Here is a 57070-nt window from a genome sequence, read left to right as displayed (position 1 = left end):
GGTTAGCTTCCATAAGGAGATCCCTAAAGTTCCCCGCTGGAAACACCAGCATGGGCTGGAAAAACGATGAAAAATCAAACAGTAAAATATTGAAAAGAGGTGATAATTTTCGGTGTTGATAGGCATCATCCAAAATAATAAGCTGATGATCGGGCCGAAGTTTTTCTATTCCGGTACAACGATCCTCGCAAACCGCAACGGTGAGATATGGAAATTTATTTTTGAACTGTAAGGGTTCATCCCCAACATCACTGGCTGATGAATCAGTTTTTACGAGATGGAATCCTTTGCTTGTTCGCCCATACCCGCGGCTGAGGATAGCAGTTTTATAGTAGTCTTTAAGGCTAGACACAACAAATTCTGTCATTGGACTTTTTCCTGTACCCCCAACAGAAAGATTGCCGATAACAATCGTCGGAATATCAAATGTCTTTGATTTAAGCAATTTAAGATCATATAATCGATTTCTTATCCAAACAGCAAAGCCATAGATAATTGAAAAAGGAAGTAACAGATATCGTAGTAAAGCTATCATTTTGGAACAACTGTTAACCCAACATCGGTGATTTCTTTCAACGGATTCTCTTTCATATGCTGTTCAATGGAAATTGTATACATTCCTGTATCTGGAAATTGGTAATCTTTATGGATGATGGATTGATTGTTGTAGAGACTACCTGAGGATTTTCCAATCCATTTTCCATCGGGGCGGGCCATTTTTATTTCTTTACGATAAGTATATTGTTTTTTATCTGGGCCGCGTTGATAGATGAGAACAAAAAGGTTTGAAAAGGTATATTCGGGGGTGTGGCGAATATCCATTAATACATCATATCGTTTAGTTTTATCGCTGATATGAAATTGAAAACGAGCTGGTGATGTATTCAACCAAGCTTTATTGTCAATGGGTTTATTATCATTAATGATTGAAGTTTGGTCACAGGAACCCCATATGCCAATACATAACATACCAACAAGGAGCGTTGAGTTTTTGAGTTTCATGTTTATCTGTAAAAAGAATATGCCTAATGTGTTAAAATTAGGGATATTTTATTTTATTCTGCTTTTGGGGCAGTGTTGTTATTATTACCCTTATTTTTATTGCGGTGTCTATTGAATCGCTTTTTAGGTCTATTGTTTGTTCCCTCTTTATTGTCTTTATTTGCTGTAGGAGCGACAGTATCGGTCGCTAACTGAGGTTTAGAACCTTGTCTGGGTACATTTTGTTCGGATTTATCCGTTTTTTGACCAGCTTTAGTTTCCGGTTTAGCGGTATTGCTTTTGGTTTTCCTTTTCTTCTTTCTTTTATTCCGATCATCAAGTCGAGTTAAGCTATCTTGCCCGACTACGTTTTCGTAATCGTAATTGATATTTTTCTCTTCTTTGATTTCATCGGTATCTATTGCACTTGAAATCGCTTCAGGTTTGATTCCCTGTTTATTCATTTCAACAAGCTCTTTTACTTGTTGGACTGGTAGCGCGATCCAATTTTCGGCTCCTGGAAAAGAGAACCACATCATTTTTTTAAAGATATCGGTCTTTTGAAGATAAGCGACTCCCTTTTGCGTTTCAATTCGGTCTATGTTATTCGGAATATCTTTTAATGCATCCATATAACTATCCAATTCATAATTGAGACAGCATTTCAATTTTCCACATTGTCCAGCTAATTTTAGCGTATTCAGGGACAGATTTTGATAACGTGCAGCTGACGTGGAAACAGTTTTAAAATCCGTTAACCAAGTCGAACAACAGAGTTCACGGCCACAGGAACCAATACCGCCTAGACGGCTTGCTTCTTGTCGCATACCTATCTGACGCATTTCAATCCTTATCCTAAATGCTTCAGCCATTTTTTTGATGAGTTCACGAAAATCCACGCGGCCCTCAGCAGTGTAATAGAAGGTAGCCTTCGTTTTATCACCCTGATAGTCTACGTCAGAAATCTTCATGGATAAGCCTAGGTCCAAAGCCAATTTACGGGCTTTGTGCATAGTTTCCCATTCGAGATCTTTTGCTGCGTTATACTTCTCTACATCTACCTCATTTGGTTTCCGATAGATTTTCTTTGTTACCATTTCTGGGGTAACATTATTCTTTTTTAATTGTAATCTGACCAATTCACCTGTTAGGGAGATGTGTCCGACATCATAACCACCAGTTGAAGGTTCTACAACGACCATCTCACCCATTTCCAGGTAGATATTATCTACATTAATAAAGAAATCCTTTCGTGATCCCTTAAATCGTACTTCGACGATATTAAATGGTTTATAATTTGAAGGCATATCCATATCGGAAAGCCAGTCATATACATCTAATTTATTACATCCGCTAGTCATGCAGGAGCCATTATTCTGACATCCTGCCGGTGTACCATTTGCTGTGGTAGTACCGCAACCTCCGCCGGATGAGCAACTGCCACATCCCATAGTTTTCTATTTATATATATTGAGTTCCTTTCGGAAACGTTTTGTACTTGTATATTAATGTTAACTGCAAAGATAAATCTAAAAATAATATTTTGGGATTCGCATTTCTTTCTATAAAATAATGCGTTTCCTCAAATAGATTTATGGTTGCTTCGATTTGTTCAACGGTATAATGTACTGCAAATTTTTGAACAAAGTCCAATTCTTTGGTCGGTAAGAAGACAAGACTTGAAAGTCCTTCTTTGATCAAAATGATTTGGCGCATCATATTAATCGCATAGAAAAGAAAACTTTTCTGGTTTTCTCTTCCTATTTTTGAGAGTTCTTCTTCTACCAAAGAAATCATATTGGTACCGGCATCTGAAACGATGAAGCGCAGCCAATTGACCAAAATTCCAAAATGATTATTTGTTTGGGACTGGATCTGATTCATTGCTTCCTGCAGATTTCCATCCGCAATAAAAGCAATCTCTGCGGCCTCCTGATCTGAAAGATGATGGACGCTCTTTAAGTGTTGTGAAACCTCAGCATGGTTCAATTTCTTGATTTTGACCAGTTGCGTACGCGATATAATCGTATTTAATATTTTGTCCTGATTTTCAGCAACCAGAATAAAGAGTGTTTTTTCTGGAGGTTCTTCGATTAATTTCAATAGTGCATTACCTTGCGTATCCAAGTATTCTGGCAGCCACATAATTAAAACTTTATATTCGGCTTCGAATGATTTAAGGCTTAATTTTTTGATGATGCCATGCGCCTCGGCAATATTGATATTGACCTGTTTGTTGTCTGCATCCAGTTGATTACGCCAATACTCCAATCCCATGTAAGGATTGGAAAGAAAAGATTTTCGCCAGCTTTCCGCATAGTCTGCTGCTGTATCTTCTTTATGTTTGGCTATAAAAGGATAGGACATATGAAGATCCGGATGGATCAGTTTGCTATATTTCCGACATGATGAACATTGGCCACAGCTGTCTGTAGGTTGCCGGTTTTCGCAATTCAAAAATTGTGCGTAGGCATAAGCCAAAGCAAGGCTACCTGAACCTTCGGGACCTAGGAATAATTGGGCATGACTCACACGATTTTCCTGAACCGTGCGAACTAAATGTTCTTTGATGTCTTTATGCCCAATGATCTCTTTAAACTGCATACACTACTGCTATTATACAAATGTAATAAATATTGTGATTTATCGAGCCGAATTTGCTTTCTATACTTTTGGTGCAGTGCTTATTAATTGAAATACAAATGCTTATTTGAGGCTTGGAAATCTCTTTATGTGGAAAGAAAGGCGCCTATAAAACTGAAAAATATTGATTAATTTGTGTATTATTGCACATAATAATTAGTATTCAGGAAATGAGATTCATTGTATCAACATCAATTTTATTAAAGCAGTTACAAGCTATCAATGGCGCATCCAGTACAAGTACTGTTTTGCCAATCTTGGAAAACTTTCTTTTTGAAATAAAAGACAATAACTTGACTATTTCTGCTACGGATCTGCAAACAAGTATGGTTACTTCGCTACAGATTGAGGCAAAAGAAGAAGGAAGAGTAGCCATGCCTTCGAAGATTTTGATTGAGACATTAAAAACTTTGCCAGATCAGCCGGTAGCATTTTCAGTAGACATGAATACCTTGGCTATCGAAATCAGCGCAGGTGATGGTAAGTATAAATTGAGTGGAGAAAACGCTGACGATTTTCCTAAAATTCCTTCTATTGATAATGGTTCTGTTATTCAGATGCCAGCTCCTATTTTATCGGAAGCGATCAGCAAAACAATTTTTGCCGTTAGTAACGATGAATTGAGACCGGCAATGTCAGGTGTTTTGGTACAGTTAGCTGAAAAGAATGTGACTTTTGTTTCTACAGATGCACACAAATTGGTACGTTATTCAAGAACGGATATCGGTGCTGAAAAACCAGCATCCCTTATTTTGCCGAAAAAAGCACTTTCATTGTTAAAATCTTCCCTGCCATCAGATGATGTGGCAGTATCCATTGAATATAATCAGACCAATGCGTTCTTTAGCTTTGGCAATATTAATTTGATCTGTCGTTTAATTGACGAGCGTTATCCAGATTATGCTGCTGTAATCCCTCAAGTCAATCCAAACAAGTTGACTGTAGACCGCTTATTGTTCTTGAATACATTGAGACGTGTGGTGATCTTTGCCAATAAAACGACACACCAGGTTCGTCTGAAAATTTCAGGTAGTGAGTTGCACATCTCTGCCGAAGATCTGGATTTTTCTAATGAAGCACATGAGCGCTTATCTTGTCAATTTGAAGGAGACGATATGGAAATTGGTTTTAATGCCAAGTTCTTAGTTGAAATGCTAAATAACCTAGAGAGCGAAGAAGTTGTTTTGGAGATGAGTACACCAAATCGTGCTGGCTTATTGATCCCAGCAGTATCAGAAGATCATGAAGATATTTTGATGTTGGTGATGCCTGTTATGTTAAACAACGCTTAATATTCTTCTCGGTTTGGAAATAATTACACACCTCATTGACTTTATTCTCCATATTGATAAACATTTGGTTGAAATAGTCAATGATTATCAGACTTGGACATACCTTATTCTGTTTCTTATTATTTTTGTAGAAACCGGGGTGGTTGTCATGCCTTTTTTACCGGGAGATTCTTTGTTGTTTGCTGCAGGCATGCTAGCAGCACAACCAAATGATCTCAATGTATGGCTGATGATTTTCGTTTTGTTGGTTGCGGCGGTTTCCGGTGATTCCTTGAATTATTCTATCGGAAAGCATTTTGGTATGCGCTTAACAAAATTTAAGCTCTTTGGTAAACAGGTTGTCAAAGATGAGCAGATTGCCAAGACGCATTCTTTTTATGAGAAATATGGTAGTAAAACGATCGTTATAGCGCGCTTTGTACCGATTGTCCGCACCTTGGCACCTTTCGTAGGTGGTATTGGAAAGATGAATTATGGTACTTTCATCACGTATAATGTTGTAGGAGCTGTCTTGTGGGTGGGGGGAATAACCCTCGCCGGATATTTCTTGGGAAATATTCCGATTATCCGGGATAACTTCTCGAAGGTGGTACTAATCATTATTTTTATATCTGTATTGCCAATAGTCATCGAGGTCATAAAAGAAAAGATAAAAACTAAAAAGGGAGTCCAATAGGATTCCCTTTTTTTATGGATCAAAATGGAAACGATCACACAACTCATTGATTTTATATTGCATATTGATGGACATCTTTTGCAGCTGATCAATAGTTATGCGAACTGGACTTATTTGATTTTGTTTTTGGTCATCTTTGCTGAAACAGGATTTGTTGTCACACCTTTTCTTCCCGGAGATTCTGTTTTATTTGCCTTGGGAGCGATAATTGCCCGACCAGACTGTCAGCTCTCTTTGTCCCTGTTTATTTTCATTTTAATCTTGGCTGCTATTTCTGGCGATTTCGTGAATTATGAAATCGGTAAATATGTTGGAATAAGAGTTTTTAGACCAGGATCAAGGGTATTTAAACCTTCTTATCTGCAAAAAACACAGGATTTTTATGCCAAACACGGAACAAAGACCATCGTTTATGCACGGTTTGTGCCTATTGTTAGAACTTTTGCTCCATTTGTAGCGGGTATTGGTAAAATGCCCTATACTGTCTTTGGAAAATACAATATAGTGGGGGGCACATTATGGGTTTCTTTATTTATCCTAGCAGGCTATTACTTTGGACAGCTGCCATTTTTTAAACGTAATTTTTCCTTGGTTATCTTAGCCGTTATTTTTATTAGCTTAATACCCATGCTTATACAGTTTTTAGCTGCTACAAAGTCAAAAAAAGATTAAACGTTGCATACTAAATATCGTCTTTTAAGGTTAAAGGAATAGTTCGAATTATTCTTACTTGGGAAGCACTAACGTTGATGAACGAGCGATTGCTCTAAAAAATTATCAAGTAAACGAAGCGGGTAAAATTGCCCGAATATTCGAATCTACCATTGAAAGAGCGTTTTTTTTTTGTATGAAATATCCATATTTAGCATCTAAATATATTGATGAGAATAATCTGAATATCTCTTTATATAGAAAGGCTGCGCATCACGAGCTTATGAAATAACTATTTAGGTATGAATTATTTGGTTTTAGCATTTACCTTGTTTTTTACACAGTTTGCTTTAGCACAGCGTGTTGTTGTTGATCATCATCAAGCGAAAGAGGCTTATGAACTATTGAATAGAGTTCGCACAAACCCAGAAAAGTATAAGAAAGAACTCAAACTGTTTAATCTGCAGAAGATTAAACGGACTAAACTCCATTGGAACAATCAGCTGGCTGAGGTTGCTGTTTACCGCGCTAAAGACATGGCTAAACGCTCTTATTTTGACCATGTTTCTCCTGAGGGGTATGGGCCTAACTATTTCATTGAAGAGGCCGGGTATCAGCTTAATCCTGAATGGCTGAAAAAACGAAGTTCAAACAATTTTGAATCTATTGCTGCCAATCGTGCAAGTGCTACAGACGCCATTAAAGCCCTTATTATTGGAAAGGAGGCCCCCGGTTACCATCATCGTACGCATTTATTGGGTATGGATCAGTGGAATGCTTCCTTGTATGATATCGGAATTGGTTATGTGGAATGTAAAGGTGCCAGGCCTTATGAAAGTTATCTTGTTGTTATCATCGCCAAGCACGACTGGAACTAAAAGGAAGTTAATTTGGGGAGTATCAGCAATTAATCAATGCAGAGTATTCAATTTTTACTGAAAAGTCATACCTTTGCATATGATAAAATCCATGACAGGATATGGCACGGCTTCCGCTGATAACGGTAAAGTTAAATATAGTGTCGAAATAAAGTCCTTAAATTCAAAATTCCTTGAATTAAATCTCCGTTTGCCCAAAGTTGTTTCGGACAAAGAATTAACCCTGCGGACTGAAAGCAGCAAACTTATTGAGCGTGGTAAAGTTAACATGAATGTAACTGTCGAATACACGGATCAAACAGCAAAAGCGTCTTCCATCAATTCTGATTTACTTAAAAAATATTACAGTCAATTGCAGCAGATTGCATCCGAGCTCAACGACACAAATGTCAACCTGTTTGAACTTGCATTAAATATGCCTGAGGTAATCACCAATAATGATGATTCGGTTGATGACGAAGAATCTAAAGTATTAATGGATGCTTTTTATGATGCGGTCAAACGTTTTAATACATTTCGTGAAGATGAAGGCAATGTACTTGCAGAAGACTTAAAGAAGAGAGCCGAGCTGATATTGACCTATCTTGGACAAGTGGAAGATCTAGAGGTAGAACGTATTCCATTGATCAGACAGCGTATCGAGCAATTTTTAAATGATACGGTGGGTAAGGAGAATGTAGATCAAAATCGATTTGAACAAGAACTCGTTTATTACATTGATAAATTGGATGTAACTGAAGAAAAAGTCCGATTGCGCTCCCACTGTAATTACTTTTTAAAAGCATTTGAATCTGCAGATTCAAATGGAAAAAAATTGGGTTTTATTTCACAGGAAATGGGAAGGGAGATCAATACCCTGGGCTCTAAAGCAAATCATGCGGGCATTCAACAGATTGTAGTCCGAATGAAAGAAGAATTAGAAAAAATAAAAGAGCAATTGCTCAACGTATTATAAGAATGAGCGGTAAATTAATTATATTCTCGGCGCCATCGGGAGCGGGAAAAACAACAATCGTAAGGGATCTTTTAAGTAAACATGGCGATAAAATAGAGTTTTCCATTTCAGCGAGTACACGCGATCCCAGAGGACAGGAAGTGAATGGAAAAGACTACTATTTTATGTCGAAAGAAGAGTTTTTACATAAGGTAGCCAAACAAGAGTTTATCGAGTTCGAAGAAGTTTATTCAGGTACATTTTATGGGACGCTGCGTTCTGAAATTGAACGTATTTGGAAAGAAGGCAAACATGTTATTTTTGATATCGATGTTGTCGGCGGATTACGTTTGAAATCTAAATTTCCAGAACAGGCAATCTCGATATTCGTTCAGCCGCCTTCTTTGGAGGTTCTTAAGGAACGATTAACAGGACGTGGAACGGACTCTGAGGAAAAACTACAGGAGCGGTTTGCGAAGGCTGAATTGGAACTTACGTATGCTAATAAGTTTGATGTTATATTGAAGAATTTTGATTTAGCTACCGCATGTGCCGATGCGGAAGAAATCGTCATGGGATTTATCAATAAATAGGTTCATGCGTAAGATTGGTTTATTTTTTGGCTCTTTTAATCCGGTGCATATTGGGCATCTGATCATTGCAAATTATATGGCCAACTTTACTGGACTGGATGAAGTTTGGTTTGTGGTTTCTCCACAGAATCCGTTTAAAAAGAAATCTACGCTGGCAGATCCCTATGACCGTTTGGAAATGTTGAATCTTGCATTGGAAGATTGTGAACATTTGCGGGTCAGTGATATTGAATTCCACTTGCCCATACCATCGTATACCATCGATACCTTGACGCATCTAAAGGAGAAATACCCTAATCGGGAATTCGTGCTCCTAATGGGGCAGGACAATTTGGAATCGCTGGAAAAATGGAAGAATGCTGATATTATTTTGCGTGATTACCAAATTTATGTTTATCCGCGGCCGGGGTACGGAACTGAAAAATTTAAAGATCATCCTTCAATTATCATGACAGAAACACCGTTGATGGAATTATCTTCTACTTTTCTGCGGAAAGCAATTAAGGAAAATAAAAATATTCAGTTTTTTACACCGCAAAAGGTAATTGATTTTATCGATAAAAAAGGTCTTTATTCCTAATTTAAGTAACAATATACAAAGCAAAAATCCCTAGATTGAATAAATCTGGGGATTTTTGTTTTGTATGAGATAGCCAGTAAAAGGCTAATTTGCTTAGATAGTGCCGAAAAGATTTTAGAAAATAAAGAGGAATAATTTTTGTAGGCATAATTTCTTTATTTTTAAAATTAATTAAATCATACGATATGAAAAGGATAGTTTTATTTATTATCTCTTTAGCTTGTTTTGGGAATGTTTTCGGACAAACAGATCAGACCGATGAAAATAATCTCTTCATGGATCCTGCTGCTATCGAAATGCGAAGCAAAATGACCATACCTCCTTATGGCTTGGACAAGGTAAAAGCATTAATTGCAAAAATAATCCCTGAAGAAGATAAAGAAATGACGGATGCAGGAACAAATGCGATTTCGGCTGTTGATTTTAAAAAGCTATCTCTACGTGAAAAATTTACCTATACCATGATTCACGCGGAGTTATATGCACAGAATTGTGCTATACCTGAGTACCAAACACAGATAGACAAAAAGATCTTTGGGACATTATTAGACGGTTTCAATGAATCTTCCTGGTCACAGAGACAGACCGATTTTCTGCAGGAAAATAGAGATTCTATTCTGAAACTTATTCAAGAATCTGTCGCGAGAAGCAAACGTATGGGGGTAAACTATAAGCATGCCCTAGTGGAATTAAACGCTTGGCAAATGATTCCTTTTATCATTGACTATGGTAAGAGAACACCGAAAGACAAGGATGCATTGACCCTGTTGCTGTTGCTTATGAAACGTGGTGAATATAATGAATTTATTAAATCTGCTTCGTTTAAAAAGTTGTATGGAGAACAAAGTAATTATTATTCTTATTTAAATTACAACAAAGAAAATGAAGCTTTGATCTTTAGTAGGGCGCTGAATTATTACAATGAGAAAAAAAGCAAGTAGAATATTTGGGCTTTTGATCCTCTTTTTGGGAGGATTGTGTTTTAACTTCGTTAAGGCACAGGAATACAAAGATGTTGCCTGGAGTGATCCTCGTCCTCAGGATTCCTCGTATTATGCCTTTCGTGAAAAAAATAGTATTCCTCCTTTTAATAGAAAAAAGGTTCAAAATCTAATAGATAAACGTTTAAGTACTCTTCCTGATGAAGCATTGACTGACTATGATGGCGGAATATCTATCCGTGATTTTAATACCTTAAGTTTTGAGGAAAAATTCACATACACGATGATTTATCCAGAAATATTTAGTCAAGCTTGTGCGGAACGCATGTTTTTATATGACCCTCAGAATAAAATATTCGGCCAGTTGCTTTTCGTTTATGGAGGTGTTTTTTGGAGTGATCGGCAGATCTCTTTTATGAAAAAGAATAAAGAAAGGGTGTTAGGATTAATACAGAATCTAGCTGTAAAGAACCATGAGATGGGTTTAAATTACAAGTCGGCAATTTTGGAGATAGATGCCTGGGAAAGCATTCCCTTTTTGATTGACTTTTACCGGTCAAACCCAAGGGACAAAGATATATTGACAACACTTTTGCTGCTCTTAAAAAAAGCGAAAATTTCTGATTTCGAACGATCGAAAATATACAGCAAACTATATGGTTCGGATGTGAGCTATGACAGCTGGATAAACTTTTCTGAGGCAAATGAGCGGTATATTCTTGAAACCGCGGCAGCATATTATAAGATACAGCAAGGAAAATGAGAAAGTTACTCTATTTGGTGGGATGGATTCTCCTATACTTTCCATGTGATGCGCAGGAAAACAATTATGTTCAAATTCCAGCCGGTAATTACCATTTAGGTGATACCCTAAGTCTAGACAATCCCAAAAGAACTGTATATATCGAATCATTCTGGATTTCCAAATATGAGCTGACCAATGCTGATTTTGAAAAATTTGTTCGGGCAACAGGCTATAAAACATTAGCGGAGCGCTATCACAACGCTATGGTCTTTGAACCCGGACTGGAGGAATTTCGTTGGTTGCAAGATAGTACAGCCTATTGGCGCTTTCCAAATGGCATAAGCCGTGGTGGTATTGAGACAAAAATGAACCATCCGGTTACCTGTATTTCCTTCAGGGATGTATTAGCATATTGCGAATGGGCTTCATGCAGGTTGCCATCTTTTGATGAGTGGGAGGTTGCGGCGAGAGCAGGCAGTGAAGGTTATTATTTTGACGGTGTCGATAAAGAGAATATCGGCGACTACGCAAATATATGGCATGGAAGAAATCATTTGAAAGCCGATGTTTCAGATGGATATCTTTATACCGCTCCAGTTGGAAAATTCAAACCAAACCCATGGGGACTTTACGATATTTTTGGTAATGTGTTTGAATTCTGTACAGGTAAACTCAAAAGAGATGGTGATCGCTCTATTGCACATGCCCGTGGAGGCTCCTGGTGGTGCAGCAAAAATAGCTGTGCGGCATTCAATACGGTGTATATCGGTTCGGTAAGCCCCAATGCATCTTTTAGCAATTTGGGATTTAGAACCGTAAAAAACTTTCATGATTCCTTTGGATCAACAACGGGCATGAAAGTTTTTGATGGCCTTTGAAAACAGACACTTTCAGAAAAAAAGCCTTTATCCCTTCGGACAAAGACTTTTAAAACAAAACTATCGTAAAGATGGAATTTTTTATCTTCCCATCCAGCCGCCATCGACTGTAAGGATGGTTCCATGTACATAATCAGATGCTTTTGAAGCGAGAAATACAGCCGGTCCTTTAAAGTCTTCCGGAGTACCCCAGCGCCCTGCCGGTATACGGTCCAAAATGGATTTGGAGCGTTCGGGATCATCTCTCAGCGCTTCTGTATTATCCGTAGCGATGTATCCTGGAGCAAATCCATTGACATTAACCCCTTTCGATGCCCACTCATTGGCAAAAGCTTTTACCAGAGACCCTACAGCCCCTTTCGAAGCAGCGTATCCCGGAACATTGATACCACCCTGAAAGGTCAGTAAAGAAGCTGTAAATACAATCTTTCCAGTTCCACGTGAAATCATGTCCTTTCCGATTTCACGCGTCAGTATGAATTGCGCATTTTGATTGATCTCAATGATTTCATCCCAATATTCATCGGGGTGCTCAGCAGCAGGTTTGCGGAGGATATTTCCCGCATTGTTAAAAAGGATATCAATCGTAGGATGTGCTGATTTTACATTTTCTATGAACTTGTAGAGTTCTGTCCGTTTAGAAAAATCACATTGATAGGCGTAGAAGTTTCTACCCAATGCTTTTACGGATTTTTCTACGGCAGAGCCTTCAGTTTCCAATGACGCTGAAACGCCGATAATATCGGCTCCAGCTTCAGCCAATGCTTCGGCAATTGCCTTACCGATTCCTCTTTTGCAGCCTGTTACCAAAGCTACTTTTCCACTTAAGTCAAAAGATTCCAATATGGACATTATTTTGAATATTTTATTGTTAATGGTTGATCTAAATTATTTTTGAATGTTTTGACATAGGATTGCCATTGGTCAAAACTGCCTATTTTACCAGCTTTGTTGAAAGCAGCCCCCGCAAAATAAACTAGCGGTTTATTATTTTTGACCGTTGTCGCTAGTAAAAATTGTTGTGGACTATCTTTGAAAACATATTTTACTTTAGGCAGGATGACGGCAGTGCCGGTAATTTTATCTCCTTCGGCAGGCTCCCAGTAAGCCAAAATTCCATTTTTTACATCATTTAGAATTTGAGGTTTTTCCTCTTTCCTTTTGGCGATTCCCACGACAATTGGAGTCGCTTCTGAACTCGTATTTTTGACCGAATAGCTTATTTTGTTTAATTGGCTACCAGCATCTAGGGAGATTGTTTTTTCAACTTGCAACTGCTGACCTTTTACATTCTCGGGCTCATAGATGAGTTTAAATGTAGAGCGCAGAGGACCGTTATCCAATACTTCGTATTGGCGGTAATGCTTATGGTATACGACCTGCTGGTCAATAAATGGAGTCGCATCGCCAACCCCTAAGGTTTGTCCAACGGAATAGTAATCTAGGCCTTTGCCATGATCTGCATGATAATCACCGGTTTTGTACCATTCGTCTACGACAAGATCATTGCTGCGTTTTGCCCAAAAATCAAATCCCTGTGCATCCTCAGAAGTTCCTTCTAAGGCCTTTCCGTACGCTCTAAAAGCTGCAATGTCATTTTCCCAGGCAAAGTCATCTTTGCGTTCAGGGATGTACCTTGCGTAAGTCTTGGGGGCAACTGCCGTTGGCATATTTTCATTCACCCCAAATGTCAATGAACTTTTAGGAGCGATGCTTATTTGGATCAATACATTTTGGGCTGTTGGCTTTCCTAGTTTTTCAAGCTGGTAAGCCAATTCCTTTTTGTCCTTATCCACAATCGTAAATACATTGTTTTTTAATTCGAAGTGTTTTTCGAATGCTGTATAAGGGATGCTGATCAACTCCGTTCTTGCGCTTGCAGAAGGATTGCTTACGGTAATGGTTTTGTTGTTTTGCGCAGAAGCAACTGTTGAAAGCCCTAGCGCTAAGCTCAATACGACTGTTTTTTTCATTTGATAAAGGGTTACTTTAATTCAGTGATTGCACATTTGTCCATATCATCATAATCTAAATTTTCACCGGCCATTCCCCAGATGAAGGTATAATTTGAAGTTCCTGCGCCAGAGTGAATTGACCATGGTGGTGAGATGACGGCTTGGTCGTTGTGCATCCAAATATGACGTGTTTCATCGATAGGTCCCATAAAGTGGGATACAGCCTGACCTTCAGGTAACTCAAAATAGAAATAAACTTCCATCCGGCGGTCATGCGTATGAGATGGCATTGTATTCCATACTGATCCCGGTTTTAGTTCGGTCATGCCCATCTGTAATTGGCAGGTTTGTACAACCTTATTTAATAACATCTGGTTGATCGTGCGATGATTAGCTGTTTCTAATGAGCCTAATTCAATTTTATTGGAATCTTCTTTCGTTACCTTTTTAGTTGGGTAGCTGCAATGAGCCGGAGTCGAGTTTAAATAGAATTTCGCCGGATTATCAGTATCCTTACTTGAAAAATAGACCTCTTTGGCGCCCTGGCCAATGTAAAGTGCTTCTTTGGTATTGAGATCGTAGACAGTACCATCAACCTCAACCTCACCATTTCCACCAACATTGATAATACCCAGCTCTCTTCGGGAAAGGAAGTACGGTTCTTTTAGTAGTTCCGGAATAGTATCCAATTTTATTTTTGAATTTACAGGCATTGCGCCACCAGCCATATAACGATCGTAGTGGGTATAGACAAAGTTAATTTTATCTGCTTCAAAAACTTTTTCAATTAGAAAATTCTCTCTTAATCCTTGTGTATCTAAAGTTTTGTATTCCTTTGGCCCTATTGCATAGCGGGATTCAAAATTAATGCTCATAACTGAATTATTTTTTATTTGAATGCTAAATTTAGGGCTAATATTTGTCAATAACGATACAATGTTACGCAAACGATGTCGTAGTGTTTTTTAGCCCTCTGTTTTTTGAAATGTTCTTCTTTATCTAATGAATAACTTGACAACAACTTACTACCAATTGCTATAATAACGAGGGTATAACAGGGGTTTAACAAGGGGTTATCAGGGGGTTAACACGGGTATACCCCTGTTAACCCCCTGATAAAGCGCTTTAAAACTAGTATAATATCTCTTTTAATGCTAGTATTGGTATACTATTGATAATAAGTTAGTTTTCTGCCGCTTTTATTTTGAGACTGCTTTGTTGCTTACGCAATGTCTGTATGTACCGTTATTAATAATAATTGCCCGTAGTGTCAATATTATTTACATCTCGGTTTCAGATTTACTAACTTCGCATATGGTAAAGAAGAAATCCCCCATATGCTAAAAGCACAATCATGGATGGAGACAATTGGGGATTCCAGATGACCATAAAAGAGAAATAAATTACATATGAAACCTAATATTTTAGTTGTTAACGATGACGGTATTACAGCGCCGGGGATTAAGGTGTTGCTGGAGGAAATGCAGAAAATTGGAAATGTTGTCGTCGTTGCTCCCGATTCGGCGCAATCTGGAATGGGCCATGCTATTACACTCGGCAGACCGCTTCGTTTAGACAAAATCAATCTATATGAAGGCGTTGAGATGTATCAGTGTTCGGGAACACCGGTAGACTGTGTGAAGCTTGCTGTAAATAAAGTTTTTAAGGGGCAAAAACCGGATATCTGTGTTTCGGGTATCAATCATGGGCTCAATAATTCAATCAATGTTCTTTATTCAGGCACCATGTCTGCTGCGGTAGAAGGAGCTATTGAAGGTATTCCTTCCGTGGGATTTTCGCTTGATAATTTTTCCCATGATGCAGATTTTAGCTATTGTAGACCCTATGTGATTTCTATTGCTGAGCAAGTGCTGGCCAATGGTCTTCCTAAAAATACATTGCTGAATGTTAATTTTCCACAAACGCCAGGTTTTAAAGGTATTAAAATCTGTAGGCAGGCAGGTGGACATTGGGTAGAAGAATTTGATGAACGTATTGATCCGCATAACCGCGATTATTATTGGACAACAGGCAAATTTGTTTTGCAGGATAGAGGTGAGGATACCGATTGTTTTGCCCTGGCCAATGGTTATGTGTCTGTTGTTCCTACACAGTTTGATATGACAGCGCATCATGCTATTCCAGAGTTAAATTCATGGAGCTTTGATCATCTTGGATAAACGATTAGATAGAGCAAACGTGAAAAATAATTTTTGGATAGGGTTGGGTATTGGAGCTGTTTCTCCGGCATTGGCCCATGTTTTGGTACGTTTTACGGATATTGAAATTCATTTTTTGCCCGAAAAGCCTATGGCTGTCTATACCATGGCAGTATTGATTAATTTAGTGCTGTTGCGTTTTGTTTATCGCGCAGGAAATGATCATACAGGAAAAGGGATTATGGTAAGCACCTTTCTGGCTATGATACTCTATCTAATTACACATAAAGTTACTGTTTGATTAAATTTGTGAAGTCCCATCCTTTTGGTGGGAAAAAAAGAAAAAAATGAAATTGACATTAGGATTTTCTCCATGCCCAAATGATACATTTATTTTTGATGCCTTGATTCATCATAAAATAGATACGAAAGGACTGGAATTTGAGGTTGAATATCAGGATGTTGAAACCTTAAATTTGAAGGCTTTCAATGGCGATCTTGATATTACTAAGCTGAGCTATCATGCTTTTGCCTACGCTGTTGAAGAGTATGAGTTACTTGATGCTGGAAGCGCTTTAGGCTTCGGGGTGGGGCCTATGCTGATTACCAAGGATCCGAGATTAGCAAAATTGTTGCAACAAAAATTGGACAGAGCTGAAAGCTTAGAAGGATTCGATCAGTTGAAAGTGGGCTATCCTGGGAAGTATACAACAGCAAATTTTTTATTGGGTCTGGCATTCCCCGAATTAAAAAATAAGGTCGAATTGGTTTTTTCGGATATTGAAGGCGCTTTATTGGATGGATCGATTGATCTGGGACTAATTATTCACGAAAATAGATTCACTTATGCAGAAAAAGGGCTGCATAAAGTCGTTGATTTGGGTGAGTATTGGGAGAAGACGACAAAATTTCCGATTCCTCTTGGCGGAATTGTCGTAAAACGTAGTCTGCCACAAGAGGTGAAAGATACATTGAACGCAATTTTAAAAGAAAGTGTAGAATTTGCATTTGCCAATCCGAAATCAGGGCTTGAGTTTATTCGTGATCACGCGCAGGAGATGAGTGAAGAGGTGATGTATAAGCATATTGAACTTTATGTCAATAAATATTCAGTAGAATTAGGACTTGAAGGGCGTAATGCGATTTCGAAGATGTTTGAAAAGGCTCAGGAACTGGGTTTCATTCCACACTCAGCCAAAAAACTGTTTTTATCATAGCTCATTTATTGTCAGTAAGGAAATATATCGGCAAAAAAATCAGGTTAGCAATCTGGGCAAATTGGACTAAGTAGAGGAGAGATCGCTATTGGTTGTGTGGAACTGACATTTTCAATAAAAAATAACGTAAAAAAAATAGGTGTAAGCTGTTAGATATCATATCTAATAACTAAATTTGCCCGATTAGTGTCAAATTGTCTGCAATTTTACTTTGGAGTCATTATTGTACAAAATCTTAAGTTGAGATAGAAAAAAAATTATGTTAAAGTTTTTAAGTAAATTATTTGGAAGTAAATCCGAGAGAGATATCAAGGGAATTCAGCCTGTGGTAGACCAAATCAAAGCTGAATATGAGAAGCTTTCAAATCTAACCAATGACGAGTTACGTGCCAAGACCGTTGATTTCAAAGAAAGAATTAAGAATTACCTAGCAGATATTGACCAAGAGATTGATACGCTTAAAAAAGAGGCAGATCAAGACGAGGACGATATGGCAAAGAAAACTTCAATTTACGAGCAGGTGGACAAATTGTCCAAAGATCGTGACAAGAAGTTGGAAGAGGTATTGAAGGATATTTTACCAGAAGCATTCGCTGTAGTAAAAGAAACTTCGAGACGTTTGACAGAAAACGAAGAACTGGAGGTTACTGCCAATGATTTTGACAGGGAACTGGCCGTATACAAACCAAACGTTATTATCAATGGAGATAAAGCCATTTGGAAAAACAAATGGATGGCAGCCGGTACTGAGGTAACTTGGAACATGGTACACTATGATGTCCAATTAATTGGTGGTATTGTATTGCACAGTGGTAAAATTGCCGAGATGGCAACAGGTGAGGGTAAGACGTTGGTAGGAACACTTCCGACTTATCTAAACGCGCTATCTGGACAAGGTGTACACATTGTAACGGTGAATGATTACCTTGCCCGTCGTGACTCTGAATGGAATGCACCATTATTTGAATTCCATGGCTTATCTGTTGACTGTATTGATAAACATCAGCCAAATTCTCCACAACGCCGTAAAGCTTACCAATCGGATATCGTATATGGTACGAATAATGAGTTTGGTTTCGATTATCTGCGTGATAATATGGTTCAGACGCCAGACGCGCTGGTACAAGGAAAATTACATTTTGCCATGGTCGATGAGGTTGACTCTGTTTTGATTGATGATGCGCGTACACCATTGATTATCTCAGGTCCAATTCCTCGTGGCGATCAACATGAATTTTACCAATTGAAACCTCGTATCGAACGTTTGGTACATGTACAGAAAGCTTACATCAATACTGTTTTAAATGACGCTAAAAAGGCTTTGGCAGCAGGAGATTCTGATGTTGAAGGCGGTGGTTTGGCCTTGTTAAGAGCTTATAGAGGTTTGCCTAAAAATAAAGCTTTAATCAAGTTCTTAAGTGAAGGTGCTAATCGTTCTATCTTGCAAAAGGTAGAAAACTACTATATGCAAGAGCAAAATAAAAATATGCCTAAGGTGGATGCAGAACTTTATTTTGTGATTGATGAAAAGAACAATCAAGTAGAATTGACAGAAAAAGGAATTGAATTGATCACAGCAACAGGTGAGGATCCTTCATTCTTTATTTTACCGGATGTTGGTACTGAGATTGCTGAAATTGAAAAATCTTCGTTGACTTTGGAAGAAAAGGCAGCTCAAAAGGAGGATATGTTGCGTGATTATTCGATTAAAGCGGAGCGTATTCACTCGATCAATCAGCTGTTAAAAGCATATACTTTGTTTGAAAATGATGTTGAATATATCGTTGATGAAGGTAAAGTGAAAATTGTTGACGAGCAAACAGGTCGTATCATGGATGGTCGTCGTTACTCGGATGGTTTGCACCAGGCGATCGAAGCGAAAGAGAATGTGAAAGTTGAAGACGCGACACAAACTTATGCGACGATTACATTGCAAAACTACTTTCGGATGTACCACAAACTTTCGGGTATGACCGGTACTGCGTCAACAGAGGCTGGTGAGCTTTGGGAAATTTACAAATTGGATGTGGTCGAAATTCCGACTAATCGTGTTGCTCAACGCGATGACCGTCAGGATTTGATCTATCGTACAGCACGCGAAAAATACAATGCAGTAGCCGAAGAAATTCAACGTTTGACAGATGCGGGACGTCCAGTATTGGTCGGTACAACATCTGTTGAAATTTCTGAATTATTGAGCCGTATGCTTCAATTGCGTAAGATCAAACATAATGTACTGAATGCGAAGTTACACCAAAAAGAGGCTGATATCGTTGCTGAGGCGGGACGTCCAGGTCAGGTGACTATCGCGACGAATATGGCTGGTCGTGGTACGGATATTAAATTGACCGAAGAAGTTAAGAAAGCAGGTGGTCTTGCGATTATCGGTACTGAAAGACACGAATCCCGTCGTGTTGACCGTCAGTTACGTGGTCGTGCTGGTCGTCAGGGAGATCCAGGTTCATCGCAATTCTTCGTTTCTTTGGAAGATAACTTGATGCGCTTATTTGCTTCAGAGCGAATCTCTAACATCATGGTGAAAATGGGTGTTGAAGAGGGTGAAGTGATGCAACATAGTATGTTGACTAAATCCATCGAACGTGCACAACGTAAAGTGGAGGAGAATAACTTCGGTATCCGTAAACGTCTATTGGAATACGATGATGTGATGAACTCACAACGTACAGTAATCTATTCGAAGCGTAAAAATGCTTTGTTTGGAGAGCGTTTGGACGTGGATTTGAATAACATGATTTTTGATGTTGCGGAAGAAATTGTCGTTGAGGCCAAAGAACAAGGTAATTATGAAGATTTCCAAATTGAAGTAATCCGCATCTTTGCGATAACTCCAGAAATAACAGCAGAAGAATTTGCTCAAGGTAAAATCGAAGGCTTGACTGATCGTCTTTTCGAACATGCAATTAATGCTTACCATCATAAAATTGAAGCCGTTGGAGCTTTGACAGTCCCTGTATTGAATAATGTATATGCAGAAAGAGGTCAAATTGTCGAAAATGTAGTAATTCCATTTACTGATGGTATTCGCGGTATTCAGGTTTCAGCAAATTTGAAAAAAGCAATCGAAAGCAACGGTAAAGAAGTTTTCAAATCTTTCGAGAAAGGAATTGTATTGGCCTTGATCGATGAGGCTTGGAAAGAGCACTTGCGTGAAATGGATGATTTAAAACAATCCGTTCAAAATGCTGTTTATGAACAAAAAGATCCAATCATCATTTATAAAATGGAGGCATTTGATTTGTTTAAATCGATGTTGGCTTCTATGAATAAGGATGTGGTAAGCTTTATCTTCAAAGGAGAGATCCCTGGTCAAGAACCGACTTCAATGCAAGCTAGACAAGTACAGCAGGCTCCCGTGAAAACGGTTGAAACTAAAGCTGAATTGGCTTCGCCTACAGGGGTGAGTGAAGAAGATGTGAATGACGGGCCAAAAGAACCTGTTCGTAATGAAAATACTGTTGGGCGCAATGACGAATGTCCTTGTGGTTCAGGAAAAAAATATAAAAATTGCCACGGCGCAAATAACTAATCGATAAGAAAGGTTAAACTATGCTGAAGAGAGGATTGATTTTCATACATGCACTTGTGCTGTTTACGATTGTAAATGTGAATGCACAGGAAAAGGGAGGAGTCATTGTAACCAAGGATTCGTTGATTACACAGCTTCAAAATTTTAGGGCAGCTATGGGGATCAATCCTGTCGAAAGCAAAGCGACAGTGGTTCCTTCTAAGCCTATTGTCCGCTCAGCGGCAACACGGGTTAAAGTTAGAGGATTTCGCGTACAGATCTTCGCTGGATCAAACCGGAATCAGGCATTTTCGGAGCAGACACGTTTCCGAAGCATGTATAAAGATATTGATACCTATATTACCTATGATGAACCCAATTACCGCGTCAAAGTAGGTGATTTTAGAAGTCGCTCGGAGGCAAATGCTTTTATGCGCGAACTGCGTCAGTATTTTAGCAACGTCTTTGTTTTTTCAGAGAACGTTTTTGTGTATCAATAAATCAATCAACCTTATGGCAAGTACGAAAGAAAAAGTCCTGGCCTTAGCTCATCAATATTTTGAAGATACGGTTTCCAATCGTAGACATCTTCACCAAAATCCTGAACTTTCCTTCGAAGAATACAATACCTCGACATTTGTGAAAGCTCAACTGGATAAATTGGGAATTCCTTATGAGGCTAAAGCAGATACGGGCATTGTGGGTTTAATAACTGGAGAGCTGCCTTCAAATGAAGTTATTGCGTTGCGCGCAGATATGGATGCGTTGCCAATTCAAGAAGTGGAAGGACGGTCTTACGGATCCAACAATCCTGGGGTAATGCATGCTTGCGGCCATGATGTGCATACTTCTTCCCTTTTGGGGACAGCAAAAATATTACATAGTCTGAAAGCCGAATTTGGAGGTACGATAAAATTAATTTTCCAACCGGGAGAGGAACGTTTACCAGGGGGAGCATCTTTGATGATAAAAGAAGGGGCCTTACAGAATCCTGCTCCTTCGGCAATCATAGGACAGCATGTGATGCCTTTTATAGAAGTGGGAAAAGTTGGTTTCCGCGAAGGTAAATATATGGCTTCATGCGACGAGCTGTTCATGACTGTAAAAGGAAGAGGAGGACACGGTGCGCATCCGCATCAAAATATCGATCCCATTGTTATTACAGCACAGATTATTACGGCTTTACAACAGGTCGCCAGCCGATTTGCGGATCCTCGTACACCGACCGTCTTGTCGTTCGGAAAGATTATTGCTAATGGAGCGACAAATATTATTCCTGATCAGGTTTACCTGGAAGGCACATTCCGAACATTTGATGAGAAATGGCGTGCTGAAGCACACGAAAAAATGATTAAAATAGCGGTGGGTATTGCTGAAAGTATGGGCGCAACATGTGAATTTGAGGTCCGCAAGGGCTATCCTTTTCTAATTAACGAACCTGAACTGACTAAAAATGCACGGGCATTTGCCGAAGAATATCTTGGAAAGGAAAATGTTGTAGACCTAGATCTTTGGCCAGCAGCAGAAGATTTTTCTTATTATTCGCAGGAAATCAATGCTTGCTTTTATCGTTTGGGTACAGGTAACGTTGCACGTGGTATTTCCTCCGCTGTACATACGCCGACTTTTGACGTGGATGAAGCTTCTTTAGAGATCAGTACAGGATTGATGGCCTATATTACCCTGCGCAGGCTCGGATATTAAATAGACGTTATGTCATCTCATCATATTGTTAGAGAAAATCAAGAACCTGCTCTTCTGATTGAAGATCTTTCCCTCATTGATGAAGAAGATTTGGGACAGCTGCTCGAGTGGAGCCCAACGATTGTCATCGAAGAAGAAACGATTGATCTATTGGATGCACGAGGGTATAAGTTCGATATTGTTTTTACAAAAAATGCCATTAACGCGTCACAGGAGAACCTGAAGGTAATTTCTTATGATGTTGCTTTTCTAAAAGCTGCGATTGAATACCTTATAGCGCATCAATATAAAGCAGTAAATATCGTTTCGGATCAGTTGGATTTAGGCTATTATCGGCCCTATCTTGAGCAGATTAATATTGTCCTTTTCTCGAAAGGAATTCGTTATTATTTTGTGACAACGGGATTCACCAAATGGAAGCCGGCAGGGGAAAGGATCCGAATTGAGGGACTTGATGCTGATGAAAAAAATACACACGAAGGCTTGATTAAGATTGGTGACAACGAATACGAAATGGAAAAAGACGGCCTATTTGCCCTTAAATTTTCCCAAGTAAAATACATTTTAATAGGAGAAAAGATCGCATGATAACAATAGAATTGGCAGAACAAAGCGATATCAGACGGATTTCCAATATGGCGCATATTATTTGGCCAGTTACTTATGGAGAGATACTTTCACAGGACCAAATTGACTTTATGCTGGAAAAGAGCTATACCGTTGAAGGACTTGCAGAAAGCATGGTTAATGGCCAATTTTTCTATATTTTGAAAGAAGATGGTATCGGACAGGGATTCGTTGCCTTGCGAACGCTTGAAGATAAAATACGGATCGAAAAACTCTACTTGATGCCCGTCGTGCAGGGCAAAGGGTTTGGGAAGGTCTTGATAGACTTCGCTTCTGAAAAAGCAGTATTAAAAGGAAAGGATATTGTTGAACTCAATGTTAATAGAAATAACCCTGCTTACTATTTTTATTTGAAGCAGGGCTTTGAGGTGATCGAAACGGTCGATATTCCTTATTATGATTATGTCTTAAATGACTATGTGATGCAGAAGACAGTCAAGCCTTCGGCTGTATCTTAATCTTTTAGTTTTTCGACGCGAGAGGGAGTTTGTTTTCCCTCTACAATTCCTGAGGTACCTATAGCGATCGCCTCAATGCTGGAAATGATATTTTGTACATTTAAAGTCGATACTTCGTCTTTTACCGTATGGTAATATTCATCCTTATCCATTTGCGATGTTGAAAATGAATGCGCAGGGACCCCTTTAGCGGCTAATACAGCATTGTCGCTTCGATAGAACAGATTTTGTTTGGTATATGGATCCGGATAGAACCGGAAATTTGTGTTTTTTAGATTTTGCTGCATTAATTCTCCTAAATTAGAATGATCATATCCTGTAATATACACTGTATTAGGACCGAATTTTGAATCTTTTCCGATCATTTCCATGTTGATCATGGCAACCACCTGGTCTGCGTCAATATGGTTGGAAAAATATTTTGAACCGTACATGCCGAGTTCTTCTGCAGTAAAGGCAACAAAAATAAGTGTTCTTTCATTCTTGTTTTGTTTTTTGTAGTAATCCGCTAAGGTTAACATCGCCGTAACGCCAGAAGCGTCGTCATCAGCACCGTTGGCAATAGAATCTTGTCCTACAGCTGGAAGGATACCGATATGATCATAATGCCCCGAAAAGATCACATATTCGTTTGGTTTGCTTTTTCCGGGGATTATTCCCGCCACATTAAACAAGGGGAATTTTTGAAGTTCTCTTTTAATCTGAATCTGATATGTTGTTGGGATTTCCTTTGTCAGGAGATAAACAATCGATGGCTTCTGTTGCGTGGGTTGCTCGACAAACTTAGGCGAATTGAGCATTTTGCCAAAACGTACAAAATAACTTTCGAAAGCAGGGTCTACCAAGACAATTGTATTTTCTTTAGATAAGGAATGTTCCCTGAATACCTTCGCAAAATCATCGTTTGATTTTATTTCTGCTACTTTGATCTTGCTGTTATTATCCCATTGCAAATCCACATGATTGCCGAGGGAAATGATGTGATCAGCTGGAATACTCTTGTTATTGACAGTCGCGGATTTGCTTAAAGGGGAAATTTTATCCAATTGAAATGTTTGTCTAAAATTTTGTTCAGCATAAGGTTTTAATCCTATTCGTTTCATTTCGCTCGCGATAAAATCTGCCGCTGGTTCAATATCTTTTGTCAAGGCGGACCTGCCACGCATATCATCTGAAGCGAGGGTGTTGAGTATGCGGCCTACATCCTGGCGTTCTTGATCGGAAATAACTTGTTGTCCATATGTAATTGCCGAGATGGCAAATAGAGACATAGACAAAATAATTTTAGGTATTGAATTCATATAAAGCTTAGTAAAGTCTGGATGAAGATAAGGAAAATTCTACAAGTGGATTAAGGGCGGAAAAAATGTAGTATATTTGACTATTAAATTGTTTGAAAATGAAAGAAGTATCTGTACAAGAATTAAAGAATAAAATCGATAATAACGAAGATTTTCAATTGATTGATGTTCGTGAGCCTTTTGAATATGAAGTATCAAATTTAGATGGGTTGAACATCCCTCTTTCGGGTATACTGATTGAGGCGGATAAGATTGCAAAAGACAAACCTGTTATTGTCCAATGTCGTTCAGGAAAACGTTCTGCACAGGCGATTATGTTATTGGAACAACAGGGTTTTGATAACCTCGCAAATTTAAAAGGCGGTATCCTGGCTTGGAAAGAGGAAATCGATCCAGAGTTAGACGTTTATTAATATGAAGAATTTGGAGCATCAGACTAAACAAGCTTTCTTGTTTAGTCTTGCTTTTTATATCGTAGCTATTTTAGCACGATTGTTTAACCTAGGTATTTTCCCCATATTAGGCAGTCTTTCCATTCTATTATCTCTTTTATGGGTGATTTTGGTGCTAAGGGAGATCATGCTTTCAAGAACAGTTTCTAACACAGAAAGGATGTTTATGGCCCTAGCAATAGTTTTACTAAATGTTGTTGGTGGTGTATTTTATTTCTTTTTTGGCTGGAGAAAACAGGTGTTGGGATTAATGAAAAAATAATATGCTAAAGTATTTTATACTAAATATAGTTTTGAGTTTGGCCATTGTGTTTTTAGTCTACAGTGGTTTTGAAGGATATAAGGCCGGAAATATGCTGGTAACAGGGCTGTCCATTGCATTTTTGGTCGTTTTGATATACCTCCGTGTGGTTTTGAGTAAAAGAGTGCGGGCGCTTATCCAGGAAAAGGAGAGTAGCACAAAGCAGCAACCAGCAGTCAAACAAAAGAAAAAGTAAATAAAAAAGCCTGCATTAAGCAGGCTTTTTTGATTACTTAACAAACGGTGGTTTTGTTACTCTTGCTTTTACTTTTTGATTGCGGATCAGAATGAAAATATCGGTTCCGTCTTTGGAAAAGGCTGTGTCAACATAACCTAAGCCAACTGATTTTTTCAATGTTGGTGATTGCGTACCCGAAGTAACACGTCCGATTACATTTCCGTCTGCATCAACAATTTCATAATCATGACGAGGAATTCCTCGGTCGATCATTTCTAGTCCTACAAGTTTTTTCTTTAGTCCAGCCTCTTTCTCCGCTTTTAATGCCGCAGCGTTAACGAAGTCTTTTGTAAATTTAGTTACCCAGCCTAGTCCAGCCTCCAAAGGAGATGTCGTGTCATCGATATCATTTCCGTACAGGCAGAAACCCATTTCTAAGCGTAAAGTGTCACGTGCACCCAAACCAATCGGTTTGATGTCGTAAGCTTTTCCAGCTTCGAAGATAGCATCCCAAACTTTTTGAGCATCTTCATTGGCTACATAGATTTCAAAACCTCCGGCACCGGTATATCCTGTTGCAGAGACCAAGACATTCTCCACACCTGCAAATGTACCTTTTGCAAAGGTGTAATATTCCATCGGAGCCAATTCAATATCTGTAAGCGATTGGAGTGCATCTGCAGCTTTTGGACCTTGCACCGCAAATAAAGAGGTTTGATCTGAGATATTCTTCATCTCTACACCATCAGTATTGTACTTTGAAATCCAGTTCCAGTCTTTCTCAATATTTGATGCATTTACAACCAAAAAATATGTCTTATCGTCTATACGGTATGTTAGGAAGTCATCAACTACACCACCAGTTTCATTTGGGATATAAGCATATTGAACTTTGCCATCGTATAATTTTGACACATCATTGGAAGAGATTTTCTGAAGTAGATCCAAGGCTTTTTCACCTTTCAGGATGAATTCACCCATGTGACTTACATCAAAAACTCCTACACCTGTACGAACTGTTTCGTGCTCATCGTTGATGCCTGTGTATTGTACTGGCATGTTGAAGCCTGCAAAGGGAACCATTTTTGCTCCTAAAGCAATGTGCGTCTCCGAAAGGGCAGTATTTTTTAACATAAAAATTAAGTTTTAATCAGCTACAAATTTAATAAAATATACGTGATTCCTAGCTGTGAATCTATTTTAGAGCAATCGATTTAATTGCTTATTTTCAGTGAATAAATCGTGAGGTCATTATCCTCGCTATCGGTATCTTCACAAAGCAGGAAAACTAAGCCTTGCGCCGTTTTTTCTTTTAAGGTGATTCCTTCAAATTTGTGTTTTTCGGGGATTTCAAACGTCTCTGGTTTAGCAGTTAAGTCTGAAGGCAGTTTCCCAAGGATTGACCCCCCTATTTCTCCATCCAGATAGGTGGATTTCGCATCCTCTGCTGTAGCGATAAAATAGATTTCGCTTCCGACCAATATGGCATCTGAAAAACCTGTCGGAATACCATTGAGTTTGGGCAGTTCCATCGGGATGCATCTCGATTTATCCCTGGCCAGCGGATGATATTCCAGAATGGCATTAATGCCTTTTGGACCATTTCCCCGATTGAAAAATAAGATCTTATCGTGTAAATGAACGACCCCTTCAATGTTGAAGTCCTCTCCGGAAATGTTGAATTCGTCCATTAAAAAAGAATAGACCTGACTATAGTCTTCCTGAGTGACAGTTTTGCCATCCCAAGTAAAACGACTTTTCCTTTTGGGGGTTGACCCTGAGCCGTAGAGATAATAGCGGTTTCCGTCGAAAGCAATGGACTCTAAGTCCATTTTATCTGCTTTGGCAATGTTTTCCATTGAGTGGGACTGCTGCAGTACCGTTTTGGACAATTTTTGATCAGTTAAGTGATAACTATAGATATAATTGCTGTTGTCCGATACGATATGGATCTGATTATCGTGATAAACAATACCTGAAGCTGCGGTAATCCCAGAGATGCTGATAAAGGCTTCGAGAATTAATTTTAACATACTTCGTTGAGATTTAATAATTCCAGTACGCGGATGAAATCAGGTTGTAAAGTTGCTTTTATGTGTACATCTTCTCCCGATAGCGGGTGTTTAAAGGTTAGCTCTGACGCATGCAGCAACATGGTGTCCATTTGGTATGTTTCTTTCCAGAACTTATTTTGCTTATTGCAGCCATGAGGACGGTCTCCAATAATAGGATGAAAGATATGGGCAAAGTGCCGCCGCAGCTGATGCATACGACCCGTAATAGGGTTCGCTTCGACAAGGCTGTAACGCGATGTCGAAAATTTTCCGAACGGAATATCCACTTCGCGCTGAGCAAGTAGGCGAAAGGAGGTTTGTGCCTCCTGTGTTGTACCATCGTCCCTTTTTAAAGGATAATCTATCAGACCCTCCACCGGAGCGAAACCTCTCAGCAAGGCCAGGTATTTTTTGTCGATCTGACGTTCCTGAAAGCTCTTTTGTAAGTACTGATCAGTCTCTTTGTTCAATGAAAATAATAAGATCCCACCAGTTTTTCTATCCAGGCGATGGGCCGGATAGACAGTTTTTCCCAACTGGTCCCTTAATAATTGGAGCGCAAACTCCGAAGCATCGCGTGCAATGGAAGAGCGGTGGACCAATAGTCCATGGGGTTTATTGATTGCGACAATGGATTCGTCTTCGTATAGTATTTCTAAGGGCATATTAGATCTTTTTCAATGCAGCAATAATTTCGTCTGCTTTTTCGTCAATTTTGGGACTTAGCCAGATATGCTTAAATGCCCCTCCGCCTATAATCTGTTCGGTACCCTGCCATTTGATTTTCGTCAAGGAGAATAAATAGTAGTTGTCTACTACAACCGAGCTTTGGATAAACCTATCAACAATGTCCTTACCGAAGAGCTGCATACCCAATCCGAAAAATTCCTGATCCTTTGCGTGAAGTTGACTTTTTAGGAGCTGTTCGGCTTTTGCGCGTACAATTTTCTCATGGTCCTCTTTACTTGGGTTCGTCAAAATTGCAGCTAGCATGATCAGGATCAATAGCAGTGCGAATATTCTTTTTTTACTCATTTTTTTCAATTCTAGTTTTAGATGATATCATACACCTATAGTGATCAAAATTATTAAATAGATATCAGATATGTGGAATCGTTTTGTGGGAAAAGCCCAGGATAACTGCTTTATCTATGGGAAAGTCGCAAACTGTACTTTTAGATGCCGTTCAATAAGGAAAATGCCCAGCTAAATAAAGTCCAGATCAGGTAAAATGTAACACCGATTAATATAAAAAAGACAGCGAGTATACTGATTATAATCCCTACGCCGGAACCTGTATGTTTTCCTTCGTAATAGTGCTGTCGCAGTAATTTGATGTTCTTTTCGTTGGCCTTGCTAAAAAAGTCGAAAAGGTTTCCTAAGAAAGGGATGCTGCCTAAAACAGCATCGAAGGAGATGTTGAGCAGCATGCGGATCACTAATTTTGGACTGGCTCCATTACGCCACATGGCTATGACAAGTACTAAAGATGTCCCAAACCCCGCTATTGCACCACCTAGGGGAATAAGATTCAAGATTGGATCTAATCCGAAGCGGAAGTTGCCAATCTTGAATTGATTATCCATCAACCAGGATATTCGGTCAATCCAACCGAAATCCTGGTCGATTTTTTTTAATTTATTTTCAGTAGACAGTTCTCTGCGCATGTCTATAATAACTCGAATGAAGCGCTGATTTCACTCGTCACTTTCATCGGTCTGATATTCAAGTCAAGTCCATTGCCGCCAGCACTATCCGCCGCTTCAGCCATAGCGCCTTTATACATTGCATTGCGCATCATAGGCTGCGCGCCAAAGATAATTTGCTGTGGAGTTTCCGATAATACAATCGCTTTACCAATTTTTTGACCTGCTGCTTCTGCTAGAATCTGCGCATTGACTTTGGCATCCAGTACAGCTTTCGTCTTTAGATTTTTCTCCAGTTCCTTTTTCTTTGAATAATCATATTCGCTGATGTAAGTACTTTGGATACCTGCTTTGTCAACACCATCTAGCAGCTGATCTAAATTATTCAAATTGGTCACCTTGACGCGGTATTGTCTAGACAGCAAGATATCGGTGTCTTTTTTCTTTTTGTCGGGCACATTGTAACTCCAGATATTTTGGATCGTAAAATCTTCTTTTTTTACACCGGCCTTTATGGCCGAGTCAAACAGATCTTTTTCTAGTTTGTCAATAGCCGCTTTTTTCTTGGTATTGCCGTTCTCATAAAACTCTTTTAGGGTAACATCGATATATATAATATCTGGTGTTACTTCTTCTTCTGCACGGCCTACCGTGGATACAAATTCTTTATTAACCATTTGTTGCGCGTTTACTTGAGTCATCAAACCTAAAAAGGCTAGTCCTAATAATATTTTTTTCATATTTATTGTCTTAAAGTTTTATAATAATACGATTGTCATTATCGCTTTGCTACAAGATTGGAGCCAAAGTTTACGAAAAAGTTTAACGGATAAAAAAAATAAAAAGGTTAAGATTTTTGATTTTATTTCTATACCTTTAGGGAAATTAATAATATAGTGCCATGCAAGAAGGTAAAGTAAAATTCTTTAATGAGACCAAAGGTTTCGGTTTCATCATCCCTAACTCAGGCGAGAGCGAAATTTTTGTTCACGTTTCTGGATTAGTAGACAAAGTTCGTGAGAATGACAATGTATCTTACGAAGTTGAACAAGGCCGTAAAGGTCTTAATGCGGTAAATGTAAGAGTTATCTAATTAGATTGAAGATATATTTATTGTGAAAAAGCCTATGCGAACAGCATGGGCTTTTTTATTATAAAATAATGGGAGAGTGGTGAGTGGATTTACTTGCTAAAATAATTTGGACTGATAATTGTAAGAGCTTATTTAAAAATATTCAGTGAAGATGAAACGAATTTTAGTATTGGGATTGTCCATTGTTATTGCTATTTCCATGTCGGCATGTTATTCAACACACCATCATCATAGTCATGGACGTGGACCCAAAAAGATGCCTCCTGGACAGGCTAAAAAATATTACGGTGAGCAGTCCGCCCGTGATTTTGCTCCTGGGCAGCAGAAGAAAAAACACAGACATTAGTTGTTTGTAAATTTCCCTCAACGTTGGAATGTATGATTACTTTCTATGGAAAATTTCTTTTTGACTAGCATCGACTAGTAGAGAAAACGTAGAAAATGGCATAAAAAAAGCTTTCACAAATCTTGTGAAAGCTTTTTTTATGTGGTTAGATCTATGCAAATGGATCCTTATCAGGTGCCGGCGGTATTGGATTAGATGGCTGCGAACTTCCAAATGGATCCTGTGGACGAGAAGAACCAAAAGGATCTTGGCTTTGGTTAAATGGATGATTCGTGCCATTTTCTATTGCTTTCGGATCTGGACCATATTGATTTGAAGCCTTGTCGCCTTCTAAAACCAATAAGTAGAGCAGATAAATCCATCCAATAAACGGAATCAATACAACTAATATAAACCAGCCCGATTTATTGGTATCGTGTAATCTTCTTACTGTAACGGCTAGGCCCGGAATCAGTAGGGCTAAACTTACTAGACCGGAGACGTAAGTAAATAAGCTCGCAATTTGCCCCAGTATTGCAAATACCGCACTAATGATAAGATTTGCGAGAAAAAACATCCAATATTCTTTTCGGCGGGCTCTCCCCTCAAAATTTGCGTAGTTGTCTCGGACAACTTTTAAAAAGGCTTCTTTAAGTTCCATATCTTTTAATACTTTTTTAGGTGAAAATGATGTTAGTAAACCAAATGTTATTTCAATTTTGTTACAATAAATGTACCAAGAATTTATCCAAGAGAACAATTATTATAATAGGATAAGTGTTTGGCGGAGTTACAGTTGCTAGTTTGAGTGGAAGAGTATATATTCTTATTTGTGCAGTAGTCGTCCGTCTTTTTGGGTTTGATGAAAGAATGGAATTAGCTTTTGAACGGTAAAATTTGTTGCTGTTATTACCTAAAAATCTCTTCGAGTATATAGAGCGATTTTATTTCTTTAAAATTTGTGCGATGGAGTCGATAGAAGTCCAATACCTTTTCTAATAAGAACTGCCGGTCTGAACTGGTCATTTTGATCCGATCGCAATTAGAATACTCTGATTCGATTAAATTTCTGAAAATTGAAGTATGTGGTTCTTGCAATACCAGAGGATGTTCAGGAAGACTGTTGGAGAAAGTAGCCTCATGCAGATTGAAATAGGGTAGGTCCTGTTTTGATTCAGCAGGATGGAATCCGAGAAAACGTGTCAGTTTGATTAAGAAGACGAGATGAAAATTGGCTAGATTTAAATGAGTTTCATCCAGCCAGCAGATAGAGTGATGGATAAATTCAAAAAGGTAGCTGTCGTTTTCTTGTTCCTTCAGAATTTTATAGAGTATTTCATTCAGAAAAAGAGCGAGCGAGCTTTTGACAATATCATAGGGGATTTCTTGTAAAGCAGGGACTTGACGAGCTTCGGAAATCCGCTGCAGCGAACCATTGTCTTTGTGAGTGGCGACAATTTCAAGTAAATGTAAGGGTTGAAGGATATTGGCCTTGATCTTCGCTTTAGGCTTCCTTGCTCCGGTAATCAGGTAGGATTGCATACCGAAGACTTCTGTATATATCTGGGCAACAAGGCTACTTTCCGAATAGTTGGTCGTTTTTAAGACTATACCTCTAGTTTTATTCAGCATCTCCTTCTTTTTCTTTTTTATGAGCTTCTTCACGCATCTCAATAATGGCATTTCGGTCCACTTTGCGAATCATCCGATAGATTAACGTAAGGAAGCCGATGCTAAATACGATGACCCCGGCAAGCATAGCGAGTTTATACCAATTAGAACGCTGTTCCATAAGGTAATATCCCAAGATGACCAGCAGAACACCGATGATTATTTCCCTTAGACCCTTGCGAAGATATTTGTTCATAAATGTGAATTGCTGAAAACTATTTTTCTTTACAAAGCAAATATAATACAATAAAATCCTTTATTTTTGCCATTACCATTCCTGTGTAGAACTATTTTTAAAAATAATTCCCATAATCTTGTTGCTTATCTAAAAAAAAATATAGATATTTGCAAACTCTTTGCAGAGAGTGCAAAGGATTAACATATTGTAATAAAGACAACAAAAAAATAATATCATGTCAAGAATTTGTGATTTAACAGGCAAAGCGGCGTTAACAGGAAATAACGTTTCTCACTCAAACGTTAAAACTAAACGTAAATTCTATCCAAATTTACAAACGAAACGTTTTTACATTCCAGAAGAAGATCGTTGGATTACGTTGAAAGTATCTACTTCTGCTATCAAGACTATCAACAAGAACGGGATTACAGCAGCGATCAATAAATTTATCGTTAAAGGGTCAATCTAATTGATTATCTCGCCTGTTACATTAAGATTATTCATGAATTTCAATCCTATAATAGGATTCAAAATAAAGTAAAACAATGGCTAAAAAAGGAAATAGAGTACAAGTTATCTTAGAATGTACTGAACACAAAGAAAGTGGTCTTCCGGGAATGTCTCGTTACATCACTACTAAAAACAAAAAGAACACAACTGAGCGTTTAGAGTTGAAAAAATTCAACCCAGTATTGAGAAAAGTTACTGTTCATAAAGAAATTAAGTAATTCACCCATCTTGGCACTTGCAATGAGGGCTGAGTAAAATATTAATATACCATGGCAAAGAAAGCAGTTGCATCGTTACAAAAAGGTGGCGGTAAAGAATTTACAAAGGTTATTATTACTACTAAATCTGCAAAAACTGGCGCATATACATTCAAAGAAGGTATGATTCACAATGATAAAGTGAAAGAGGCAGTTGCAGCAGCTCAAAAATAACTAGTAGTATTTTCCTTTTTTAAAGTTTTTCTTTAAAAAGAATTCGATAAAAATAGCCGTTTTGGTATCCTACCGAAAGGGCTTTTTTTGTTGAGGACATTTGTTTATATTTGAACATCAATTTTCACTACAACACTCCATGGGATTATTTGATTTCTTTAAGAAAAAACCACAAACGCAAGAAGAAGAACAGGCCTTAGATAGGGGACTGGAAAAAACAAAAGAAGGATTTCTTTCCAAAATAACAAAAGCAGTCGTCGGTAAGTCAACAGTCGATGATGATGTATTGGACAATTTGGAAGAGGTTTTGGTTACTTCTGATGTAGGGGTTACAACTACTTTAAAGATCATTGATCGCATACAAGCCCGCGTAGCCCGCGATAAATATGTCTCTACTTCCGAGTTAAACAGCTTGCTAAAAGAGGAGATTCAAACCTTATTGGCAGAAAATAACAGTGCTGATTTTGAGAATTTCAATTACGGTGATCATAAACCCTATGTCATTATGGTTGTCGGTGTTAACGGAGTCGGTAAAACGACTACCATTGGCAAGCTCGCTCACCAGCTTAAACAAGCTGGCAGTAAAGTTGTGCTGGGCGCAGCAGATACCTTTCGCGCAGCGGCGGTTGATCAGCTTAAATTATGGGGAGAGCGTGTGGGCGTACGTGTCGTAGCTCAGGCAATGGGCTCGGATCCCGCTTCAGTAGCCTATGATACTGTAAAATCGGCCGTAGCAAATGGAGAGGACGTGTGTATCATTGATACCGCAGGTCGTTTGCACAATAAGGTCGGTTTAATGAATGAGCTGACCAAGATCAAGAATGTGATGCAGAAGGTTGTCCCTGGTGCACCACATGAAATTTTATTGGTTCTAGATGCTTCTACTGGGCAAAATGCGATTGAACAATGTACGCAATTTACGCAGGCTACAGATGTGAATGCTTTGGCATTGACAAAGCTTGATGGAACCGCCAAAGGCGGTGTCGTAATTGGTATATCCGATCAATTTAAGATTCCGGTGAAATACATTGGTGTAGGCGAAAAAATTGGTGATCTTCAGTTGTTTAACAAAAAGGAATTTGTAGACTCCCTTTTTAAATAGAGTCTCCCTTCTAATCATATGAAGACAAAATACACGAAATCAGTCCCTTTGATCAATAAACCACGTGTGAATGTGGTGACCTTGGGCTGTTCGAAAAATATTCACGACAGTGAGGTGCTGATGGGCCAGTTGAAGGGCAATCAGATGGAGGTTGTCCACGAAGCCACAAATATTCAAGAGAATGATATTGTGGTAATTAATACCTGTGGATTTATTGATAATGCGAAACAGGAATCTATTGATGCTATTTTGCAGTATTCAGACTTAAAAGACCAGGGTAAAATCAATAAAGTGATCGTAACAGGTTGTCTTTCGGAGCGTTATAAGCCTGAATTGCAGTCTGAGATTCCCAATGTCGATGCTTATTTCGGTACAAATGATCTGCCGGATCTGTTGTCGTCCATAGGGGCTGATTATAGACATGAATTATTAGGGGAGAGGCTATTGACGACCCCTTCGCATTTTTCTTATTTTAAGATCGCTGAAGGTTGTAACCGTCCTTGTTCATTTTGTGCAATTCCTTTAATGCGTGGCAAACACGTTTCTAAATCCATTGATGATCTTGTCAAAGAGGCTAAATACTTAGCGTCTAATGGGACAAAAGAATTAATTTTAATCGCACAGGATCTAACTTATTACGGTCTCGATATCTACGGAAAACGAAATCTTTCTGATCTGATGCGTCATTTGTCGGATGTCGATGGAATCGAATGGATCCGGCTTCAATATGCATACCCTTCTGGCTTCCCAATGGATATTTTGGATGCAATGAACGAACGTTCGAATATCTGTAATTATTTGGATATGCCATTGCAGCATATTTCTGATCCAATGTTGAAGTCTATGCGAAGAGGCACAACGAAACAGAAACAGATCGATCTTGTCAAAGCGATACGTGATAAAGTTCCGGATATCGCACTGCGAACAACCCTTATTTGTGGGTACCCCGGTGAAACGGAGCAAGACTTCCAGGAAATGTTAGAATGGGTGGAAGAAACCCGTTTTGATCGATTGGGATGCTTTACCTATTCTCATGAAGAAAAAACACATGCGCATTCATTGGAAGATGATGTGCCACAAGAAATAAAAGAAGAGCGTGTAGAAGCGATTATGGAAGTGCAGCAAGGCATTTCTTATGAAATCAATCAGTCAAAAGTGGGTAACACCTATAAAGTATTGGTTGATCGTGTTGACGGTGACTATTTTATTGGCCGTACAGAATATGATTCTCCCGAAGTTGACAATGAAGTATTGATCCCGGCTGCAGATTCTTATGCACGTATCGGTGATTTTGTTCAGGTGAAAATCGATCGCGCTGAAGATTTCGATTTATATGGCGAGATTATAAGAAAATAATAGTATCATTTATAAATGATAAAAAAAGACGGGGTTCCTTATACAGGGAGCTCCGTCTTTTTTTCAGAAAGTGTCTAATTTTATTTGCCAGAAAGAGCCTTCTTTCGCTTTCATTGCTTGTTTGGTATGCGAAGTCATGAAGGCTTGTATGCAATTGTCAGTAAAATGATATAATTTAAAAGCAGGACCAGCTTTTTGTGAAAATTCACTATTTTGCCAAGGCAAAAAACAAATTTGTAACGTATATGCTCTTTAATAGTTATGGTGCCGTGGAAACCAGATTCGCGAAATCCGATGGTTTCATTGGGGTTCCATCACTTTGGATTGATGACATTAAAGGAGGCTGCTGAGTCTGGATGGTCTAACCTATCAAGCCGCTGGAGAGATTTTCGTGATACAATTAAGAATAGACAATGAATAATAATACTTGCAGATGAAAGCAACTTATATAGAATATAGTGAAACAAATAGCTTTTCTAAGACTTTATTGGCCTATCTGGCTCATGATGAAGCCTTAAAACCTTTTGTTGGAAACTGGCCCACCTGGGCCGGCTTTGAAAAGCAGGTAATTGAAAAGAAGCCTTTTGTTCACCGAAAAATTCTTGTGGAGCGGCTTAAAAAGCAATATGCCGAACTATTAAAAGGTTCTCCGGCAGTTGCTGCCAATATAGAGCTGTTGCTGGATCAGAATTCCTATACGATAACCACGGGGCACCAGCTTAATATTTTTACGGGGCCTTTATATTTTATTTTCAAGATTATGACCGCTATACGGCTGTCTGAAGATTTACATGCCAAACATCCTGATAAAAATTTTATTCCCGTGTATTGGATGGCAACCGAGGATCATGATTTTGAGGAAATCAACCATACAAAAGTTTTTGGAAAGAAAATTGGCTGGGATACTCCTGCTGTATCTGCCACAGGACGAATGGATACGGCGACAATTGTTGATGCGGTAAAGCAGTATACAAATATTTTAGGGATATCCGAAAATTCTGCTAGACTTACCCGTATTGTGGAAGAAGCCTATTTAAAGCATGATCGACTGGCGGATGCAACACGGTATATGGTCAATGAACTGTTTAAATCCTATGGTCTTGTGATCATCGATGCGGATGACAGAGAGTTGAAAAATCTTTTCAAACCAATTATTAAAGAAGATATCTTAACTGAAAAAAGCTTTAACGCAATAGAAGCGAGGTCGGAGGAGCTGGAAGCCAACGGTTTCTCTACGCAGGTGCATGCTAGGGAGATCAATTTTTTTTATTTGACAGACGAATTTAGAGAGCGCCTGGTGCTGACCGCTGATGGCCGATACGAAGTATTGCATCAGAATATTTATTTTACCGAAGCAGAGCTAGAGCATGAGATTGAGCGTTATCCGGAGCGTTTCAGCCCTAATGTGGTGATGCGGCCTATGTACCAGGAGATTATACTTCCGAATCTCGCGTACATTGGAGGTGGAGCTGAGATGGTCTATTGGATGCAGCTGAAGTCCAACTTTGACCAATATCACATCGATTTTCCGATTTTGATACCGCGCAATTCTGCGATGATAACCGAGGATAACGTTGCAGCTAAGTTGTTTCGTGTTGACCTTACATTTAAGAGTATCTTCCGGCCAGCAGAGGTACTGAAAAAAGAATATGTTCGGCGCCATACGAAGGAGCGTCTGAATCTCAATGATGAATGGATGGAACTGAATGCTATTTTTGGTAAAATAAGGTTACGAACCCATAAGATCGATCCAAGTTTAGGGCCTAGCACTGAAGCCGTAAAAGCACGTTTAAAGAAAGCGATCAATAATTTGGAGAAAAAGCTGATGAAAGCCGAAAAGCGGAACCATCAACATGCTCTAACGGATATTGATAATGTAAAGGAAAAGCTCTTTCCTGGTGGAGGGCTGCAGGAACGCTCTGAAAATTTCGCTTTACTTTATGTCAAATACGGTGATAACCTCTTTAGAGATCTTTACAAGTACTTTAACCCATTGGATTTTAAGTTTACGATCTTATATTAGAAAGTCAGCTTCGGCTGACTTTTTTGTGAAAGTACTTGATGTTATTGGTCAGAAAGAACCCTCTTCGTTTTCATTTCTATTGCTTTCTGCTATATCATGATTTTTATTTCAGATATCGGTATATTTCTATTCCTATATTAAAATTCTCGTGTTGCACGTTCTGATATCGCCTTATTTTTTCGGGAATAGGTTTCATTTTATTTATATATACGTTGAAATGCTTTGTTTATAATTTCATAATATTTCGTTTAGCTTCTGTTAACAGTTTGGATGTAGTTTTGCTTTCATTATCACAACCAACAACTAAATGAAAGAAATTCTACTTACGACGTGTGCCATTGCATTTGGGACAGGTTTGTACGCCCAAACAACCCAAGCGGGGTTTTCCGGGAAGGTGACGGATGAGAATAACAAAGGAGTTCATGGAGCTTCAATCGAAGTCCGTAATGAATCGACCGGTTTCACAACGAAAACCTCAACCAATGCAAATGGTGACTTTAACTTTAAGGAGTTGCCTTTAGGTGGTCCATATACCGTCAAAGTAACTTATATAGGTTATGGCGAACAAGTTCGTTCGGGATTTAATTTAAATCAGGGTGATATCGTGCGCTTAACCATCCCTATTCAAAATACGTCAAATGTTTTGGAAACCGTTGAATTGATCGGGGTAAGTACGCTAAAGAATAAAATTGAAAATCTAGGTGCTGCAACAGCAGTTACCGCAAAGGATATCGCGAAGTTGCCTGTAAACGGTCGGAATTTTACGTCGTTAATGGATCTTTCCCCTTTAAGTAAAGGAGATAATATTGGCGGCCAGTTGGGCTCTTCTACTAATTTTACGATTGATGGTATGAATGCCAAAAATCCGACTTCTGCAGGTTCGACAACCAGTCGTAGCGGTGCACCTTTCTCCATCTCGATAGAAGCAGTTCGTGAATTTAAAGTGGTCACCAACCAGTATGATGTGACTTACGGAAGAGCAGGCGGCGGAACAGTCAGTGCGGTAACCAAACAAGGAACAAATCAAACGCACGGAAGCGCATGGATTTATTCAAGGGCAGATTGGTTGTCCAGCCCATACGATATCAGAGGTAACAAACGAAGCAATGATTTCTCTACTTATCAATATGGATTTACATTAGGAGGCCCAATTATCAAGGACAAATTACATTATTTTGTGGCCTGGGATCATCAACGTGATGCCCGTCCGCTGATTATTGCGGATATTAATTCGCCAGCAGATGAAAAGCGTTTCAATGTTACACAGTCGACTTTAGACGAGTATATTCGTATAGGGCGTGAAAAATATGGATTGAGCAATGATAGACAGTATGGCTCTTTCGATAAGAAGCGGAATTCTGATGCTATATTTGGCCGTATAGACTGGCAAATTAACGAGAAAAACTTATTGACGATCCGTGACAACTTTACCAGTGACCTCAATAAGCTTGGTCTAGAGGATAATACTGCCATTAATTTATATGAATCATACGGAAACGACAAGAATATTGACAACAGTTTTTTAGCAACTTTACGGACTTCCATTTCTCCAAAACTTACCAATGAACTGAAATTGCAACACTTGTATACTTTTCAAAAAAGTAGTCCTGGAGACATGTTGCCTAGTCAAAATATTCCCCGTGCCATTGTAGAGAATGTGGTGTCTACCATTGATGGAAGTAACTTATCAACGAATATTCAATTAGGCGGCCACCGTTTTGCACAGGAGTCCTTTAAAAATAATGTCGTACAATTAGTCAATAACCTTTATTACAGTACAGACAATATCAATTATACTTTTGGTGTGGATTTGATGTATACACATGCAAATTCGATTTATGGTAGTGAAGTTAACGGACGTTTTCATTTTAGAGACGATGCGACCAATACAGCATTGCAGAATTTTGCAAACTTAAAACCTTATGCATTTTATCGGGAAGTCCCATTAGTGGCAGATCCAACTGTTATCGGGAAGATCTTTAATGCTGGTGCGTATGGACAGTTGCAGACCAAATTGGCAAAAGGATTGGATTTGGTTGCGGGACTACGATTGGATTATGGTCATTATCCAACCTCTCCACTGAATGAAGAATTGCTGAAAGAAGTGGGTGTACGTACAGATCACAAGTTGAAATCCTTCGTTGTACAGCCTCGTTTCCAGATGACTTGGGATGTGAATGAAGAACGAAAAGATTTTTTCCGCGTGGGAGCAGGTATCTTTGCATCTGATATCAATAATTATATGACCATCAATAACCTGACTTTTGATGGGAAACATTTCGCAACGGTGGATGTTCGTGGCAATGATGTACCAACACCTAATTTTGTGGGATACAGAAAAGATCCGTCTACAACACCGACCTTGGAACAGTTTCAAGTGCCTACAATCAATACCTATGGCGCTGACGCTAAAATACCAGTGGTGTACAAGGCCAACGTATCTTACACGCATTTCTTTACAGAAAAGTTAAAAGCGAGCCTTTCAGGGTATATGAATCTAGGACGCAACAACTACATGTATGTTGATCGCAATATGGTTCAAGATCCGATCTTTAGATTGGCGAATGAAGATAACCGCGGGGTATTCGTACCGGCGACGGCTATTGTCAATGGTGTTCCAGATTGGAAACAGGGAAGGATTTCTAATAAGTTTGGCCGTGTCTTAGAATTAAACTCTGAGGGCAAAGTGAATCAATTTGCAGTTGTGCTGGATGCGAGCTATCAATACTACAAAGATGGTTCAATTTCTGTAAGTTACACGTGGAACGATGCGAAGGACAACACATCCTACAATGGAAATGTGGCCAATACAGCAACTTTATCACTTGCTGTAAAAGATGATCCAAGAGATTTGAGCAAGATGAGTTATTCGAATAACCAGTTCCGCAATAAAATCGTTATTTATGGTACGCTACCCACATTTTATGGCGTCAGTATAGGTGTTCGCTATTCAGGAATTGGCGGCACACGTTATAGCTTGTTGGCGGGTGGTAATATTAATGGAGATTTTGTTTCTAATTCGAACGATTTAGCCTTTATTTTTGATCCCAATAGTGCCAGCACACCGAAAGCCCTGGCAGATGCGATGAATGCCTTGCTGGCGAATGGTGAAGCTAGTCAAAGTCTGAAAGATTATATCAAAAAGTATGAAGGTAAGATGGCGGAACGTAATGGCGGGATCAACAGTTTTTATGGTTTGATTGATTTAAGAATAGCGAAGAAATTTAACCTGTACAAGACACACGCGTTGGAGCTTTCGGCCGATGTATTCAATGTGGCCAATCTATTTAAGAAAACTTGGGGAGTCAATGAATCTTTAGGTAATCAATCATTATATGCCGTCTCAAAAACAGCGGCAGCAAATGGAACTCCTGAAATACCAGCATTCGACCCGGTTAAACAGCAGTTTAATTATCGATTGAACAACTCTGGTATCGTGTCACCTTCAGGTAACCCATACCAATTTCAATTGGGATTAAGATATTCGTTCTAATTGCATAAAACGATAGAGAAGATTCCGTTGGACACGGCGAAGCCCCCAAAAGTATTATTTTAGGGGCTTCGTTATTTACAGTCATTAGATCTAAGCTTATGAAGTCTACATGTAATAGCGCTTGTTGGCAGATCTATTGATCGCTATGCAAGAACTTTTTCTTTTGGAAGAAAGACTTCAGCCATCATATGGCGAACACTTCCGCCACCACAGGTCTCAATGACATGGAGATCCTGATGAATGATTTTGCCATGCTTTTCTAATTGAGCCGTTTGATATAAGGTGAGGGAGGATAAGGCCTGATTGCTCAGTACGATAAACCGATTTCCATATTTATTTCTTACCTGTAAGCAGTTTGCCGCGAAAGATTCGAGCTGGTTTTCATTGATTTCAATGATCTCTTTGCCGGTATCTTTTAGGCTCTTTAGCAGGGCTTCAAGTTCCTGCTGATCATCGATTGCCTGGGGGCATAGGATGGCAAAATCTTCACCTGCCGCTAGAACTACGTTAGTATGGTAGATAGGTCTGCGCACTCCATTGACCGTTTGAAAGGCGTGAAATACAACTGGTGTATAGTTTTCCGTTCTACAATATTCATCGAGCATACTTCTGTCCGCTCTTTCGGATAAGGCGCAATAGGCTATACGGTGAGCGCGGTCCAAAACCAGTGCGCCAGTGCCCTCCAAATATTGTTTATTGTTTTCGGCTTCACTTAAATCCTTGGTTAGTTTTACATAATAACCATTCTGTTTTAATGGACCTTCAAAATCCAATAAATGTTCTTTTCGACGATTGGGGGCAAACATGGGATAGAAAATTATTTTTCCATCCTGATGAAAGGAAACAATATTATTGGGAAAAATACTGTCTGGACTTTCTGATTTCTCGTCGTCTTGAATGACGGTCACCAAAATTCCATGTGACTTCAGCTCATTCACTAGCGCGTCGAACTCGCCCTGCGCTTCTTTGTTGACTTCTTCAACACTGAGATTTGCAATGTCCTTTTGGAAGAAGTTGTTGACTGCTGTCTGTTCATTTTTACGGAAGACAGAGGGTCTAACTAAAAGAACACTGTCTGTTACCTGTTTTCTCATGATTTATAATCGTTACTTCGCTGTTTTATATTAGTTAAAAAAGAAATGATATTCGTTTATTGTGATAATTTGCGTTCGTCAAAATAGACACCCTAATCAGATCATCTTTTTTCTTCCAGATTCATGATAATGGAGTATTCCCGGCATATCTGAAATCCATGTCAAAAAAGTGCCCGTACTTAGCAGAAAGTCGCTTTACAATTGGTACATATACTAATTTATTGAAAAATCATGGTCATTACAAAAAAGAATAGGAATATAAAGAAAGAAATGAGTGAGGTAAATAGCAGTTAACAGGGTGTTTTCTTAAAATAGTAGCAGTCGAATGTTTTATTGTTTGTTATATTGATAATGAACAGGCGCTATGTTTGTATTTATTCTAAATCTGATTTGATAAAGACAATCGATTGCATTTCGATAGCTCGGTAAAACTGACTTTTTATACACTTTTTTGCTTCGTTTTCAGTCATTTATTTTGCTATCTTTGCTCATCCAAAAAACGACTGTTTATAAGAGAGTTAATTGCCTAATTATTATGTCGCTAACTGTCTATAAGCGTTAACTTTTTGCACACATGAGCAATATACACTTCCAAGAAAAATTCGAAAGTCGCCACAATGGCCCAAGTCCAGTTGAAGCGAATGAAATGTTGGCTAAATTAGGCGTTTCGTCAATTGACCAACTTATTGACCAAACGGTCCCTTCTCAAATTCGTGCTCCAAAACCTTTAAATCTTCCTAAAGCATTGTCTGAGGTTGCCTATTTAAAGCGTATTGCAGAGATCGCTGAGAAAAATAAAGTTTTTAAATCTTTTATTGGTCAAGGTTACTACGATGTAATCCTTCCGGGTGTAATTCAACGCAATGTATTTGAAAACCCAGGATGGTATACACAGTATACTCCTTATCAGGCGGAGATTGCACAGGGTAGGTTACAAGCTTTATTGAACTTCCAGACTGTAATTTGTGACTTCACTGGTTTAGAAATTGCAAATGCTTCGTTGTTGGATGAGGCTACAGCTGCCGCTGAGGCGATGTTTATGCTTTATTCCGCTCGTAAAAATAAGGATGCGAATGTATTCTTGGTGTCGGAAAATGCCTATAAGCAGACGATCGACGTCTTGAAGACCCGTGCTTTGTCTTTCGGTATCGAATTAAAAATTACAGCCATTGCTGAGTCAGAATTGACAGACGATGTATTTGCGGCATTTGTCCAATATCCGGCGGCTGATGGTTCTATTGTCGATTATCAATCATTTACAGCTACAGCTCACAATAAGAATATTACCGTGTGTGCAGCGGCAGATTTAATGAGTTTGGCGTTATTGACGCCTCCGGGAGAATGGGGAGCAGATGTTGTTGTCGGTAACTCGCAACGTTTTGGTGTACCTATGGGCTTTGGCGGTCCTCACGCAGCATATTTTGCTACACGTGATAGCTTTAAGCGTAGTATCCCAGGTCGTATCATTGGTGTTACTTCCGATTCAAATGGCAAATATGCGTTACGCATGGCTTTGCAGACTCGTGAACAACATATCCGCCGTGATAAAGCCTCTTCAAATATTTGTACTGCACAAGCTCTTTTAGCTATTATGGCTTCTTTCTATGCCGTTTACCACGGACCAGAAGGAATCAAAAATATTGCATCACGTATCAATGCCTTGGCTAACCTGTTAGATCAAGCATTACAGTCATTGGGTTATACGCAGTTAAATGCGGCTTATTTTGATACTTTGCGTGTAGATTTAGGAGCGCATGCGGGTGCTTTGAAGTCAGAAGCATTAAACAACGAATTGAATTTCTATTATAACGGTTCACAAGTTTCAATCGCTATCGACGAAACAACGACATACGAGGATATTAAGACGATCGTTAAGGTATTTGCTAAAATTCAGGGTAAAACATTGAACGATGTGGATTTTGAAGCATTAGAAGAGAATTTAGGTTCTTCAATTCCAGCTGATTTAGCACGGACTTCTGCCTACCTAACACATCCAAACTTTAATAGCTATCACTCTGAACATGAGATGTTACGCTATATCAAATCTTTGGAAGCAAAAGACCTCTCACTTTGTCATTCTATGATTCCATTGGGCTCATGTACAATGAAATTGAATGCTACAGCCGAGATGGTGCCAGTTACTTGGGCGAGATTCGGCGGTTTACACCCTTTTGCTCCTGCAGATCAAACTTCAGGATATATGCAAATGATCGGTGAGCTGAACGATTGGTTATCTGAAATTACTGGTTTTGCGAAGATGAGCTTCCAGCCAAACTCAGGCGCTCAAGGCGAGTATGCTGGTTTGATGGTTATCCGTGCGTATCATGAAAGCCGTGGTGATCATGGACGTAACATTTGTTTGATTCCTGCTTCTGCACACGGGACAAACCCTGCTTCAGCTTCGATGGCTGGACTTAAGGTTGTTGTTGTAAAATGTGATGAATTAGGAAATATCGATATTCCAGATTTAAGAGCTAAAGCGACAGAACATGCAGCTAACTTAAATTCCCTCATGGTGACTTACCCATCTACACACGGTGTTTTTGAAGAGTCTATCATTGAGGTATGTGAAATTATCCATGCAAATGGTGGTCAGGTGTATATGGACGGAGCGAATATGAATGCACAGGTTGGATTGACAAGCCCTGGTCATATTGGTGCTGACGTATGTCACTTGAATTTACATAAAACATTCTGTATTCCTCACGGTGGTGGAGGTCCAGGTATGGGACCTATCGGTGTTGCAAAACACTTAGTTCCTTTCTTACCTAACCACGAAGTGGTTTCAACTTCTGGTGAAGAGGGTATCTCTGCTGTTTCTGCAGCTCCATTTGGTTCAGCATCGATCTTGCTTATTTCTCATGCTTACATTTCCATGATGGGCGGAGAAGGTCTGACAAATGCGACAAGAACAGCGATATTAAATGCAAACTATATTAAAGCACGTTTGGAGAATGCCTATCCGGTACTATATTCGGGTACAAACGGACGTTGTGCGCACGAAATGATCTTGGATTGCCGTGGATTCAAAAACTTTGGTATTGAGGTTGCGGATATTGCAAAACGCCTAATGGACTATGGTTTCCACGCGCCAACAGTTTCTTTCCCTGTTGCAGGAACGTTAATGGTTGAACCGACTGAATCTGAGTCTAAAGCCGAGCTTGATCGTTTCTGTGATGCGTTAGTGGCTATCCGTGAAGAGATTGCTGCAGTTGAAGCGGGAGATGTGGATCAAGCAAACAATGTATTGAAACATGCCCCACATACAGCGTCTGTGGTTACTGCTGATGAGTGGGATAGACCATATAGCCGCCAAACAGCTGCATATCCATTAGAATATGTAAGAGATCGTAAATTCTGGCCTTCAGTTGGCCGTGTGAACGATTCGCAAGGTGACCGTACCTTGATTTGTTCATGCCCTTCTATTGAAGAGTACGCCGAAGCATAATTCCGGTATAATATAACTGAAAAGCCCCTATGAAATAGTAGGGGCTTTTTTATGGAGTGTCCTGTCTAGGTCTGTTTAATCCTATTGGCTTATTTAAATTATTTAGTCTCATTGGCATCGATGTTAATATGGATTTGTGTGAGTAATGAGTTATCCATTTATTTTAAAACGTGCATCGTTTATATTATTTTTATCTTTCTAACGTTTTATCTAAAAATGATAATTATGAAAAGACAATTCAACGTGTTGCCTATTCTTTTAGGTGTAGGTATTTTGGTCGCGAGTTGTGGTAACAGTAAATCCGGTGATGGGGCGGAAAGTGATAAAGAACAAGAGACTGGAATCTCCGACGTGGTCAAGAGCGTATCCAATTTAGACAATCTAAATGATGGCGCTAAGAAATTGGAGGAATTACAAGCCAAATTGAAGCCCGAAAAACCACTGAGTTCAGATGAATTAAAAGCTTTTTTACCTGAAAGTTTAGATGGCTTGAAAAGAACATCGTATTCTGCTGGATCGGTATATGGTGCGGGTGTAATATCCGGGGAAGCAACCTATTCAGCCGATTCCCAAAAAGATATCAAAGTCAGTGTCCTTGACGGTGCCGGAGAAACGGCTTCTGCTATTGTAGGTTTAGCGCAAATGGGATTTATGATGGATTCGGAGAAGATCACGGATAACGAAACCGAGAAAACGGGTGAGTTCGAAGGAAAACGAGCAAAAACAACCGATACTAAGGGAGTGGAAGGCTCTGTGTCAAAAAGTTCCGAAATCAGTTATCTGGAAAAAGACCGCTATCTGATTACCGTAAGAGGGAACGGATATAGTTTGGATGAATTGAAAGGATTTTTGGGTAAATTGAATGTCAGTGCATTAAAATAATATAAAGATAATTTACAGCATTTACACAGAACACTTACTTATAATAGAATGAAAGCCCAAGCACATGTTTGGGCTTCTTGTATAAAATGTGAGCTGTGAGTCCACATCAGCCCTCGGATGGTGCTTGAGGAAAGAGGCGGAACTGATTAAATTTGCTTTTGTTGGCAAATTTGCCTTAGTTTGCGTTGAAACATTTCGTTATGAAAATAGTAAAATTATCAATCAATCTTTTTGTCGCGACAGCATTGCTTGCGTCCTGTGCAGGTGGAAAATATGCGAAGACCGAGAAAGTATATAAGAAACAAGCAAAGGAGTTTTCAAAGTTGTATAAACAATCGCCCGTTACAGGACAATTGGAAAAAGTGAACGTCAACGATCAACAATGGATTGCGTCCATTAATTTTGGAATACGTAAACCCAATTTTGTCGTTATTCATCATACAGCACAAGATTCTCTGGGTCAGACAATTCGCACCTTTCATTCTGCGAAAGCGGGTGTAAGTTCTCATTACGTGGTAGGTAGAGATGGAAAGGTTGTCCAAATGGTCAATGACCTCTATCGTGCCCATCATGCAGGTTTGGGAAAATGGGGTAATGATACGGATCTGAATTCTTCTTCTATTGGTATTGAATTGGACAATAATGGCACCACCGATCCATGGACGGATGCGCAGATAAATGCGTTAGTGCAACTGTTGACGTATTTAAAAAATACCTATAAAATTCCTCAGGCAAATTTCATCGGTCATATGGATCTGGCGCCAACCCGAAAAAATGATCCTTCGCGTTTTCCTTGGAAGAAGTTAGCCGATCAAGGATTTGGTTTTTGGTATGATGACTATTTAGAAACCCCACCAGCAGACTTTAATCCAAAAATGGCATTACGTATTATAGGCTATGATGTAAGTAATCTAGATGCGGCAATAAAAGCGTTTAAGATTCACTATATTCAACAGGATGTCAATACGGCATTCCTGGGGGAAAATGACCTCAAGGTTTTATATTCCATCTATAAGAAATTCTTATAATGGCCAGCTAAGCAGAAGGGCATAAAAAAGGAGCCTGCTTTTTGAAAAGCAGGCTCCTTTTTTATCGTTTAGGACCATTATAATTTGTCTTTATAGTCACTAAAGTATGTGGCAAAAGCGCGCTGATAGATCATTTTGAACCAAGGGGTGAATTGCTCAGGTGAACGTTTTATTTCATCTTGAATTTCCTGTTGACCCTTGTATATTGTTGCAGCAACTTCTTCTGGATTAATTTCCGGAGTTCCATTAAATTTTCCAATTAAGACATAATCGAACTCATGTTCTGTAAGTCCGTTGTCAAATGAGGCTTTATAGATAAATGAGAAAGCTTCATGGAGATCAGTTGATGGAATCCCCAACTCTTCTATTAAGCGCCTTTTGGCGGCTTCTACATTACCTTCTCCCAATCGTTGATGGGAGCAGCAGCTATTGGTCCAAAGCCCCCCACAGTGGTATTTATTCCATGCTCTTTGCTGTAGGAGTAATTCATCTCGGTCATTGAACAAAAATACACTAAAAGCACGATGCAATAGACCCTTTTCATGGGCTTCATATTTCTCCATGCTACCGATCATTGTATCGTTTTCGTCCACCAGTATTACATCTTCTTGCTTCATAAGGCCTAAAAATAAATATAGCCCAATTTAACGAAATTGGGCTATATAACGAATTAAAATTTAAAGACAATATGCTTATACGGTTTTTACAAATTTCTCGTCGTAATTTTCAATATCTATGATATAGCCATTTTTAATTAAGAATTCAAAAAGTGGTTTGGCTTCTTCAGAAACAGGCATATTATGGGTTGTGATAATCTTATTTTCTTTTTTCAATAGATACGGATAGGCGTAGAGCTTCACATTTTTATTGAACATTCCCGAGATATAGGAAAGAAGTTCATTGGTGTATAGTTCCTTATTATAATTATCCGAATTGAAAATGTTTTTTAAATTATAAACGTTTGTTGCAATACCGATATTTTTCGGCTTAAAGTTGCTGATAAATTCCGCTAAATGATTGTTTCTTCTAAAGTTGCTGACGATAATATTATTGCCTGTGGCGCAGAGTTCGTCTGCTCTAGAGGCAAATTCCTGAAGATCCTCAGCGGTAATTTCATGGGTGTCCTCCAGAACATTTCCCATTAAGACCTCAATCAATACAATGGTATCTGCATCTGTCGCTCCCGTATTTTTCTTGAATTGTTCAACGGCAAGATTGAATAGGTCAAAGTTTGGAAGGGATTTCTGACGGTATTTGGTACGTAGCAGAATGATGTTCTTTTTGTATAAATAATCCTTGATTTGGACCGCTTTGCCATCAGGTTGGAATAGTGCTGCTTTAGCAAATCCTTTTGCAATCAGGTATAAATTGATCAGGCGTTGGTTGACGTTTTCAAATAAAGGACCGTTTAGCTTAATCAGGTCAATTTCTACAGATCCGACGGAAAGGTTGTCGACCAAGGATTCGATCATCGTCTGTACATTGTCCGCATAATAGTAAGCCGCAAACAATAAATTTACACCAATGATCCCCAAGACCTTTTGCTGCAATTGATTGTCACTGTCTAGCAGCCTTATGTGGACAATAATATCATTTGTAGGGCCTCCGACTTCATGTTGGAAGCGAAGTCCGATCCAGCCGTGCGGTTCATTTGTCTTGGTGAAATTAAGAGTTGTTACCGTGTCTGCAAAGGCAAAGAATTTTTTGTTGCAATATTTGTCTCCATGAAGTCGTTGAGTAAGGAGATCGAATTCATGGGAGAGCATTTTCTTTAGGCGTGTCCTGCTGACGTACCGGCCATCTGCTTCTTCGCCATAAATTGCATCACTGAAAGCCATGTCGTATGCGGACATTGTTTTAGCAATTGTGCCTGATGCAGCTCCTGCGTTGAAAAAGTTACGTGCGACTTCCTGTCCAGCACCGATCTCTGCAAAGGTTCCATAAATCTCTGGGTTTAGATTTATTTTCAGGGCCTTTCGCTTGGTTTCAAAAATTTCTCTTGCCATGATGCAAAGGTACAAAAATCAAAAGGCTAGTGAAAATTAAAAGTATGAATGAAAAAAACAGAATAAAATTAGGCTTGTTTTATAACAAGCCTAATTTGTTGAAAGCATAGAAGAGCGCACTGGCATGTAAGGCCTGACTAAATTGGTTGTCCAGCAACATGTTTTTTGCTTCTTCAAGCGGGATCAGATAAACATCGATTTCTTCGTGTTCATCCAATGACTGTTCCTGAACTTTTTTACCTCCCGTCATGAGATAGGTATAAGTGATATTACCACTTGTTGCCGGATTAGCATAAAGCGAAGCAATCTCTTCAATCTGTTCAAATTGATAGCCTGTTTCTTCGAGCATTTCACGCACGGCAGCATGTTTGGGATCTTCTCCGGGCTCTGTTGTCCCTGCAGGAATTTCCAGTGAAATAATGCCCGCCCCATGGCGGTATTGTTTAATGACCAAAAGCTCGTTATGTTCAGTAATCCCGACCATATTTACCCAGTCTGGATATTCGAGTACGTAATAATGGTCATTGATCCGCCCATCTGGAAGTTCACAAGTATCTCTGCGCAGTGTAGCCCAGGGCTCTTTACAGATATATGCTGAGGATAAGAGTTTCCACTTTTCCATTAGCCTACAATGTCTTTCATCATGCGATCTACCTTCGCTTCCAGAACATTTTGCAAATTGAGGTAATCGGCGGTATCGTGCAAGCTTTCTTTGACTGAACAGTAGAATTTGATCTTGGGTTCTGTTCCCGAAGGACGGGCAGAAATCACATCGCCATCGACTGTTATAAATTGTAAGACATCGGATTTAGGCAGAGAAATTGCTTTTCGCTCTCCTGAACTCATATCTGTTGTCTGTGAAAGCTGATAATCCCGGATTTCGCGGACTTTTATTCCACCGAGTGTAGTCGGTAGATTATGACGTAAGCCGGCCATCATCGCCTGAATTTCTTCGGCTCCTGCCTTTCCTTTTTTTGTCAAAGAGATCAGTTTTTCCTGGTAGCAGCCGAATTCTTTATAGATATCCAATAGGACTTCGTAGACAGTTTTGCCTTTCGATTTGAAATATGCTGTCATTTCGGCCAAGAAAGCACAGGAGTTCGGTGCATCTTTGTCCCGTACGAGATCACCGACCAAGAAACCATAACTTTCCTCACCGCCAACCAGATATTGTGCAGAATCGCCTAAATTGGTGATCAATTCACCAATATATTTGAATCCGGTAAGCGTTTCGTAGTGTTTTACGCCATAGTGATCTGCTATATCAGCTTGCAAGTTACTCGTTACGATAGTCTTTACAATATAAGGGTTTGCCCCCAGCTGTTTTAGATCACTTTTTGCACTGAGGACGTAGTATACCAGTAAACTACCGATCTGATTACCATTGAGCAGCTGAAACTGTCCCTTATTATTTTTTACAGCAATCCCTACGCGATCGGCATCGGGATCTGTCGCCAACACAAGGTCGGCATCGATTTCCTCCCCTTTTTTCTTGGCTAGGGCCATGGCGTCTTCCTCTTCGGGATTTGGATAGATTACCGTTGGAAAGTTGCCATCTGGTGTAGCCTGTTCACCAACAACTGATACATTTTCAAATCCCCAAGCAGCCAGCATTTTAGGGACGATTGTAATTCCAGTACCATGTATCGGAGAGAAAACGATCTTTAGATCTTTTTGCGCCAGTACAGCTTCCGGGTGAATACTCAACGTTTTATTGGCATCGATGTAGATCTGATCAATTTCATCCCCCACAGGAAGGATATTATGTGTATTTCCCTCAAATTTAATGTCGTCAACCGACGTGATGGCATTCACTTCATCGATGACATTTTTATCATGTGGAGCAGTTAGCTGGCAACCATCGTTCCAATAAGCTTTATAACCATTATATTCTTTTGGATTATGTGAAGCTGTTAGCATAACGCCACTTTGGCAACCGAAATGGCGGATGGCAAAGGACAGCACAGGGGTAGGCCGCAATTCATTGAAGAGATGGACTTTAATTCCGTTGGCGGCAAACACTTCGGCTACGAGCTGACCAAAAGCCTGTGAATTATTACGGCTATCGTAAGATACAGCTACTTTAATTTCCTGATCTGGAAATTGATTCTTGAGATAGTTCGATAAACCCTGAGTAGCTTTGCCGATTGTATATTTATTCATACGATTGGAGCCCACTCCCATAATGCCTCTTAAGCCGCCGGTTCCAAATTCAAGATCTCTGTAAAAAGAGTCTGTCAATTCTGTCACCTCATTATTATCGATTAAATCCTGAACCGCTTTCCGGGTTCCTTCATCATAACTTGGGGTTAACCAATCTTCGATTTTCTTTTGTATGTCTTTATCTAAATTTTCCATTATCTAAGTTTGGCTAAAATGTAAAAATTATGCGTCACAACCGCCATATGCCCGGTCTACGACTGTAATATACCATTTTTCTCCTTCTTTTGTGACATGAAACACAAATGGTTCTTCACTCTCATTGGAGGTCATGATGGCTCTGTAGCTTCTGGCTTCTAAATTTCTTAGCTGCTGAAGCTCTGTGTTGCTGATTTTGGCATCAAGAATTTCATTCATGAACTTTGCGGTTTGCGAAAGTTCATTCGGGCGGGATTTTTTATCGTAATAGAATCCGAGTTTATCCCATTTCATGGTACCGCAATCAAAAATAGGCAGTTTTCCTGACTTTAACGGTCCCTTGTACGTGAGCTTTTCATAAGAGTGATATTCAGGTATAGGTTTAGAAAAATTAAAACTATTTTGATGTACATAAGAGTCTAGTGCTCCGGGACGATAGATGATATAGATTCCTAATTTGGGATGTATATAGTTATTGATTGTTTTACTATCCTGATCCGAATAGGCTTTAGCAAGTTTTTCCAGAACCTCTTCTAGCGTTTCGCTGTCTTCTTTCTTTACCGTCTTTTCAATGGTGTCACGTTTGCTCACAGTGTCTGCGGGAATGGAATCCTGAAGAACCTTTACCGCCTTATCTTCTTTTTTGTTATTTCTGCAGGAGATAGTGCTTACTGTGAGACAAATAAGAATAAAGAAAAAGAGATTTCTCATGATGCTTTTGTTTTATATTACTTCTTTGAGGTCAAATTCTCAATGATTGATTTTAAAATAGAGCGTGTTGACGGAAGCCACCATTGTTCGAGGATGCGCTGGATTGTCTCTTCTCTATTTTCCCGCAATTTAAGGATTATTTCCTTTCGGAAGTTCAATTTCGACGTTTGCCAGGTTTTTTGATTAAACTGGGTGATCTGTTTTAGTTTTTTTGTTGCGCTGTTGAAAAGTACATTTGCGGGTACAATTTCATCGACAAGACCCTGTGTTTTCGCCTCTATCGGAGACAGCAGTTTTCCTTCAAGCAAATTCTGATAAGCATTTCTGTTACCGATCCAGAAGGCATAAAGCTGAAATATACTTTCGGGTACAATAAGCCCAACGGGAATTTCATTAAGACCAATCACAAAATTCCCTTCAGCCATAATTCGATAATCACAACAGAGCGCTAACACACAGCCCCCCGCGGGGCTATGGCCCGATATGGCTGCAATTAATGGTTTTGGGAAAGCTGCGAGCAAAGAGGTTGCCTCTAAGAATAAATTCCAGAATTCCCTCATTTGTTCTTCATCGTATTGGAACAAAGTGATGAGATCAAGTCCCGCACTGAAGAAATTTTCCTTACCGATCAAGATGGCTCCATGAATAGTCTCATTTTGCAGAGAAGATTCCAAGATACTGATGAGCTCTTTCAATAATTGAGTATCGATGGCGTTTGACTTTCCTCTATCGAGGAAGATACTTAAAATATGATCCTCTATTTGGGTGTTTATATGCTCCATAACATTGTATTTAAGTATAACGATTTGTTTACGCTGCTATTGTGGTTTTACTTCTATTAAATATTCAAGATGGGCAATTCTACCATCCATGCTTATTCCTTCAACGATTAGTTTGTAGGTTCCGGGTTCGTCCGAGGTAAAGAATTCGAAATGTGTTTTCCCATCTTTTGGCGTGATCAGATTCGGCTCCCAGGCGATTGTTGTCCGTAAATCACGGCTAAGTTCCTTTTGAATTTTTGCGTCGTATTGAGGTTTGAAAAAGGTTCGGGACACATATAGCCCTTTTGGAGTGATCGTTAGAATTCCTGTAGGGGTATAGGATGAGGAGATGGCATCTCCCGATTTGCTGGTAATGACGATTACACCATTGCCACCATACATGCCATATATAGCTGTATTGCCTGCGCTGCGGAGAACTTCAATACTAGAAATATCCGCAACATTAATCATATTTATTTGTTCGGCTTCAATATACATTCCATCAAGGACAATTTGCATAGGACTGCCGCCGTTTAATCCGACGGACCTTGTACTATAAGGGACCCCATTCCGAAAAATGACCCCCACTAACCTGCCAGCAAGGCACTGTTCTAAAGTTGTGCAGGTTGAGAGGTCCTCGGCAGAGATGACTTGATCTGCATTTCCGGGGCCATTGAGGTTTCTGGAGTTCTTATCAGCTTTATTTGCCCTTACCCGATTGACCTGTACTTCTTCCAATTGGATACTTTTTTGAATAATACCAGCCGCTTCCAGTTCTCCAAGGAATTGTTGGCTATTTTTCAGTTGTGTAAGCAGCGTGGTATTGATGTCGTTAAGCAACAAAGGTTGATCTTTACTCGTATTTGGAGGCGGGGTGAGCGGATTGTCGATAACAATGTCAACTCTTTTTTTCTCTTTAGGGCCATCACCAGTCACAATAAACTTAACACTGTCTGCAAATAAAAGTTCATCAAATGCAAATCGACCATTATTATCTGTTAGTGTATCGACACTCAGTAACATGTTGCTCGTCGGTATTAGCGTTACTTTGGCATTTGGAACTACGGTCTTTCGGGCCGTTTTCTTGATGGTCCCAGCTATGGTAAGTCCCTTTTCAGGACGGAACGCAGCGGTTGATGTACTTGTATAATTCTTCCAGTCCAATTTGCGCCAACCTTGGATGAGCATGAGGTTGTCCAGTTCTGTCAGTTTGATGTTTGTTAAATCCGCAAAGTAATAATTGGGACGTTCAATAAAGCCACGAAGATCAGATTTCAATAGAAGCTCCGAGACAATAGATGAATAATAGCGATCTGTCGTAGAATCAACCTTGCTGAAGTTTACTACTGACGCAGAGAGCGCAGCAAACCTCGTGGTGTCGCTATCTTCATATTTAACAGAAAGATCCGCAACCACTTTATCACGTGTTGTGAAGCTGGATTTGTTGAGTTCTACGGAGACAGGAAGTAAAGTCGATGGCGTGTTGTAGTTAAACACCAATCTTTCCACAATAGGAATCATTTGTTCTGTTAAGATGGACAGCTGTAAAACTCCAGATGGCAGATTTTTTTTTGGAATATTGAATAAGATGTCCGTTCCATTTAATTTCTGCTTAGCAGCATGAAGTACAAGGCCATTGTATTGGGCTATTAGATAAATATCTTTGCCATTGACCAAGTCTGCAGTGGCGGAAAGTTGCGCTGCAATCTTATCCTTTAGTACCGAATTTACTGTCAGAACATATCCCGAATTCTGTACAGGCGGTAAAGACGCACTCGTTGACGATCCATCTTCAAAAAGGGCTGTTGCAACGTATTTTTTTCCCGTTTGTAGGACGAGTGGTATACTTCCCATTCCCAGTGAATTTGTTTCAAAATCTGCAACAGTTGTTTGATTTTCCTCTACTACTTTTATTTTTGCTTTTTTTCCCAAGCCGTTAGGCGTTAGGGTTTTGAACCCCGTTTTGGATAATATGTTGTTGACCAGTTCCCCGCTTTCGGGAAAGATTTGGATGCTATTTTGATTATTTGGATCAGGGATAATAAAACTTTTTAGAATACGTCTTTTATCCAAAGAAAGAAATTGTAAAGACAGCGTCCCTCCTTTAAAGTCATCTTTTAATTCCAGCGCTATTGTTCCATTATCATTCGATTTTAATCGGCCGGATTTCTCTTTATTGTTGTTCGGTTGTAGGGTATAACTGATGCTGTTATTAATCAGCGGGGCCCCCTGAATGGTTTTAAGATTGATCTGGAACATGTTTTCTGTTCCGTTTTTGACAAGTTCACTTCTCGTTATGATATTATCAGATCGACCATTTGTAATGGGAATTACACGTTCATAGAAATTGGCTATAGAGTCATTCTGCATCCAGCGGGTAAATGATCTAACACGGTAGGATCCTTCTTCCAAGGTATCCGGCAGATTGAAGTCACCTATACCTAGACCGAGTGTAATGGGAATTTTGATACTTTTAATGACCTTATTGGTTGGAGAAATCAATTCTACATTAGCAATTTTACTGATGTTGCTTAAATAATTAAAAGGGGCGGTTGTACAGTAAAGTTTAAACCACATGGTTTCTCCAGCCGAATAATCATTTTTATCCAAATGGAGATAGATTTTTTCCTTGACGTGCTGTTCATGATAAGTATCCAGTATCTTCAACGCCTGATCGATCTGGGCCGACGCCAAAAAGGAGAATAGGAGGCAGTTTATTAACAGCAGTATTTTAGCGTACATATGACTAATGTTTTATGAAAATTAGAAAATATTTTTCCTTTAATCAATTTATAAATCAAAATATTAGTCTCATTTTAAACGATCTTTTACCTTAAAATTAGCATAAAAAAAATATCTTTGTGTTATGAATATCCTAATAATCGGTTCCGGAGGCCGTGAATCAGCCTTCGCCTATAAGTTGTCGAAAAGTCCACGTTTAGATCAATTGTTTATTGCTCCAGGAAATGCTGGAACGGGAGTATATGGTCAGAATGTCAATATTAAAGTGACTGATTTTGCTGCTATCGCCACATTCGTTTTGGAAAATAACGTGCAAATGGTCCTGGTAGGCCCAGAGGAACCTTTGGTAAAAGGTATTCATGATTACTTCTTAAATCGGGAAGATTTAAAGCATATCCCCGTAATAGGGCCACAACAAGAGGGCGCTCAATTGGAGGGCTCAAAAGATTTTTCAAAACAATTTATGGATCGCCATGGCGTACCTACCG

The 57070-nt window shown here is 39.2% G+C and carries 59 protein-coding genes (2 of these 59 cut by a window edge); 34 read left to right on the top strand and 25 right to left on the bottom strand.

Annotated elements, in window-relative coordinates:
• The 4 genes in view from lpxK to B3C94_RS04160 are tightly spaced (at most 53 nt apart) and all read right to left on the bottom strand, a layout consistent with a single transcriptional unit that may run on beyond the window.
• Window positions 1-535, bottom strand: the 5' portion of a protein-coding gene (gene lpxK, locus B3C94_RS04175; RefSeq protein WP_293899473.1) for a tetraacyldisaccharide 4'-kinase. It extends 515 nt beyond the left edge of the window; only the first 535 of its 1050 coding nucleotides appear in the window; its start codon is at window positions 533-535; its stop codon lies off the left edge, out of view.
• A complete protein-coding gene (locus B3C94_RS04170) occupies window positions 532-1002 on the bottom strand; it encodes a gliding motility lipoprotein GldH (RefSeq protein WP_293899470.1) in 471 nt (156 codons plus the stop codon). The genes lpxK and B3C94_RS04170 overlap by 4 nt, the downstream gene beginning before the upstream one ends.
• A 53-nt stretch (window positions 1003-1055) precedes the next feature.
• A complete protein-coding gene (locus tag B3C94_RS04165; protein ID WP_293899467.1) occupies window positions 1056-2432 on the bottom strand; it encodes a PSP1 domain-containing protein in 1377 nt (458 codons plus the stop codon).
• A gap of 10 nt (window positions 2433-2442) precedes the next feature.
• A complete protein-coding gene (locus B3C94_RS04160) occupies window positions 2443-3585 on the bottom strand; it encodes an ATP-binding protein (RefSeq protein ID WP_293899464.1) in 1143 nt (380 codons plus the stop codon).
• 209 nt (window positions 3586-3794) lie between these two features.
• On the opposite strand from B3C94_RS04160, the gene dnaN reads away from it, so the two are divergent.
• The 10 genes from dnaN (at window position 3795) to B3C94_RS04110 (ending at window position 11792) form a co-directional block, all read left to right on the top strand.
• Entirely contained in the window at window positions 3795-4916 is a 1122-nt protein-coding gene (gene dnaN, locus B3C94_RS04155; RefSeq protein ID WP_293899462.1) for a DNA polymerase III subunit beta, read from the top strand.
• 13 nt (window positions 4917-4929) lie between these two features.
• Window positions 4930-5592, top strand: a complete 663-nt coding sequence (locus B3C94_RS04150; RefSeq protein WP_293899459.1) for a DedA family protein — start codon at window positions 4930-4932, stop codon at window positions 5590-5592.
• A gap of 24 nt (window positions 5593-5616) precedes the next feature.
• Complete coding sequence (locus B3C94_RS04145; protein WP_293899456.1) at window positions 5617-6264, top strand: DedA family protein; 648 nt, start codon at window positions 5617-5619, stop codon at window positions 6262-6264.
• Window positions 6265-6545: 281 nt separating this feature from the next.
• Complete coding sequence (locus tag B3C94_RS04140) at window positions 6546-7121, top strand: CAP domain-containing protein (RefSeq protein ID WP_293899453.1); 576 nt, start codon at window positions 6546-6548, stop codon at window positions 7119-7121.
• Between the two features lie 79 nt (window positions 7122-7200).
• On the top strand, window positions 7201-8076 hold the full coding sequence (locus tag B3C94_RS04135; protein WP_293899449.1) for a YicC/YloC family endoribonuclease: 876 nt from the start codon (window positions 7201-7203) through the stop codon (window positions 8074-8076).
• Between the two features lie 2 nt (window positions 8077-8078).
• The gene (gene gmk, locus B3C94_RS04130; RefSeq protein ID WP_293899446.1) at window positions 8079-8648 is read left to right on the top strand and encodes a guanylate kinase; all 570 of its coding nucleotides are present in this window, start codon (window positions 8079-8081) and stop codon (window positions 8646-8648) included.
• A gap of 4 nt (window positions 8649-8652) precedes the next feature.
• Complete coding sequence (gene nadD, locus B3C94_RS04125) at window positions 8653-9228, top strand: nicotinate (nicotinamide) nucleotide adenylyltransferase (RefSeq protein ID WP_293899443.1); 576 nt, start codon at window positions 8653-8655, stop codon at window positions 9226-9228.
• Window positions 9229-9413: 185 nt separating this feature from the next.
• A complete protein-coding gene (locus B3C94_RS04120) occupies window positions 9414-10169 on the top strand; it encodes a hypothetical protein (protein WP_293899440.1) in 756 nt (251 codons plus the stop codon).
• A complete protein-coding gene (locus tag B3C94_RS04115) occupies window positions 10150-10932 on the top strand; it encodes a hypothetical protein (RefSeq protein ID WP_293899437.1) in 783 nt (260 codons plus the stop codon). The genes B3C94_RS04120 and B3C94_RS04115 overlap by 20 nt, the downstream gene beginning before the upstream one ends.
• Complete coding sequence (locus tag B3C94_RS04110; protein ID WP_293899434.1) at window positions 10929-11792, top strand: formylglycine-generating enzyme family protein; 864 nt, start codon at window positions 10929-10931, stop codon at window positions 11790-11792. The genes B3C94_RS04115 and B3C94_RS04110 overlap by 4 nt, the downstream gene beginning before the upstream one ends.
• 81 nt (window positions 11793-11873) lie before the next feature.
• Here B3C94_RS04110 and B3C94_RS04105 read toward each other — a convergent pair whose 3' ends face one another.
• The 3 genes from B3C94_RS04105 to kduI are packed head-to-tail and all read right to left on the bottom strand — an operon-like array spanning window position 11874 to window position 14622.
• Window positions 11874-12638, bottom strand: coding sequence for an SDR family oxidoreductase (locus B3C94_RS04105; RefSeq protein ID WP_293899699.1), 765 nt, complete (start codon window positions 12636-12638; stop codon window positions 11874-11876).
• A gap of 5 nt (window positions 12639-12643) precedes the next feature.
• Window positions 12644-13765, bottom strand: coding sequence for a DUF4861 family protein (locus B3C94_RS04100; protein ID WP_293899431.1), 1122 nt, complete (start codon window positions 13763-13765; stop codon window positions 12644-12646).
• Between the two features lie 11 nt (window positions 13766-13776).
• Entirely contained in the window at window positions 13777-14622 is an 846-nt protein-coding gene (gene kduI / locus B3C94_RS04095) for a 5-dehydro-4-deoxy-D-glucuronate isomerase (RefSeq protein ID WP_293899428.1), read from the bottom strand.
• A 534-nt stretch (window positions 14623-15156) separates the two neighbouring features.
• On the opposite strand from kduI, the gene surE reads away from it, so the two are divergent.
• The 8 genes from surE to B3C94_RS04055 all read left to right on the top strand — a co-directional run bounded on the left by surE (window position 15157) and on the right by B3C94_RS04055 (window position 23438).
• Window positions 15157-15927, top strand: a complete 771-nt coding sequence (gene surE, locus B3C94_RS04090; RefSeq protein ID WP_293899425.1) for a 5'/3'-nucleotidase SurE — start codon at window positions 15157-15159, stop codon at window positions 15925-15927.
• Between the two features lie 19 nt (window positions 15928-15946).
• The gene (locus tag B3C94_RS04085) at window positions 15947-16207 is read left to right on the top strand and encodes a hypothetical protein (protein WP_293899422.1); all 261 of its coding nucleotides are present in this window, start codon (window positions 15947-15949) and stop codon (window positions 16205-16207) included.
• A 46-nt stretch (window positions 16208-16253) separates the two neighbouring features.
• Complete coding sequence (locus tag B3C94_RS04080) at window positions 16254-17123, top strand: menaquinone biosynthesis family protein (protein ID WP_293899419.1); 870 nt, start codon at window positions 16254-16256, stop codon at window positions 17121-17123.
• A gap of 259 nt (window positions 17124-17382) precedes the next feature.
• Entirely contained in the window at window positions 17383-20670 is a 3288-nt protein-coding gene (gene secA, locus B3C94_RS04075) for a preprotein translocase subunit SecA (protein ID WP_293899416.1), read from the top strand.
• Window positions 20671-20690: 20 nt separating this feature from the next.
• A complete protein-coding gene (locus B3C94_RS04070; protein WP_293899413.1) occupies window positions 20691-21149 on the top strand; it encodes an SPOR domain-containing protein in 459 nt (152 codons plus the stop codon).
• A 13-nt stretch (window positions 21150-21162) separates the two neighbouring features.
• On the top strand, window positions 21163-22353 hold the full coding sequence (locus B3C94_RS04065) for a M20 metallopeptidase family protein (protein WP_293899410.1): 1191 nt from the start codon (window positions 21163-21165) through the stop codon (window positions 22351-22353).
• Window positions 22354-22362: 9 nt separating this feature from the next.
• Complete coding sequence (locus B3C94_RS04060) at window positions 22363-22941, top strand: thiamine pyrophosphokinase (protein ID WP_293899407.1); 579 nt, start codon at window positions 22363-22365, stop codon at window positions 22939-22941.
• Window positions 22938-23438, top strand: a complete 501-nt coding sequence (locus B3C94_RS04055; protein WP_293899404.1) for a GNAT family N-acetyltransferase — start codon at window positions 22938-22940, stop codon at window positions 23436-23438. Before B3C94_RS04060 ends, B3C94_RS04055 begins: the two co-directional genes overlap by 4 nt.
• Here the strand turns inward: B3C94_RS04055 and B3C94_RS04050 are convergent.
• On the bottom strand, window positions 23435-24739 hold the full coding sequence (locus B3C94_RS04050; protein WP_293899401.1) for a M20/M25/M40 family metallo-hydrolase: 1305 nt from the start codon (window positions 24737-24739) through the stop codon (window positions 23435-23437). The genes B3C94_RS04055 and B3C94_RS04050 overlap by 4 nt on opposite strands.
• A 98-nt stretch (window positions 24740-24837) precedes the next feature.
• Here B3C94_RS04050 and B3C94_RS04045 point away from each other — a divergent pair, with 98 nt between their 5' ends.
• Genes B3C94_RS04045 through B3C94_RS04035 form a run of 3 tightly spaced genes read left to right on the top strand, consistent with a single transcriptional unit; the run spans window position 24838 to window position 25688 of the window.
• Entirely contained in the window at window positions 24838-25152 is a 315-nt protein-coding gene (locus tag B3C94_RS04045; RefSeq protein ID WP_286591776.1) for a rhodanese-like domain-containing protein, read from the top strand.
• Between the two features lies 1 nt (window position 25153).
• The gene (locus B3C94_RS04040; RefSeq protein ID WP_293899392.1) at window positions 25154-25453 is read left to right on the top strand and encodes a PLDc N-terminal domain-containing protein; all 300 of its coding nucleotides are present in this window, start codon (window positions 25154-25156) and stop codon (window positions 25451-25453) included.
• Between the two features lies 1 nt (window position 25454).
• On the top strand, window positions 25455-25688 hold the full coding sequence (locus B3C94_RS04035; RefSeq protein WP_293899389.1) for a DUF6358 family protein: 234 nt from the start codon (window positions 25455-25457) through the stop codon (window positions 25686-25688).
• Window positions 25689-25721: 33 nt separating this feature from the next.
• Here the strand turns inward: B3C94_RS04035 and gcvT are convergent, their stop codons facing one another.
• The 6 genes from gcvT to B3C94_RS04005 form a co-directional block, all read right to left on the bottom strand.
• A complete protein-coding gene (gcvT, locus tag B3C94_RS04030; protein WP_293899386.1) occupies window positions 25722-26804 on the bottom strand; it encodes a glycine cleavage system aminomethyltransferase GcvT in 1083 nt (360 codons plus the stop codon).
• An 80-nt stretch (window positions 26805-26884) separates the two neighbouring features.
• Complete coding sequence (locus B3C94_RS04025; RefSeq protein ID WP_293899383.1) at window positions 26885-27703, bottom strand: DUF6929 family protein; 819 nt, start codon at window positions 27701-27703, stop codon at window positions 26885-26887.
• Entirely contained in the window at window positions 27697-28389 is a 693-nt protein-coding gene (locus B3C94_RS04020; protein WP_293899380.1) for a pseudouridine synthase, read from the bottom strand. Before B3C94_RS04020 ends, B3C94_RS04025 begins: the two co-directional genes overlap by 7 nt.
• Before the next feature lies 1 nt (window position 28390).
• Window positions 28391-28759 carry a DUF4359 domain-containing protein gene (locus B3C94_RS04015; protein ID WP_293899377.1) on the bottom strand — a complete coding sequence of 123 codons (369 nt, stop codon included), beginning with the start codon at window positions 28757-28759 and terminating at the stop codon, window positions 28391-28393.
• 140 nt (window positions 28760-28899) lie between these two features.
• The gene (locus B3C94_RS04010; RefSeq protein WP_293899374.1) at window positions 28900-29391 is read right to left on the bottom strand and encodes a DUF4112 domain-containing protein; all 492 of its coding nucleotides are present in this window, start codon (window positions 29389-29391) and stop codon (window positions 28900-28902) included.
• Window positions 29392-29393: 2 nt separating this feature from the next.
• Window positions 29394-30110: an SIMPL domain-containing protein gene (locus B3C94_RS04005; protein ID WP_293899371.1), complete on the bottom strand. Its 717-nt coding sequence runs from the start codon at window positions 30108-30110 to the stop codon at window positions 29394-29396.
• 161 nt (window positions 30111-30271) lie between these two features.
• On the opposite strand from B3C94_RS04005, the gene B3C94_RS04000 reads away from it, so the two are divergent.
• Together B3C94_RS04000 and B3C94_RS03995 are read left to right on the top strand one after the other, a co-directional pair.
• A complete protein-coding gene (locus B3C94_RS04000) occupies window positions 30272-30463 on the top strand; it encodes a cold-shock protein (RefSeq protein WP_046672593.1) in 192 nt (63 codons plus the stop codon).
• A 151-nt stretch (window positions 30464-30614) separates the two neighbouring features.
• On the top strand, window positions 30615-30809 hold the full coding sequence (locus tag B3C94_RS03995; RefSeq protein WP_293899366.1) for a quinol oxidase subunit 4: 195 nt from the start codon (window positions 30615-30617) through the stop codon (window positions 30807-30809).
• Window positions 30810-30960: 151 nt separating this feature from the next.
• On the opposite strand, the gene B3C94_RS03990 is transcribed toward B3C94_RS03995, so the two are convergent.
• The 3 genes from B3C94_RS03990 to B3C94_RS03980 form a co-directional block, all read right to left on the bottom strand.
• On the bottom strand, window positions 30961-31449 hold the full coding sequence (locus tag B3C94_RS03990) for a DUF805 domain-containing protein (RefSeq protein WP_293899363.1): 489 nt from the start codon (window positions 31447-31449) through the stop codon (window positions 30961-30963).
• A 248-nt stretch (window positions 31450-31697) separates the two neighbouring features.
• Entirely contained in the window at window positions 31698-32420 is a 723-nt protein-coding gene (recO, locus tag B3C94_RS03985; RefSeq protein ID WP_293899361.1) for a DNA repair protein RecO, read from the bottom strand.
• The gene (locus tag B3C94_RS03980; protein WP_293899358.1) at window positions 32410-32655 is read right to left on the bottom strand and encodes a signal peptidase; all 246 of its coding nucleotides are present in this window, start codon (window positions 32653-32655) and stop codon (window positions 32410-32412) included. The genes recO and B3C94_RS03980 overlap by 11 nt, the downstream gene beginning before the upstream one ends.
• Before the next feature lie 217 nt (window positions 32656-32872).
• On the opposite strand from B3C94_RS03980, the gene rpmB reads away from it, so the two are divergent.
• From rpmB to B3C94_RS03945, 7 genes are all read left to right on the top strand, one after another.
• Window positions 32873-33106 (top strand): 50S ribosomal protein L28, encoded by a 234-nt coding sequence (rpmB, locus tag B3C94_RS03975; protein ID WP_046672597.1) that lies wholly within the window; start codon window positions 32873-32875, stop codon window positions 33104-33106.
• Window positions 33107-33182: 76 nt separating this feature from the next.
• Entirely contained in the window at window positions 33183-33365 is a 183-nt protein-coding gene (gene rpmG, locus B3C94_RS03970; protein WP_002998409.1) for a 50S ribosomal protein L33, read from the top strand.
• 51 nt (window positions 33366-33416) lie between these two features.
• On the top strand, window positions 33417-33578 hold the full coding sequence (locus tag B3C94_RS03965; RefSeq protein WP_293899355.1) for a DUF4295 domain-containing protein: 162 nt from the start codon (window positions 33417-33419) through the stop codon (window positions 33576-33578).
• Between the two features lie 139 nt (window positions 33579-33717).
• The gene (ftsY, locus tag B3C94_RS03960; RefSeq protein WP_293899353.1) at window positions 33718-34680 is read left to right on the top strand and encodes a signal recognition particle-docking protein FtsY; all 963 of its coding nucleotides are present in this window, start codon (window positions 33718-33720) and stop codon (window positions 34678-34680) included.
• Between the two features lie 18 nt (window positions 34681-34698).
• Complete coding sequence (gene rimO, locus B3C94_RS03955) at window positions 34699-36036, top strand: 30S ribosomal protein S12 methylthiotransferase RimO (RefSeq protein WP_293899351.1); 1338 nt, start codon at window positions 34699-34701, stop codon at window positions 36034-36036.
• Window positions 36037-36469: 433 nt separating this feature from the next.
• Entirely contained in the window at window positions 36470-38059 is a 1590-nt protein-coding gene (gene bshC / locus B3C94_RS03950; protein WP_293899349.1) for a bacillithiol biosynthesis cysteine-adding enzyme BshC, read from the top strand.
• 307 nt (window positions 38060-38366) lie between these two features.
• A complete protein-coding gene (locus tag B3C94_RS03945; RefSeq protein WP_293899347.1) occupies window positions 38367-41552 on the top strand; it encodes a TonB-dependent receptor in 3186 nt (1061 codons plus the stop codon).
• A 143-nt stretch (window positions 41553-41695) separates the two neighbouring features.
• Here B3C94_RS03945 and ctlX read toward each other — a convergent pair whose 3' ends face one another.
• Window positions 41696-42646 carry a citrulline utilization hydrolase CtlX gene (gene ctlX, locus B3C94_RS03940; RefSeq protein ID WP_293899345.1) on the bottom strand — a complete coding sequence of 317 codons (951 nt, stop codon included), beginning with the start codon at window positions 42644-42646 and terminating at the stop codon, window positions 41696-41698.
• A 574-nt stretch (window positions 42647-43220) separates the two neighbouring features.
• Here ctlX and gcvP point away from each other — a divergent pair.
• From gcvP to B3C94_RS03925, 3 genes are all read left to right on the top strand, one after another.
• Complete coding sequence (gene gcvP, locus B3C94_RS03935) at window positions 43221-46094, top strand: aminomethyl-transferring glycine dehydrogenase (protein WP_293899343.1); 2874 nt, start codon at window positions 43221-43223, stop codon at window positions 46092-46094.
• Window positions 46095-46319: 225 nt separating this feature from the next.
• Entirely contained in the window at window positions 46320-46976 is a 657-nt protein-coding gene (locus B3C94_RS03930; protein ID WP_293899341.1) for a hypothetical protein, read from the top strand.
• 200 nt (window positions 46977-47176) lie between these two features.
• On the top strand, window positions 47177-48004 hold the full coding sequence (locus B3C94_RS03925; RefSeq protein ID WP_293899339.1) for an N-acetylmuramoyl-L-alanine amidase: 828 nt from the start codon (window positions 47177-47179) through the stop codon (window positions 48002-48004).
• A gap of 77 nt (window positions 48005-48081) precedes the next feature.
• On the opposite strand, the gene idi is transcribed toward B3C94_RS03925, so the two are convergent.
• From idi to B3C94_RS03890, 7 genes are all read right to left on the bottom strand, one after another.
• Window positions 48082-48621: an isopentenyl-diphosphate Delta-isomerase gene (idi, locus tag B3C94_RS03920; protein WP_293899337.1), complete on the bottom strand. Its 540-nt coding sequence runs from the start codon at window positions 48619-48621 to the stop codon at window positions 48082-48084.
• A 75-nt stretch (window positions 48622-48696) separates the two neighbouring features.
• The gene (locus B3C94_RS03915) at window positions 48697-50010 is read right to left on the bottom strand and encodes a nicotinamide mononucleotide adenylyltransferase (protein WP_293899335.1); all 1314 of its coding nucleotides are present in this window, start codon (window positions 50008-50010) and stop codon (window positions 48697-48699) included.
• Between the two features lie 79 nt (window positions 50011-50089).
• Window positions 50090-50632 carry an NUDIX hydrolase gene (locus tag B3C94_RS03910; RefSeq protein WP_293899333.1) on the bottom strand — a complete coding sequence of 181 codons (543 nt, stop codon included), beginning with the start codon at window positions 50630-50632 and terminating at the stop codon, window positions 50090-50092.
• Window positions 50632-52368, bottom strand: coding sequence for a phospho-sugar mutase (locus tag B3C94_RS03905; RefSeq protein ID WP_293899331.1), 1737 nt, complete (start codon window positions 52366-52368; stop codon window positions 50632-50634). The genes B3C94_RS03910 and B3C94_RS03905 overlap by 1 nt, the downstream gene beginning before the upstream one ends.
• A 27-nt stretch (window positions 52369-52395) precedes the next feature.
• Window positions 52396-53079: a hypothetical protein gene (locus B3C94_RS03900; RefSeq protein WP_293899328.1), complete on the bottom strand. Its 684-nt coding sequence runs from the start codon at window positions 53077-53079 to the stop codon at window positions 52396-52398.
• A 17-nt stretch (window positions 53080-53096) separates the two neighbouring features.
• The gene (locus tag B3C94_RS03895) at window positions 53097-53861 is read right to left on the bottom strand and encodes an enoyl-CoA hydratase/isomerase family protein (protein ID WP_293899325.1); all 765 of its coding nucleotides are present in this window, start codon (window positions 53859-53861) and stop codon (window positions 53097-53099) included.
• Between the two features lie 36 nt (window positions 53862-53897).
• Window positions 53898-56582: a carboxypeptidase-like regulatory domain-containing protein gene (locus B3C94_RS03890; protein WP_293899322.1), complete on the bottom strand. Its 2685-nt coding sequence runs from the start codon at window positions 56580-56582 to the stop codon at window positions 53898-53900.
• A gap of 124 nt (window positions 56583-56706) precedes the next feature.
• On the opposite strand from B3C94_RS03890, the gene purD reads away from it, so the two are divergent.
• Window positions 56707-57070: the start of a phosphoribosylamine--glycine ligase gene (gene purD / locus B3C94_RS03885; RefSeq protein ID WP_293899319.1), read on the top strand. 911 nt of this gene lie beyond the right edge of the window; only the first 364 of its 1275 coding nucleotides appear in the window; it begins with the start codon at window positions 56707-56709; the stop codon falls past the right edge of the window.

It is taken from the genome of Sphingobacterium sp. UBA5670 (assembly GCF_002420705.1).
In the GTDB taxonomy this organism is placed as follows: Bacteria; Bacteroidota; Bacteroidia; order Sphingobacteriales; family Sphingobacteriaceae; genus Sphingobacterium.
The sequence above is the reverse complement of the archived record's forward strand: the minus strand, read 5'-3'. Positions and strand labels throughout refer to the sequence as shown.

What these genes read in the sequence shown, in the direction of transcription:
- B3C94_RS04000 (WP_046672593.1), top strand. Translation starts at nt 30,272, where the DNA reads ATGCAAGAAGGTAAAGTAAAATTCTTTAATGAGACCAAAGGTTTCGGT.
- rpmB (WP_046672597.1), top strand. Translation starts at nt 32,873, where the DNA reads ATGTCAAGAATTTGTGATTTAACAGGCAAAGCGGCGTTAACAGGAAAT.
- B3C94_RS03945 (WP_293899347.1), top strand. Translation starts at nt 38,367, where the DNA reads ATGAAAGAAATTCTACTTACGACGTGTGCCATTGCATTTGGGACAGGT.
- secA (WP_293899416.1), top strand. Translation starts at nt 17,383, where the DNA reads ATGTTAAAGTTTTTAAGTAAATTATTTGGAAGTAAATCCGAGAGAGAT.
- rpmG (WP_002998409.1), top strand. Translation starts at nt 33,183, where the DNA reads ATGGCTAAAAAAGGAAATAGAGTACAAGTTATCTTAGAATGTACTGAA.
- B3C94_RS04055 (WP_293899404.1), top strand. Translation starts at nt 22,938, where the DNA reads ATGATAACAATAGAATTGGCAGAACAAAGCGATATCAGACGGATTTCC.
- B3C94_RS04135 (WP_293899449.1), top strand. Translation starts at nt 7,201, where the DNA reads ATGATAAAATCCATGACAGGATATGGCACGGCTTCCGCTGATAACGGT.
- idi (WP_293899337.1), bottom strand. Translation starts at nt 48,621, where the DNA reads ATGAAGCAAGAAGATGTAATACTGGTGGACGAAAACGATACAATGATC.
- gcvP (WP_293899343.1), top strand. Translation starts at nt 43,221, where the DNA reads ATGAGCAATATACACTTCCAAGAAAAATTCGAAAGTCGCCACAATGGC.
- B3C94_RS03925 (WP_293899339.1), top strand. Translation starts at nt 47,177, where the DNA reads ATGAAAATAGTAAAATTATCAATCAATCTTTTTGTCGCGACAGCATTG.
- gmk (WP_293899446.1), top strand. Translation starts at nt 8,079, where the DNA reads ATGAGCGGTAAATTAATTATATTCTCGGCGCCATCGGGAGCGGGAAAA.
- B3C94_RS03980 (WP_293899358.1), bottom strand. Translation starts at nt 32,655, where the DNA reads ATGAACAAATATCTTCGCAAGGGTCTAAGGGAAATAATCATCGGTGTT.
- ftsY (WP_293899353.1), top strand. Translation starts at nt 33,718, where the DNA reads ATGGGATTATTTGATTTCTTTAAGAAAAAACCACAAACGCAAGAAGAA.
- B3C94_RS04145 (WP_293899456.1), top strand. Translation starts at nt 5,617, where the DNA reads ATGGAAACGATCACACAACTCATTGATTTTATATTGCATATTGATGGA.
- B3C94_RS03990 (WP_293899363.1), bottom strand. Translation starts at nt 31,449, where the DNA reads ATGGAACTTAAAGAAGCCTTTTTAAAAGTTGTCCGAGACAACTACGCA.
- B3C94_RS04045 (WP_286591776.1), top strand. Translation starts at nt 24,838, where the DNA reads ATGAAAGAAGTATCTGTACAAGAATTAAAGAATAAAATCGATAATAAC.
- B3C94_RS03905 (WP_293899331.1), bottom strand. Translation starts at nt 52,368, where the DNA reads ATGGAAAATTTAGATAAAGACATACAAAAGAAAATCGAAGATTGGTTA.
- B3C94_RS04015 (WP_293899377.1), bottom strand. Translation starts at nt 28,759, where the DNA reads ATGAGTAAAAAAAGAATATTCGCACTGCTATTGATCCTGATCATGCTA.
- B3C94_RS03965 (WP_293899355.1), top strand. Translation starts at nt 33,417, where the DNA reads ATGGCAAAGAAAGCAGTTGCATCGTTACAAAAAGGTGGCGGTAAAGAA.
- B3C94_RS03895 (WP_293899325.1), bottom strand. Translation starts at nt 53,861, where the DNA reads ATGGAGCATATAAACACCCAAATAGAGGATCATATTTTAAGTATCTTC.
- B3C94_RS04010 (WP_293899374.1), bottom strand. Translation starts at nt 29,391, where the DNA reads ATGCGCAGAGAACTGTCTACTGAAAATAAATTAAAAAAAATCGACCAG.
- B3C94_RS04115 (WP_293899437.1), top strand. Translation starts at nt 10,150, where the DNA reads ATGAGAAAAAAAGCAAGTAGAATATTTGGGCTTTTGATCCTCTTTTTG.
- B3C94_RS04165 (WP_293899467.1), bottom strand. Translation starts at nt 2,432, where the DNA reads ATGGGATGTGGCAGTTGCTCATCCGGCGGAGGTTGCGGTACTACCACA.
- B3C94_RS03900 (WP_293899328.1), bottom strand. Translation starts at nt 53,079, where the DNA reads ATGAGAAATCTCTTTTTCTTTATTCTTATTTGTCTCACAGTAAGCACT.
- B3C94_RS04060 (WP_293899407.1), top strand. Translation starts at nt 22,363, where the DNA reads ATGTCATCTCATCATATTGTTAGAGAAAATCAAGAACCTGCTCTTCTG.
- B3C94_RS04140 (WP_293899453.1), top strand. Translation starts at nt 6,546, where the DNA reads ATGAATTATTTGGTTTTAGCATTTACCTTGTTTTTTACACAGTTTGCT.
- B3C94_RS04160 (WP_293899464.1), bottom strand. Translation starts at nt 3,585, where the DNA reads ATGCAGTTTAAAGAGATCATTGGGCATAAAGACATCAAAGAACATTTA.
- B3C94_RS04020 (WP_293899380.1), bottom strand. Translation starts at nt 28,389, where the DNA reads ATGCCCTTAGAAATACTATACGAAGACGAATCCATTGTCGCAATCAAT.
- surE (WP_293899425.1), top strand. Translation starts at nt 15,157, where the DNA reads ATGAAACCTAATATTTTAGTTGTTAACGATGACGGTATTACAGCGCCG.
- B3C94_RS03890 (WP_293899322.1), bottom strand. Translation starts at nt 56,582, where the DNA reads ATGTACGCTAAAATACTGCTGTTAATAAACTGCCTCCTATTCTCCTTT.
- B3C94_RS03915 (WP_293899335.1), bottom strand. Translation starts at nt 50,010, where the DNA reads ATGGCAAGAGAAATTTTTGAAACCAAGCGAAAGGCCCTGAAAATAAAT.
- rimO (WP_293899351.1), top strand. Translation starts at nt 34,699, where the DNA reads ATGAAGACAAAATACACGAAATCAGTCCCTTTGATCAATAAACCACGT.
- nadD (WP_293899443.1), top strand. Translation starts at nt 8,653, where the DNA reads ATGCGTAAGATTGGTTTATTTTTTGGCTCTTTTAATCCGGTGCATATT.
- B3C94_RS03995 (WP_293899366.1), top strand. Translation starts at nt 30,615, where the DNA reads ATGAAACGAATTTTAGTATTGGGATTGTCCATTGTTATTGCTATTTCC.
- B3C94_RS04170 (WP_293899470.1), bottom strand. Translation starts at nt 1,002, where the DNA reads ATGAAACTCAAAAACTCAACGCTCCTTGTTGGTATGTTATGTATTGGC.
- B3C94_RS04120 (WP_293899440.1), top strand. Translation starts at nt 9,414, where the DNA reads ATGAAAAGGATAGTTTTATTTATTATCTCTTTAGCTTGTTTTGGGAAT.
- B3C94_RS04080 (WP_293899419.1), top strand. Translation starts at nt 16,254, where the DNA reads ATGAAATTGACATTAGGATTTTCTCCATGCCCAAATGATACATTTATT.
- dnaN (WP_293899462.1), top strand. Translation starts at nt 3,795, where the DNA reads ATGAGATTCATTGTATCAACATCAATTTTATTAAAGCAGTTACAAGCT.
- ctlX (WP_293899345.1), bottom strand. Translation starts at nt 42,646, where the DNA reads ATGAGAAAACAGGTAACAGACAGTGTTCTTTTAGTTAGACCCTCTGTC.
- gcvT (WP_293899386.1), bottom strand. Translation starts at nt 26,804, where the DNA reads ATGTTAAAAAATACTGCCCTTTCGGAGACGCACATTGCTTTAGGAGCA.
- bshC (WP_293899349.1), top strand. Translation starts at nt 36,470, where the DNA reads ATGAAAGCAACTTATATAGAATATAGTGAAACAAATAGCTTTTCTAAG.
- B3C94_RS04025 (WP_293899383.1), bottom strand. Translation starts at nt 27,703, where the DNA reads ATGTTAAAATTAATTCTCGAAGCCTTTATCAGCATCTCTGGGATTACC.
- B3C94_RS04070 (WP_293899413.1), top strand. Translation starts at nt 20,691, where the DNA reads ATGCTGAAGAGAGGATTGATTTTCATACATGCACTTGTGCTGTTTACG.
- recO (WP_293899361.1), bottom strand. Translation starts at nt 32,420, where the DNA reads ATGCTGAATAAAACTAGAGGTATAGTCTTAAAAACGACCAACTATTCG.
- B3C94_RS04100 (WP_293899431.1), bottom strand. Translation starts at nt 13,765, where the DNA reads ATGAAAAAAACAGTCGTATTGAGCTTAGCGCTAGGGCTTTCAACAGTT.
- B3C94_RS03930 (WP_293899341.1), top strand. Translation starts at nt 46,320, where the DNA reads ATGAAAAGACAATTCAACGTGTTGCCTATTCTTTTAGGTGTAGGTATT.
- B3C94_RS04065 (WP_293899410.1), top strand. Translation starts at nt 21,163, where the DNA reads ATGGCAAGTACGAAAGAAAAAGTCCTGGCCTTAGCTCATCAATATTTT.
- B3C94_RS04040 (WP_293899392.1), top strand. Translation starts at nt 25,154, where the DNA reads ATGAAGAATTTGGAGCATCAGACTAAACAAGCTTTCTTGTTTAGTCTT.
- B3C94_RS04050 (WP_293899401.1), bottom strand. Translation starts at nt 24,739, where the DNA reads ATGAATTCAATACCTAAAATTATTTTGTCTATGTCTCTATTTGCCATC.
- B3C94_RS04005 (WP_293899371.1), bottom strand. Translation starts at nt 30,110, where the DNA reads ATGAAAAAAATATTATTAGGACTAGCCTTTTTAGGTTTGATGACTCAA.
- B3C94_RS04110 (WP_293899434.1), top strand. Translation starts at nt 10,929, where the DNA reads ATGAGAAAGTTACTCTATTTGGTGGGATGGATTCTCCTATACTTTCCA.
- B3C94_RS03910 (WP_293899333.1), bottom strand. Translation starts at nt 50,632, where the DNA reads ATGGAAAAGTGGAAACTCTTATCCTCAGCATATATCTGTAAAGAGCCC.
- B3C94_RS04035 (WP_293899389.1), top strand. Translation starts at nt 25,455, where the DNA reads ATGCTAAAGTATTTTATACTAAATATAGTTTTGAGTTTGGCCATTGTG.
- kduI (WP_293899428.1), bottom strand. Translation starts at nt 14,622, where the DNA reads ATGAGCATTAATTTTGAATCCCGCTATGCAATAGGGCCAAAGGAATAC.